The sequence below is a fragment of the Dyadobacter subterraneus genome, from assembly GCF_015221875.1.
GTDB classification, from domain to species: domain Bacteria; phylum Bacteroidota; class Bacteroidia; order Cytophagales; family Spirosomataceae; genus Dyadobacter; species Dyadobacter subterraneus.
Genome location: NZ_JACYGY010000001.1, coordinates 5,639,084 through 5,696,754, shown reverse-complemented (window position 1 = coordinate 5,696,754; position 57,671 = coordinate 5,639,084). Strand labels below are relative to the sequence as shown.

The window sequence follows — 57,671 nt, the reverse complement described above, 5'->3', positions numbered from 1 at the left end:
CCGGATTTGTGTGCAAATAATCGTAACCTTGTTTGCACCAGTAATGAATTTCGTCCTTGACTATCCAGCTGTTTAATTCGTGGATCAAAACAAAATCACTCCATGTAAAACGGTTATAAAAATCCTCCATCAGGAAGAGATTGGCCAGTGTTTGCCTGTCTTCGAAAAATTTAGGTCTGAAAGTCAAAATTTCCAGACGGTCATGGTTTGTTTCTATCCCGGATAAATCAGCTCCGTCATAAGAGAATAAAATGACGGGATATCTTTTCAGTGCTTCAAGGCTGTGTCTTAAAATTAATTCTTCCAGAACAGTAAGTTCGGGATTTAATATCGGGATCAGTATGGATACCAGTTCTTTCATTACATCGTATCAAGCTGATCTTTTAAATAATTAAATGGCCTTTTCAGAAGTTTTCTAACACGCTGGTATCTGAAAACTTTCGGCGGTTTTATATAAAAGCAAGGGAATTTACGATAATAGGCATTCCCGTTTTTAATCAGACTCTCCCTGTAAATATCAAATAAAGGAATTGCATCCGGCCGCTCTGAAAGCTGGAAACGATCCTGATATTTTGATAAAACAGCAGGTTTTTCCGGATCATAGCCACTATAATGGAGGAAGATCAATGGATTATTTTCGTTGACGTAAAATACATTGTCTTTTTGAGAAAATGTACGTTCATGCAGATTCCAGTATGCCGCGTTATAGCCCGGATTTCTTTCAATATGTGTATTGGGAACAAAAACCGGGAGGAAATTCATCCAGTTCTGGTCCACAAATAATCCGTTACAAAGATCGATCAAACATTCGTAACGAAGCTTTTCTTCCCACCACTTAATAAATTCTGTATTAACTGCACTACGTCTGAACGCCACAAAACCCAGATTGTAAATTCCGGTGTTTAAATGATGAAGCTCGTTTGGTGTCAAACGGTCTTCAATCGGTGTATTAATATGTGGTGTTAAAACCGCTTCGTGATTTTTTAGCGAATTCAACAGTCCTGTTAAAGGCTGGTAAATAATAATATCCGGATCAAAATAGATTACATGCTGAGCCTCGGGATATTGTCTGAAAAAGTATGTGAAGTAGAATGGTTTTACGGCCGTGTTAAGTTCGGTGATGTTATACCGGGCAGCCATTTCATCGAATCCCTCAATCCCGATCTTATCAATTTCAACCATCGGATATTTCGGCTGATAAGAATCTTCGAATGCTACGCCTTCCTGATTATCAACCAGACCGATCACAAAAAGGATTTCAGGATTTGTGCTGGCAAGGGAATCTCCGAGTGTGCGGGCCTGTGCAAGGTAATTTATTGAACAAATTGTAAAAGCAATGGTCATTGATTGTGTTTTTCAGAGACCTGCAAAGGTAAGTACTTTTGGATAATGGTTTCAATTTTTGAAACGCTCTTGTCAGTGTTATGGCGTTCCAATACCTTTTCACGTCCTTTACGACCCATGGATTCTCTCATATTTGGATCAAGAATCAGTTTTATAATTGCCTCAGAAGCAGCGGAAATGTCCATGTAAGGCACAACAAAACCGGCATCGGATTCGATTAATTCCGGCGCTCCACCCGCTCCGTCAAAACATACCACAGGCGTTTCATTTAATGCCGCTTCCAGCACAACAAGTGGATATGGATCTTCGCGTGAACTTAACATAAGCACATCAAAACGACTGATATAATCGAGGGCCTGCGGAGTAGGAGGTATCAAAATAATACGCTCTTCCAATCCCATTAAATGGATATCGCTTTTGATCAACTCATAAATTTCATGCTGCGGTCCGGCACCAACCCATACAAAATAAACCGGTAACGGACTGGTTTTCTGGATAACACGGCGTGCAATCCAGTTAAAAATATCATTACCTTTTCTCCATTCTGCGTTTCCACAACCGCCAATGATCACGGCGTCATGCGGAATATTATAGGTTTTTTCTAAAAGATTGCGCTGCGCTTTTTTTAGTATTTCGTCAATATGATCATGATCAATTAACGTAAATGTACTGACCTTTTCCGCTGGGAATCCATAATCGCGGACATAGTGGTTGGCAACAGCATTAGATACTGCAATAAGATGATCAGCCTTTTTTAGCAAAAATTTCAGGTGATCTTCGAAAGTATATATTTTCACCGACATGCCTAATTCGTGAACGAACAGGACGACCGGCAGATGATGTAAAAATTTCAGAGATTCGCAGTAAACTTCTGAATTGGCAATGGAATTGACGAAAACCAATCCTATATTCTGGCTTTCAAGTTCTGCAACAACACGTTCACGGTCTTTTTGTTCGCTATGCTGTTCATATAATTTATGAAGTCTTATTTTTCTCAGGATTTTCCCTGACAAAGGCTTTGATATAATATTGTCTTTACTGAATAACCGCGTAATGGTTACTACCTCTGCAAATTCCTCTTCCAGCTCGCCGCCATTGCATAGCAGCAAATGCATAGGAACTTGTCGCTCTTTGAGCAACCGAAGCAATTGAAGCAGCAATAACTGGCTTCCTGCCCGGTTGGCATCGTGGCTTATAAATAGTATTTTCTTTTGGGTCATTCGGTAATAAGTTGATATCTCAAATTTCAGATCTCAAAGTCGCATTGGAGGGTCGCTTAGTAAGCTTCGAAACTCTTTTTTCCAGGTACTTTTTTTGCCGGATTGCCAATATAAATTCCCCATTCCTCAGTATCCTTTGTAACAGCAGACGCCATTCCTACAAGAGTTCCCTGAGCGATGGTCATATAATCTCTGATCGTACTGTTTACACCAAAAAATGAATAGGATTCAATCACACAATGGCCCGACATAACCACGTGAGAGGTAAAGAAAACATGATCTTTGATTTGGCCGTGATGACCGATATGATTTCCGCTCCACATGACAACATTATTTCCAACCGTTGTAAAAGGCTGAATCGTATTGTCTTCCAGGATAAAGCAATTTTCGCCAACAACATTATTTCTGTCAAGAATGGTGGCGTGCGAACTGATGTAAGAGATAAACTGATATCCTTTCGCTTTTACCTGGTTGTAAATGGCTTCCCGGTTTCTGTTCATGTTACGCCCTGTCATGGGTGCGAAAAATGAATAATCAGAAGGTGGGAAAATTGTTTCCACATCTTCAAAAGCAACCAAAGGCAGTCCGCGAAATGATTCTTCCTGTATGTATTCCCGATTTACTGAAAAAGCTACTACTTCATGTTCCGAGTCGTGTTCCAGATAATAATGCGCCAATTCCGCTGTATCCAGAACTCCAAAAATAATAACCTTTGCCATTCTTATATAAGTTCGAATTCTTTAAGAAGTTTACCGATACTTTCGGCATCGTTAAACATTAGTATGTCTATAATGGAAAGCCAAGGTACGAAAGCATTTTTAAATTGAGGATAAGCACCGGCTGTACTTTTGATAAAATTCAGCTTAATATTCTCCTTTTCAAATATATTTTTTTCGTACAACTCCATTCCGCCAATCGGGTTGATGTAATGGCTGGCATTTTCCTGTTTGCAAATATCCAGTATCCGCTCCTGCGCTTTCAGGTCTGTGTTTTTATAAATGGAAGATGACGGAACAATTTCTGTCGTGATTTCCATATAAGCACACACTTTCTGCAAAGCAAGCCATGTGAATTCTGATATCGTTTCCACTCCCGAATTTACGATTTCTTCAATCAGATGAAAAACCTTTTGATAATTGGGTGCTTTCAGATAAGATTGCTGAACGGTTTTAAGAAACTTTTTTTTCCATGGGTCATTAATAGCCAGCTCAACTTCATTGATCAGCTTATTCTGACTTGCGTCTTTGAGCGGAATAGTAAAAAGGTGTGCCTGACCTGAAACTAAAATGTTGTTTCTGTTGATCCAGCCCTTATTTATAAAATTCACATCGTCATATATCACAAACTTATCAACAGCATTAATGAGCTGAAAGTACCCGATGTACGGGAATATATAAGGCTGCATGATGGCAATGGTCATGGAAGATTTTTTTAATGAATAATGTAAAGTGTGCTGTTTGTGTTTTTTATAAGTCAAAACTGATTCCGGATTTATCGAAAAAGCCAATTTTGCTGGTGCGAATTATTTCAGCTTTCTGAGGTAATAATCCTCTCCTTTAACCGCCAGATCCCGATATTTTGCAGAAACAGTATCACTGCCCAATCTCAAATCCGTCGGTAAGGCTTTGATTTTGCTGGTATCGTTCACAACACTTCTGTCATAAAACAGATAATCGGCATCTTTTGGAATTGGTTGTAAACCTTTTTCAAAAGGGTTGATGGAAATTAATTTGCGGCTTAATTCTGCTCCATACAAAGGATATTCAAAGTCATCATTGATTGTAGCAAGTGCTACCACTGCATCTTTTGGAACAATCGAATCATAAGTTTCATATGCCTTTGTTACATCCGGACGTGCAAAGGTCTGGTATTTGATACGACTCATTTTTAAGGCAGATTCTGCTCCGTAAGCTGGAAAAGGAAGACAGCGAATATTTAGAAAAACAGCCATAATTGCCGAAGTACAAGCCAGTAAAACCACCACCAAAACATAACCTTTCCAGATTCTGCGTCTTGGTTTTATGATAGATAAACGATGATTTGAAAATAAAAGAAGTAAGAATAGTACGCCGAATAAGCCAGGTTCTATAAAATATCTTCCCTTGAATGGGTCGTAAACTGCTGAATATGAAATGGCTATAAAATCAAGAATAAAGGCCAGTGCAAGAAACCAATGAACTCTGGATGAAAATACTCTTAAAAATACAAGAAGCAATAAAGGCAGAATCAGAGCAAAACCAAAAACACCCCAATATGGATTTGCATTATAATTATCAAAATGTCTTTGGAACGAAAATGGAACAATGGCATAAGTCGTTTCTTCATCCAGTCGCAGGTTTAATTTATCTTCCAAAACGACAATCGGCTTCCGAATTTCCGTATTCAGATCATATCCCCACTGTGCATTCCGTATTCCATCCAGATTGAAAAATTCGTAACTGTAACGGAAAACATTTCGGGTACCCTGCTTAAGAAGATTTCGTACCGTACCAAAACGTTCAACTGACTGATGTTTCAAAGCAGTAGCAGGCCCGATGGGATGCCCGAAAACCTGTATGTTTTTTATATAACCAGTTGGTAAAGTATATATCAGAACAGAAAGGAAAATGGGAATCGCCAATTTTATAAATCGGTCAAAAAATACTTTCAGGTTTGGTGAAATGAACACAGCATAAATCATAAGCACAAAAACAGACGGCAAAAGAAATGCGAATGTGATTTTATGGCCAAAGACAATACCGAATGCCATACCGGCGAGATATAAATATCTGTTATCCCGCGTGCTGTAAAATGTAAAAATGAAATAAAGCAGACAGCTTAAATATGCTGTCAGTACAATATCAGTTTCCGTCGTAACGGCCTGCATCAGGAAATTCAGAAACATGCTGTAAGCCAGCGCACAGAAAAAACTTGCCGACAGATTTCTACCAATACGTTGTGCAATTCCAAAAACAGAAACAAGCGTCATCCAAAATGCCAGGTGATGAATCAGCTTAAAAGCGTTTTCAACTTTTCCGGTAATCAGGTAAGAATAAATCTGGATAGTTGTTACACTTTTCGGATAGGTATCCATATTCCAGTTGGTTCCTCCAAAATGCTCCATTGTTCCCCGCTGAATATATCTGACAGCGCGGTTCAGGTGCCCGGTCATACTATCCCATTCATTTGGAACAGTAAATAGTACCAATATCAGGTTTGTGATTCCAATGATGGCAAGTGTGCCAAACATCACAATGAAAATAAATTTCAGGTAGGGAGATAATTCTCTGGCCCACAATTTAAAAGTGCTGAACCGGTTACTGATTATGGCACGGACAGAGAATACCGGTTTATTTGGAAGTAGCTTTGACCAAAGCGCAAAATGAAGTCCAATGGCAATAAAATTACCTGCAATCCAGGCAGGGACATTTGCCGTAAGATCTAATGCTGAAAGCACAAACCCGGTTGGGATTATGCTTCCGACAAAAAGAATAAATGATATGATGAGCCATTCGGTCAGTGATGGTTGTGCTATTTTTTTTGAAGTATAACCAACACTATATATAAACAGAAAAAAAGAAAGCAGATAAAGAATAGCCATGAGACTATGGAGATATGTGGTCGTTGATAATTTTACTGATTCGCTCTACGTCCGAAAGAGGCAGGCCAACATAAAGCGGCAAACTTAACACTCTCACGGACACATCCTCCGAAACCGGGCAGGGAATATTTTTTGGCATATAAGCCAGGGTGTTCAGCGATGGGTAAAAGTATCTTCTCGGTATTATATCCTCAGCTGCCAACGCCGCCTGCACTTTTCTCAGGATTTGTTCTGACGGGAAAACAACAGGATAGTAAGCGTAATTGTATTCAATATCAGAACTGATTTTTGGTTTTGACAAAATATCCCAGTTCAGGAAACCATCATACCAGTCAAAGATTTCTTTTCTGGCTGCAATGATATCCGGCACATTTGGCAAATTACATAAACCCATAGCGGCATGGAATTCTGAATTTTTACCATTTATTCCTGCAAAATAATATTCTTCATCCCCCTTGTGTCCAAAGGCGCGTAGCAAATGTAATTCCTTATCAAGTTCGGGATGATTTGAAATCAGTGCGCCACCTTCCGTAGTATGAAAAACCTTGGTCGCATGGAAGCTGCAAGTACTCAAATCACCATAGGAAAATAGAGATTTCCCTTTATAAGTTACACCAAAAGCATGCGCTCCGTCGTAAATTACTTTTAGATTATGCTTTTTTGCAATGGCTTCGATTTTTTCGACATCACATGGATTTCCGTACACATGTGTAGCAAGTATTGCCGTAGTTTCGGATGTAATCGAAGCTTCAATTAAATCCGGATTGATATTGAAAGTTTCCGGGTCAATATCTACAAAAACAGGCAGACAATTTTCCCAAAGAATTACATTTGAAGTGGCAACATAGGAAAAAGGTGTTGTAATTACTTCTCCTTTTATTCCCAAAGCTTTCATGGCAATTTGCAGCACAATGGTGCCATTCCCACAAAAATAGAGATAATCTACGTTGAGATATTCTTTCAGTTTGGCTTCAAGTTCCTGAACCAATGGGCCATTATTGGTAAGGTATCCACGATCCCAAATCTCACGAACGTATTTGATGTACTGCTCCTGGTCTGGTAAATATGCCTTAGTGACGTTAATCATTCACTATATGTTCAGTTTGACGAATAGAAAAATTAAGTTTCGGGCGAATGTACCCAGGCCATTTGCCATACCAGGTTACGTTTTCACGGTAATCTTCAATGTCAAAAATCAGCGCTTCTTCCATGTTGTAAAGTACAGTACTTGTATCTTTTACTATCATCATGGAAACTACATAAGAACCGTCATTCAAAAAGTGACCAGGAATTTCGCAGGTACCTGTTACCAGCCCTTTGCCAAATTGCTGTGATGTTGTCCCTACGTTAAATATACATTCACCAGTGAAAGTGTAAAGGTGCATACTTAAATTCAGATTAGCACCTTCCTCCATATTCCAAAATTCAAATTGGAAATTCATCGGCGTGCGCACGTCAATATGAACCAGGTTATCCTGATAGTCGGCAAGAAGTTTGAAACTTTTTATGCGAACCTGATCATTTCCCGGGGCATTATTTACATCATCCCAATGACGTTCCAGCGTTTTGTGCGAAACTTTGCTTAGGTAATTGGTAACAATATGCGTGGTATCACCCTGATCGATCAGTTTTCCTTTTTCGAAATAGAAAGATTTGTTGCAAAGTGCTTGTATCGCCGTAAGGTTATGGCTCACAAATAAAAGTGTTCTTCCGCTTTCAGAAACATCCCGCATTTTGCCAAGACATTTTTTCTGGAATTCGGTATCACCAACGGCAAGTACCTCATCCACGATCAAAATTTCCGGATTTAAATGCGCAGCGATAGCAAATCCCAAACGCACATACATTCCCGAAGAATATCTTTTTACAGGCGTATCAAGAAATTTCTCAACACCGGCAAAATCAACAATGGCATCAAAAGATTGTTTTATCTCACTTTTTGCCATTCCGAGAATAGCGCCGTTAAGATAAATATTCTCGCGGCCTGTAAGTTCAGGATGAAAACCTGTCCCTACTTCCAGCAAACTTGCTACGCGGCCATCAATTGTGATTTGTCCGGTACTAGGTTCAGTAATACGGCTGAGTATTTTGAGCAGTGTAGACTTTCCCGCTCCGTTATGACCTACAATCCCGATCCGGTCGCCCTGATCGATTGTAAAGTTTACATCTTTTAACGCCCAGAATTCTTCTTTTTCATCAAAATGAGACTGACTTTTCTTTTTTGATGAAAACATTTTGTCAAACGATTCGCTAAAAATGTCGCGAAACGTTGACGGACCACTGCTTTTTTGCTTGTGGTCAATAATATATTTCTTGCTGATATTTTCAGCTGTGATTACAGACATGGCCAAAAGTAACAGGTTCTAAATATGATCTACGAAAGTATTTTCCTTTTTACGAAAGTAAATTAAGGATAATATCAGAATAACAACCGAAATTATTGCCGTTGAGTAAACGCTGTTCGGGTTAAAATAAGCTTTGTCACCCAATAAGCACCATTTAAAACCATCAATAATCCCAACCATTGGGTTTAAATTATAATATTTCTCATACCACATACCTTCTGCAAGTCTGCTGCTGTAAGCGATAGGACATATGTAAAAACCAACCTGAACGATAAATGGAATTAACTGGCCAATATCTCTGAAACGCACATTTAAAACCGCAAAGAAAAGGCCGAAACCCATTGAAGTAATAAAGGCCAATAACAAAAATGCGGGCAGATAAAGAATATTCCAGCTAAGCGGATGGTGAAAAAATACAGTCAAAATAAGGAAGATCCCAAGTGTTATCAGAAAATCCACAAATCCGACAGCCACCGAACTAAGCGGCATCAGCAGTCTTGGGAAATATACTTTGGAAACAAGATTGGAGTTAATCAGTATACTGCTGCTAATCTGGGAAAATGTATTGGCAAAAAAGGTCCAGATTGTAATTCCGCACAAAACCATTAATGGATACGGTATTCCTTCATCACCTTTTAATTTTGCCACATAACTAAAAACAAAAACCATTACGGTCATTGTCATAATGGGACGCAAAACACTCCAGGCAACTCCTAAAAGTGTTTGTTTATAACGAACTGATATATCTCTTTTGGAAAGAATTAATAGCAATTGTTTATTTCTCCACAAATCTTTCCAGTAATCTTTTTCCGATCCTCCGGCTTTAATAGTAGTCGTATGCTGCATTAGTTATGCTTTAGGCAGTGGTGTGGTGGTTGCGGTGTCTTCTACAATGGCGGCGTAAACACTTTTTACATATACATAAATCAGTGCCAGCATCAGCCCAACCAGTGCACCGATTTTAGCTCTTCTTTTACTTTCTGATTTAAGATCCAAAGGCACTTTTACATCTTCAATCATGGTGAACAGAGGTGCTTCTCTTACAAGTGAAACACGCATTTTTTCAGCATTCCCCATGGCTTCATAGTAAAGCTGCTGTAAGAAGCTGGTATTTCTTTCCAGTTTGTTTACAGAAATTTTGGCTTCCGGAACAATCAACTGAGTGCTGTAATCCATTTCCTTTGCCAGTTTATGTTCGGTTTTACCTAACATGATGGCAAGCGAATCTGCACGTCTTTGCAGTAATGTTAATGTATTGCGCGACTTTTTGGTCTGCTTTTCAGTATAAACTTCTTCAACTGTTTTCAAAAGCGTTTTGACCCATAAAGCAGCCAATGTCTCATTTTGAATTGTTGCTGTAAGTGAAATAAATGACGATTTCCGTTCCAGCGTGGCAATCTCCGTAAGTGATTTCAGTTTTATTACCAGTTCATTCAGCACAACGCGTTCATCCATGCTGAGAGAATCCGGATTAGTTCTTGTAAAACGAAAATTATGAAGCGTCTCGCGATCTTTCCATTCGTCATCCTTGATTCCACTTGAATCAATCACAAAGTTGGCCAGGATCATCGGCTTGCCATGAACCACTACGTTTTTCAACAAAGCTCTTTCGATAACAGGACGGGATTCAACAAAATAGAAAAAGTTTTCTCCGGTAAAAATATTAGCGTCTGTTGCAGAACTCATACCGAAAAGAGCGCCAAGATTTCCCATATCGCTCCCCGGAGCACTGCCTCCCATGTTAAATACGATAGTCGCTTCGTAGGAATTTGGTTTGATAAGATATATATCCATGGCATAACCTATCCCAAAGCCCAATGCAATAAGTAATATAAAAGCTTTCCAGCTCTTTAATAAGGCATTTTTTGCTGCAACAACCTTTAATATAACTTCCCTCGGTGTAATTTGTTCCTCAGAAACTTGATTAGTCATATTTGACATTCTATTGTGATTTACTTTAAGGTACGGAAGGCAAGAACAGTTACAATAAGGGTCATTACAGAACTTAACACACCAATTGTCGTCTGGATAGCCTGTTGTGGTGTCAGAGCAGGTATTCCTCTTGCAGGAACAAATATTTCTGATCCTGGCTGAACTTTTGGATAAACATTGAAGAACATGAATTTCCTCGTTCTGTCTACCGATCCGTTTGGATATTTGATGTAAGAGCTTTTACGTAAAGATCTTGTTGTAAATCCTCCTGAATGTGAAATGTAATCAGAGAATGATAATCCTTTTCCGTATTTTACAGTTGTAGGATAAAGAACTTCTCCTGTAACCTGCACCGTTTCAAGTCTTTTTGGAATCCGGATTATATCGCCTTCCTGAACAACCAGATCCTCAAATGAACCCGGATTTTTCATAATCACGCTAAGCTTGATTCCGATAGACTCTTCTTTTACGTTAGGAAGAGAAACTGCCGCTCTGCCTTTTTTAATAGTTTCCTGACTTTCCTGCTCCTGCTCGTAATTTGTAGCTTCAGTAACATTGGTCACAATAGTTCTTCTTAACAAAGTGGCGCCCTCAGGGAATGCCAGCTCAGTTAATCCGCCCGATCTTTTGATGATATCGCTGATCTTATCATTTTTGTTGATAATGGTATATGATCCAGGTACAAGAACTTCACCTTCAAGGAAAACAGACTGCTGTTCAACATAGTTTGGTGATTTTCTTACAATAACCTGATCAAAAGGAAGAAGTACAAAATTGGTTTCTTTGTTTCCAATCGAAAGATCGCGGTTCACATTAAATTTAAAAGTTTCTGCAATTTGAGCGTTCGCAGCTCCCGGAATACTGTTTCTTTTTCTTCTGATAACTTCAACTTCCGAAGTGTAAGCAGATTCTCTGAAACCACCTGCTTTTACCAAAACATCTTCCAATGTCATATTGGCAACGTATGGATATTTTCCATCGTTTTCACCAAATTTTGGATTGTTAACTTCTCCTTCAACAGTTACGATGGCAGATTGCGCCATGTCAAATTTGGAAGGAATGACAACCTGATCAAGACGTGTAAGTACCAAATCAGGTACAGTTCCATTCAATACATCGCCCAAGTTAAGCTGGATACTTTCAATAGTCAGGTCTGGTCTTGTTCTTAAAACCGAGATTCTACCCGTAAAAGCATCTTCTCTTAAACCTTGTGCATTTTCTATCAAAGTCTTTAATGTAGGACTTGTGTCAAGTGAAAAATCCCCGCTGCGCATGACAGCACCTTCAATCGTTACAATATTTTCAACACGGTCAAGTACCGTTTCCACATCTATTAAATCACCTGTAACAACCTCAGCAGTTGCAAACTGATCCTGCGGCACATCAACAATTTTCCTTTCTCTGGCCGTAATACGTTCAATTTTAATACGCGACTGATAAGCCTGATCTGTGAATCCACCGGCATATTTAATTACATCAGCCAGTTTTTCTTCCGGTTTCAGTTCATAAATACCAGGTCTTTTCATTTCACCTGTAACTTCAACTCTCTTTTTGTAAAAGCCAACAACAATATTGTCATTGTCCTGCACACGAATATCTCCGTCAATTTTTCCATTGACCAAGTAATCATAAATGTCCATGTGTGAAATCACTTTTCCTGCACGTACTACACGTACATCGCGGAAAGAACCGATTTCATTTGGTCCGCCCGCCTGGTAAAGCGCATTAAAGGCAGAAGCCAGAGAAGTAATTTCGTAAGTTCCCGGATTGATAACTTCCCCTGTTACAAATACTTTCACATTTCGTATCTCGCCAAGCGTTACCATTAACTTGGTTTTCGCTGTTTCACCATTTTCACCAATAAGGCCTGGTGTGAACTTGGAAAATTTATCAATTAATATTTTTCTTATTTCTTCGATCGTCCTTCCGTTTACATAAATATTACCCAGCCTTGCAATACTAATAAAACCATCTCTGCTCACTATTGTTTTATAGGTGGCTTCTGCATAATTATAAAGGTAGATATTAAGATTATCCCCCGGCCCAACTACATAATTTGTTGGAGTTGCTATTTGCAAATCAGGAATCGGATCGAATTTCTTATCGGCGAAAATAGAATATCCGTAAATTTTTTCACGTAAAGCCAGTTTCTCCTGTTCAGCCGGTGTTAATGTTCCGGTAGTTGAAGTATTGATTTTACTCTGATCCGTTGAGGCATCTTTTGGTGCGTTGGGATCTGTGTTAGCCGCAGCTGCTTTTCCTTTTTCCGTAGATTGCGGATCAGTACTTTTCGGTGTGTTAGATTGCTGATTTGAATTTGCAGGCTGATTTCCCTGTTGTGTTCCCTTCGGTGTTGTTGTACCCGATTGCTGGCCGCTTTGCGTGGTTCCGGCTCCGGTTGATGTAGGCGCGCTTGTCGGTGCAGTTGGGGTTACAACCTGGGCTAAAGCGGGTAAAGTAATAATCAGGCTTAATAGATAAGGTAAGAAAAATTTACAGTTTTTAGCCAACTTGAATGTGTTCATATGAAGTTTATTGTACTATGAAATGCAACCTGTTCAGTAATAATATGTGTTTGTACTGCTATTTTTACACTTAAATTAACCTTAAATTCGATGTTAGTTTTGTTTAATTAAGGCAAAGTAAATTAGATTTTTCTTATTTTTAAAGAATTTCTAGTATTCGGTTTGAAACTAGCAGACAAGCAAAGGTACAATAGGGTAACGATAAATGGCCCAAAATATTAAAATACAATATTAAAATCATAAATATCCAAACTAGAGTATTCGTAGATTATGGAAAATACTGTCAGCATACAATACGACGAGGATAGCATTAAGTCACTGGATTGGAAAGAGCACATCCGTCTGCGGCCGGGGATGTACATTGGGAAGTTGGGTGATGGATCCTCGATTGATGATGGTATATATGTTCTTGTTAAAGAAATTGTAGATAATTCCATCGATGAGCATATGATGGGAAACGGAAAAACCATCGAAATAAAAATTTCAGAACATCGTGTAGAAGTTCGGGATTACGGAAGAGGTATCCCATTGGGAAAAGTAGTGGACTGCGTTTCTAAAATTAATACCGGTGGAAAGTACGATTCCGGAGCATTTCAGAAATCGGTTGGGCTGAATGGAGTAGGTACCAAAGCAGTAAATGCGCTTTCGAATTATTTCAAAGTTCAGTCGTTCAGGGAAGGAAAATCCAAAAATGCTGAATTCCAGCAAGGGGTTTTGTTGAAAGAATCCAAGGAAGAAGCGACAAACCAACGCAATGGAACACACATCGCTTTTGAACCGGATGGATTGATATTTAAAAATTTCAGATACATTCCACAGTATCTGGACAACATGATCTGGAATTATTGCTATCTGAATGCAGGTCTGACGATCAATTTCAACGGACAAAAATATATTTCGCAGAATGGTTTGCTTGACCTTCTGGTGAGTAAATCGGATGCCGAAGCAATTCGTTATCCAATTGTACATTTGAAAGGTGAGGACATTGAATTTGCAATGACTCATGGTAATCAATATGGCGAAGAATATTATTCTTTTGTCAATGGCCAGTATACAACGCAGGGCGGAACGCATTTGGCAGCTTTCCGGGAAGCGGTTGTAAAAGCGGTTCGGGAACATTTTGGCAAGGATTATGCGCCGGAAGATATCCGGTCTTCAATTATTGCAGCGGTAGCGATCAGAGTTCAGGAACCTGTTTTTGAATCCCAGACAAAAACAAAGCTTGGCTCAAATACCATTACGCCTGATCCGAACAGTACTACCATCAGGACATTTGTAAATGATTTTGTGAAGGAGCGACTTGACAATTATCTGCACATGAATCCTGAGTCGAGAGATGCGTTGAAAAAACGTATTGAACAATCGGAAAGGGAGCGTAAAGAATTGGCTGGAATTAAAAAACTGGCTAATGACCGGGCAAAAAAGGCTAATCTGCACAACAAAAAGCTTCGTGATTGCAGAATGCATTTAACGGACCTGAAAAGTGAGGCACGCCATGAAAGTACATTATTTATTACAGAAGGTGATTCTGCGAGCGGATCGATAACCAAATCAAGAAATATCCAGACCCAGGCTGTTTTCAGTTTGCGTGGAAAACCTTTGAACTGTTTCGGTCTGAATAAAAAAATCGTTTACGAAAATGAAGAATTCAATCTTCTTCAACATGCGTTGGATATCGAAAACGGTGTGGAAAATTTGCGGTTCAACAGGATTGTAATTGCTACCGACGCAGATGTGGACGGTATGCACATTCGTCTTCTGTTACTGACATTTTTCCTTCAATTTTTTCCGGATCTGGTTCGAAATGGACACCTTTACGTGCTGGAAACACCTTTATTCCGTGTTAGAAATAAGAAGGAAACATTTTATTGTTATACGGATGAGGAAAAAAAAGCGGCCATAACAAAACTGGGTAGTAAACCGGAAATAACCCGTTTTAAAGGTTTAGGGGAAATTTCACCTGAGGAATTTGGTAAGTTTATCGGTGAAGATATGCATCTGGAACCGATCATTCTTCAAAAAGAAACGTCAATTCAGAAGTTGCTAACCTATTATATGGGTAAAAATACACCGGAACGTCAGCGGTTTATTATTGATAATCTGAAAATTGAAAATAATATTGAAGAGCTGGCAATTGTGAGTTAACCTTCCCGGATTACGATAATAATAGTGTTTAATAAATTAGATTATTTGTGGATTTACAACAATTAAGAGAACGGATTGATACACTGGACGACCAGCTTCTGAATATTCTTAATGAAAGAATGGAACTGGTAAAAAGTGTCGGAGATTTAAAGCGTTCTTCCAAATCAATGATTTATCGTCCGGAGCGGGAAAAGCAGATTCTGGACCGTCTTGAAAAAAGAAATACAGGACTTTTGACACGCTCGGCCATTGATGCAATCTTTTTTGAAATCTTTGCCGTTTCCAGAAATCTTGAATTACCGGAAAGAATTTCTTATTTAGGACCGGAAGGGAGTTTTACCCACCAGGCTGCTGAAAGTCGTTTTGGCGGCATGAGCGAATATCTAGTTCTGCCTACAATTCATTCGGTTTTTGAAAGTGTGGAAACAGGACGTGCCAAATTTGGTGTGGTTCCGATTGAAAATAACCAGGAAGGAATTGTTGTCGAAACCGCAGATTTTTTAAGAGAAAAAGGACTAACAATTGTTGCCGAAGTACTTTTGCAGGTTCATTTTACTTTTGCCACGCAGTCGGATTCATTGAAGGATATCAAACGGATTTATTCAAAGGATATCGCCTTTCGTCAATGTGGTAAATTTATCAGTGAATATCTGGAAGGGCTTGGCGTAGAATTAATTCCGGTTGAGTCTACTTCAAAAGCAGCAAGATTAGCTGCGGCCGAGCCTGATTCCGCGGCTATTTGTTCATCAATTTCTGCGCATATTTTTGGTGTGCCTATTTTGTTTGATAATATTGAAGACAGTGATCAAAACCGTACGCGCTTTTTGATTCTTTCAAAGGATGTATTAAACCAAAAAAGCGGCGATGATAAAACGACGATCATTGCCAATCTTCCAAACACAAATCGTCCCGGCGTTTTGTACGAGTTTTTGAAAGATTTTAACGACAGAGGAATTAACCTTACAAAAATTGAAAGTCGCCCGTTGAGAGGTGAATCTGTTTTTCGTAACTGGTTTCTGGTGGAATTTTTAGGTCATGTAAATGATCCCGGAGTTCAGGAAATCATGCACAAATATGGTACACACCTGAAATGGCTTGGCAGCTATGTAAGAGTTTCAGATTTATAATATGAAAATGAATAAGCCGGAAATCATTACGATTTCCGGCTTATTCATTTTATTTCCTCAAAGTCCCGCGGTATAATGCAGGCCAGTTTCCATAAAGTAATATTGAAGTTTTTTCTCCGTCAGGTAATCTGACCGTAAGTTTTTTGGTTGCCGTTGGAGACTGAAAACTATCAACACCCAGCACCACAATTTTATTTCCTTTCACAATAGCAGAAACAAAAGGTTCTTTTTTATCTGCAACAATTGCTGCCTGTCCCTTCTTTGGTTCATGCCAGGTTCCGTTCATTTCATAGGCTAAATCCTGATTTGTTCCACCGACGAGAACGTCTTCAACCTGTTTTGCCATCCAGTTTCCCAAAACGTAAAACTCCGTTGGATAATCCCAATATCTCGGTGCTTCTCCGTCCGGAACCGTTCTATTGAAAGCTGAAATATTTGTTTTTGCATCAGCCGGATACCATTCTTTACCCCAATCCATGGATTCCGGAGTAATGCGATAAGAATTGGCGCCTCTTCCGGCAGCCTGACTATCATGCCAGATGTAATAACCGTCAAAAAGAATAAGTGAAAAAAGAGACATACTTAGCGCCTGACTTGCCGGCATCATTTCCAGCTGGCCGAAAATAAGATCTCCTTTTGGATTTGTAGTTTCCAAATGCCAGGGCACAACAGGATCCTTGTATAACGGCATGTATCGATTCCAGGCGTAAAATATTGATTTATTTTTCTTCTGAAACGGAATCATTTCATTGATCCGCAAGGAATGGATTGCGGAAAGCAAAGTAAAATTATTTGGTGTATTTCCTTGCTGATCTACACCAAAAGAAGGCCTTGGGTAAACATCTGTTGGAGAAACATTGAAGACATTCTGAAAGCTGTCGCCATTTGGCAAAACATCGTAATTGGTATGATTTGGAGCCGGATTGTCATAATCTTTCAAAAACGAGCCTGGCTTTTTATCATTCATTGTATTGAAATGCGGATTGGTATAAGCGCTTCCACCCCAATAATCAAAAAGATTCATGGATGGGTTATTTTTTCTGATGCGCTCGGCAAACCAGATCAGCCGCTGTTTTACTTCCGGAGTATATATCTGGTTCCAGAATTCGAAGTCAAAGGCATAAGCTCCAAAACCATTGATATCATTTCCAAATTTCTCCACTTCCTCCCTGGACAAGCCCGCAAACCACTCCTGATTTTTATCCTGGAAAAGACCCGGAGATGCAGTCCAGTGCATTTTATTTGCAGGAATATTTTTTTCCCAGGCCGGTAAATGTGTGATGCCGCGGTTGAAATAATTTTGAGCCGGCACCCAGTTATTCAGCCGGTATTGCATCACCAGTTTTCCTTCGATGGGTTTAAATTCCGGGAAATCCGTATCAAAGTGAACGTTGATATCATTTTTCGGTGCGTACCACGCCGGGATATCAATACGTGTCAGCGTAGATTCTTCTTTTGCAGTAACACCATTTGGCGCGATCCAGATATTTTGCTGACGCACGCTGCGGTTTTTTAAACTGTTCCACCAATCGTTATAGGGTGCATCAATCCATTTGGCAGTTACATTATAAAGATAACCAGGCTTAACTTCCAGGCCATTTTCCAGTCCGGTGACCACAATATTATCAATCATGACCACATGCGTCCGGCCATCTTCAAAATTGGCAAAATCCTTTAAATAGATCCGGTTATTTTTAACAACCGGGCGCACATCAAGCCAGTTATCCTTACTTCCCTGACGCACCCATTTTGATGCGTCAAGTATCTGTGTTTTTAAGGAAGCATTGTATTCAAATTCCGCTTTGGTCTCGCAACCTGGCTGACCAAGGCTGGTTACCTTAATTGAAGTTTTTCCTTCGTTTAAATTAATATCAGTCAGCGTAAGCCAGATTCCAAGTCGGTGCGGGACTTTTTCAAATCGCTGTACTTTTCCGTTCTGAATGATTTCAACGTTATAAGGTGCCAATCCACCAGCGTTGGCAGCAAGTTCAAATTGTATTTCTTTTCCAATTTGCCGGTAGCGCCTTACGGTCAGATCACAGGCATTTGACGCAGAATCGATGGTAACTGCGACCGGCAGTTCATTGGGAATTTCAACAAAAACTTTTCCTTCCGAAGGCCCATATCGCTGCCAGGCCCAGATACCCGCTCCGGTAAAAACAAGAAGCAGCGTACTGATCCAAATTATTGCTGATTTTGACAAAATGTTTTTTTTATTCAAAACTGAAAATTAACTGTGAACCGCTAAATATATATTACCACCAGCGGTAAAACAAACCAATGGAAGTGTTAAGAGAAGAAATTCCACTAGTCAGGTAATCATATTTGAATGACGTTCCCGCATATTTAACACGAACATCAGCACCAAAAGAACCGTCTTTTTTGAACAAAAATTTAGAGCCGACACCGACGCCATAAGTAGGACGGACTTTTTGTTTCTGGTCTGCTAGGCTTCCGTAATAAACGGTATAATCCAGAATACTCCCTCCGGCACTCAACTGGACATAAGGCTGAATCGATGAGCTTTTTGGTAAAAAGTGATAGTTCACAAATGCCTGAATCGGATACTGGGATACAGTTCTGGTTTGAATTGCAGAAATTGTCTGGTCACCGGAATTATAAAGCGCTCGTGGCAATCGCTGTTTGAAATAAGAATATCCGATTTCTCCGCCGATCGAAAAGGAATTTTGCAAAACCCATTCAAGAGAAATGGAATAATTTTCAAACGACGCTTTATCAATATAATCACTTTTAAACGAACCAAGCGGTATTGCACTTGTCAAACGCGCAGTTACCAGGTAAGTAGTATAACGATCGTAAGGAGAAGGCAATGTATATAATTTGGGAGCTTCTTCCTGAGCAAATGCCGGTGCAAAACCTGCCAGAAGAAAAGCGGCAATGATTAATTTTTTCATTTTGAAATAATGTTTTTGAAATTTATTTCCTGATCAGAGTCAGGAAGAATAATCCTGGTCTAATTAATTTTCAGATAGGTAGACTGACCAAAGATGGAATCAATCATTTCTGTGAAATAATCTGTGTTACCAAGTCCATCACCACGAATTTGCGCATCCCAGATTACATTCAGCGTCTTGGTTGCCGTATTTGCATTTTTCAGATCAAGCATGGAAACAGACCAGTAACTTTCGCTTGTCTGGTAGTAGGAATAATAACTTGGATATCCGTAACCATATCCACCATAATAACCGCCATAGTAGGAGGAATAGGGTGTAGAGACAACGTTTAAATAGTTATTTGTAATTCTGGCAACGGTAAGTCCTACGTCGGGTTTTTTGCTGGCAGCTACATAGGTGTAACCCAGACTTTGCATTTTGGCGATTACCGTATTTAATATTTGTTTGTCCATATCCGTCAGTGCTGTTCCGGATCTGTCATCCTCCACAACTACGACTGAATCTGCGATACTAAAAGTTTTAAATTGTTTGAAATCTATACTCTTATCATGATTTGTAATAAAAACCTGAGAGTCCAGATCTGTTAAATCACTCACCGGATCTTTGGTACAGGAAGTCAGCCAGATTGCGGCAGAAATAATTAAAAATGAAGCTTTTTTCAGCATGATGATATTTTCTGTTTTTAGTTTTTTAATAACGAATTTTAAAAATGATCATTTTACTTTTCCGTATTTAACACATTTATTTTTTCTTTTTATTTGTCAGATACTATTTATAATGACCATCTGGAACAGATTTTGGTTGTAATGATTTCAATAAAATATCAGGGTCAGATAAATTTTATTTAAACGGAATTATGTAGTTTGGAACATTGGAATTATTGCCGCCGAACTTTATTTGATTTTGTCCCGTTCGTTGTTTTATTTTAGCATTACCAAAAAATTTGTTACACAAGCTGAAATGTAATTCGAGAGTCGAACCAATTATATATGGAAACAAAAGAGGAAATTTTAAGGATCATAGATGTACTCAACGATACTTATGAAAGTGAAGAAGCCTGGTACGGTCCGTCCGTAGTTGAGGCACTGCGCGATGTTACCCCAAAAATGGCTGAGCTGAGATTAAGCTCAAACACGCACTCTATCGCAGAGATTGTTTATCACATGACAACATGGAGAATATTTGCCGTGCGCAAAATCCAGGGTGACGAAGAATTTGATATTAAAACACAGGATAAAGACTGGAAAAAGTTTCCTATTGTTGACGAATTTGAGTGGGAAGCTATTCAGATGGAGCTTAGCTTGTCGCAGGAAGAGCTGATTTCTGAGCTTGAAAAAATAGAAAATGACAGTTTTCTGGAAGATTTTGTACCCGGAAGAGATTATTCATACTATACAATGATCCATGGTGTGATACAGCACGATGTATATCATGCCGGACAGATAGGCCTGATCAAGAAGGCTTTGAAGGGGATGCAGCTGGAAGAGGAAGATGATTTTGGCGCATTCGACGACCGTGCAAATTTTGGTGGCAGTGACGATTATTATTGATCCAACTTGTAGAAAATTTTGTATTTCTTAGAAACTTTGTGTTAAATACTAAGAAAAAATTCTATTTTGCATAATAATTGAAGGTAGTATTCATCGAATACAATCTCTTTAATGGTGTGGATATATGTCAAAAAGCCATTCGGTTCATCGAGTGGCTTTTTTTATGAAATGTCTGAAATCTGTGCCACATTTGATAGATTTTTCAGAAAAACCCTAAGCGTATGAAAATATTAGTTGTAGAAGATGAGCCAAAACTGGCTGGATTTTTAAAACGCGGTCTTGAAGAACAATCGTGGGAAGTGGAACTTGCCTATGACGGTCAGGTTGGTAAAAAAATGGCGTCTAATTACAGGTTTGATGTAATTATTCTGGATGTAAACCTGCCATTGCTCAATGGATACGATTTGGCAAAGCAACTTAGAAATGATGGTTTGGCAACGCCAATTTTGTTTTTGACAGCACTCGGTACGATTGATGACAAACTGGATGGTTTTGAAGCAGGCGGTGACGACTATCTTGTGAAACCCTTCGAATTCAGGGAGTTGATCGCTCGTATTAAAGTTTTATCACAAAGAAACAGTAACCGTGAGCAGTCGAGCCAGATATTAAAACTTGCTGATCTGGAATTGAATCTTGACGAGAAAGTAGCCAGGAGAGCCGGCAACCGGATTGACCTGACCGCCAAAGAATTTGCGCTGCTGGAATATCTGATGCGAAACCGGGGGAGGGTAGTATCAAGAGTTGATATTGCAGAACAGGTATGGGATATCCGATTTGACACAGGTACCAATGTTATTGACGTGTATATCAACTTCCTACGTAAAAAAGTTGATAAGGATTACACAACAAAATTAATCCACACGGTTGTTGGAATGGGTTATATTTTTAAGGAAGAATGAACATAAAAACCCGTCTTACTTTACTCTTTACCATGCTGGTTGGTTCCATCATGGCTCTTTTCTGTTTGTCGATTTATTATTTCTATGATCAATACCGGGAAAAACAATTTTATTCTTTCCTGAATGAACGTGGACAAACAATTGCTCAGTTGGTGGAGGCCAGTAATGGGATAAGTAAGGCGGATATTGCCAAAATTGAAAAAGAAAATAATACTGTATTGCTGGATGAAGAAATAACGATCTATGACGGTTCGGATTCAGTAATTTTTAACAGCGGCTCCTATGAATTCATCCTGTCGCATCAAATGCTGACTGACGCCAGAAGCGGACGGGAAATACATACGAAACATGCCAAAAAAGAAGTAATTGTCATACGCCATATTTTGCAGGATCACCGAAAACCCTGGGTTGTGGTGGCCATTGCAAATGATCATCTTGGGACAAATCAACTACAACGATTGCGTGAGATTCTGGTAATTGGATGGCTGCTTTCGCTGATTTTGGTGGGTGTCGCCGGATGGCAGTTTGCAACCGATGCCATAAAACCGGTTTCTGATATTATCGCGCAGGTAAACAACATTTCCGCGGGAAACCTTCATGATAAAGTTTCAGTTGGACGTGAAAAGGATGAGCTGGCACTGCTTGCCCAAACGTTCAATCTCATGCTGAACCGGCTTGAAATCGCTTTTGTGGCCCAGAAGAATTTTGTTTCACATGCCTCCCATGAATTACGTACACCACTGGCGTTAATTATGAGCGAAGTGGAAGTTACCCTTATGAAAGCCCGAAATGTTGAATATTACGAGGAAGCTTTAAAGGGAATTCTGGAAGAGGTTAAGGAAATGAACGAGTTGGTCAGCAGATTGCTTGAACTGGCGAGAACAGAAGAACACGCATTTCGTGTTACGTTTTCAAAAATCAGGATTGATGAAGTTTTGTGGCAGGCACAAGCATCTATTCAGCAAAAAAATCCGGGTTATCAGGTGCATATCAACTATGACCAGATTCCGGAGAATGAAGAAGAATTATTACGCTATGGAGACGAAAGTCTTTTAAGAACAGCATTCATGAATCTCATGGACAATGCCTGTAAATATTCTGACAACCATAGTGTTAATGTATTTCTTGAAATTCACAAAGACCTTATCAAAATTTCTTTCAAAGATGTTGGCATGGGCATTGCCGCAGCAGAACTACCTTATGTTTTCGACACTTTTTACCGCAGTGCCACAACGATGAGCAAAGCCGGTTATGGTATAGGTTTGGCGCTTACAAAACGAATTATCAACATGCAGGGCGCAAGTATCGAGGTCGAATCAAAAGTAGGCCTTGGAAGTACATTTACGCTCAAATTCCCCCCTTTCTGAAAGTATCTTTCTTTTTAATTCGTTTTTAATTCTGCATTAATCTGACTTTAACAAGGTCTGAGGTCATTTGTATCATAAAATCGCTCAAAAGGATTTTGATATGACTGGTTTTCAATGTATAAACTTTTGATACCAGAGAATGCAGTAATTAAATTGTCGCAATTTTACTGATTCAAAGTAGGCAATAAAGGTCTGGCCGCAGGACTTGTTGTCGTTTTAAATTGAAGAGTTGTTGAGTTTAATGATTTTGCTGATTGAAGAAAGTGGTGAAATATAAGTCATTAGTATTGGAATAGTAAAAGTGTTTTAGACAGCCCTTATGGCTAAAAAGATAATCCGTTTTGATATTGACCTGAGAACGGAAATAGAAACTGATAGCAAGGCTATCTACGCTGTTCAATTTTATTGGCGGCATGAAAGACTCAACGCTTAACTTGTAATAAGTTAAATTGAGAGGTGAGTAGTAAGACAAAAAATGGCCATCGAGTTTCGATGGCCATTTTTTTTTTGCTTGAAAATTTGAAGTCCGTGGTAGTAGGTACTGTCCATTTTTAATTTGGTATGATTTCAATTTTTTGGCTCTTCAATCATCAAGCCGGGCAACGATTCCGGATATTCTTCTCTAATAAATTCAATTATTTTTTCCCGGACCAGACAACGCAGATCGAATGCTTGTGAAGAATTCCTGGCGGACATAATTGCCCGAACAACCATAAACTGTGCCTGCGTATCCGTAACCTGCAATGCCCAGGATTTTCCATCCCAAAGAGGCGTATTCAACAGGATTTCTTCCAGTTTTTTACGCAATTTCTCGACAGGTGTGTGGTAATTTAAATTGAAAAATGCAGTACCAATCAGGCTGCTGTCATTTCGCGTCCAGTTTTGAAAAGGTTTTTCAATGAAATAAGTTATTGGTAAAACCATCCGTCGCAGATCCCAGATATTAACAACGACATAGGTAAGATTTATTTCTTCAATCCGTCCCCATTCACCTTCAACGATCACAACATCGTCAATTTTGATCGGTTGGGTAAATGCGATTTGAATACCGGCCAAAAGATTTCCAAGCGATTTTTGTGCAGCAAAACCAATAATTACGCTGACAATACCAGCCGAAGTAAGAATCCCAACTCCATATTGACGAACACTGTCAAAACTCAGGAGTAATATAGAAACACCAAAAACGATTGTCAGAATGATGACAATGCGTTTTACAAATTTGATTTTGGTGTAAAGTTTTCTTGCTTCATTGTTATCCGGCGTGTCAAAATCCAGTTTGTCGATCAGGATTTTTTCAATGATGATAACGATCCTTGTCATCAGCCAAGTACTTACCGCAATCAGCGCTATTTTGCTGATTCCATGCGTGAATTCATACCTGGGATGTGATTCTGTATAAGTTTTGGTAATTAAGGTTGTGATCAGCAGCGGAATGAAAAAATACAGAACGCTGGTTTGGTTCTGATGAATTGCCCGGATAACGGGCCATTCCTTTTTTCTTGCAGTAATCGCAATTGTTTTTACAAGGACCAAACTAATTACCAAACCAATAAGCGTGGCCATTAAAATGATCAGCCAAGGAGAGTTTTTGTAATCCAGTAATTCCAGAAAATTATTCATTGCTTATTGTTCTGTGAGCCGCGCCACGATCATTCCCGTATGTTTGGGAACTGATGCCACGTATTCCGCTAACGGCAGGGTAGATAAAATTACTTTTTTTCCTGCCAGCGATGCATGCAATAAGTATGCGCGGTTTCCGATTTTTGTAATAATGCCCATATGATTGCAATCAAGGCCTTCAACAGACGAGGTAAATGCAACAATATCTCCGTCACGCAGCATAGGCTCTGCTTTTTGAAGAGATGCTTTTGGAATGTAAGAATATTCCCTGCTATTGATAATATTTTCCTGCTCCTTGATTTTTTCCCAAACCTCGGTATTATCCAGCGCAGGATAAAAATTCGCATGCGTTGACATGAAATTTATTTCCTTTTTGTAAGGTATACCGCCGACTTTGGATGTTATGTCTTCCAGGCGGCCACGTTTTTGATTTTCATACATCCAGTCCAAAACATAGTGCAGGCGTGAAGGATAACCATCAATTACACCATCTCTATACCGGATTTTTGTGAGTTCTGTTTTGTAGCCCTCATAATTCAGATTTTCACTTTTGGCAATGGCCAAGGCAATTGAACTTTCAACAAGCGTGGTACAATCCAGTCCGTCAAACTTGCAGACCAGCCTTTCTATTGGATTTCCTTCCAGCGTACTTGCAACGTATGGAGTACCCAGAAAAGATTCTGCCATTCGTAAAGTTTGAGTTCCCAGGTCGCCATTGCCGGGAAGCTCCATTTTCTGGGTAAAAACTTTCTGTGTGGCTAATTGCGCCTTTGATTCTTTTGAAAAAAATATCAATAATGAAAACGTGAATAATTGTAAAAAAGCCATTCTTATTTTCATTGCAGGTAATAATTTACCGCTGTTCATAACGTGATAATCTTTAGGAGAAATTATTTTTAACAATAAAGTAAATTTTGTGCAATATCTATATCGCCCAAGCCATCAAAAGCGCGATTTAAAACAAATTTATCATATTTTGGAAATATAATGGTCTTCATCAAAACTACTTCTTTTATCACTTTGGCATCTATCTGTTAACAAACGCTTCGGGCAGCTCGTCATTGCTGGCGGCCGGTTCTTTAACTGGAAAAAAGAATGCAGAACCATGGTGAAAAAATTGCCACGAAAGATTTCCTAACAAACTTTTCACTTCGCTGAATTTTGCATTGCGTGATTTCAGAGCGAAGGCGATTGAAAGTCCGAAACTCACCAGTACGTTCATCATACCGATACAGGAAATTCCGATGATGGAATTAATCCACAAATCCGTTGAAATATGGCTATGCAATCCGGCAAAAGCGAGCCCGAAATTTCCGGATGCAAATGTAATGTGTCGGATATCGAGCGGTAAGCCTAATGTAAAACCAACAGCACTGGTTGATCCGAGAAATACACCAAGAGCAAAATTTCCTGCCAGAGCACCAAAATTGTGTTCAAGATATGTAGCAATCCGATTTAGTTTTTCCTGTCCAAAAAACCGGATCAGGCCGGGATGACTTTTTATTCTTAAAGTATATTTGTCATAAATCCATTTATTTTCATAATATCCTGAAATTAAACCGGATACCATTAAATATACACCGGCAAGTGCAGCATGCGGAATCGCCAGACTTTCCCAAACATTCAGTTCCCCGATCAGTTTTATAGCTTTTGCGGCATCCGCAATGTGGTATCCATAAACGTAATAATAAATCCTGTCGAGCCCGTATGCGACTGGAAAAGCGATTGCCGCATTTCCTACCAGTGAAATAAACTGACTGCGAATAAGCCGGATCAAAAGCTGTGTTGTTGTTTCCAGCCAATTAGGATTTTCTCCGTTATTGCTAAGATTTGCCGCAATCGTAGAAGCCGTCATTGCGGGCTGTTTGGTTGCGATGGTAAAGCCAAGTATATGGATCAGCATGAAACCGATCGAATAATTCATGCTGTAAAAAAACGCTTCCCAAAAAATGGGCAGGTGCTGAAAATACAATCTTGTTTTGTTACAGCATAATAAACCAACAACCACACCGCCGCCCAGAGCTCGTCGAAATAATTTCCAGTATCCTGCTTTGTCCGAAGAAATATAATGTTCACCCGTTTTGGAAGTATTTTCAATAACCTTGAAAGTCAGTAATTCCAGATTGATGGAAAAATGTTTTCTCAGGCTATATTTTGTGTTTTCAGCATAAACAAATTCTTTTAACAAATGTGTGATAATAAGCCATTGTCTGGCTTTTTCATCGGTTTGCAGTAAATCAAGCAACTGCGTCAGACGTTTGAGATATTGTTCAAGCTGCCTGATCAGCGCGGTCAGTTGAAGACTTATTCCAAAAAGATCTTTGTGTTTATAGATGTAAGTAACCTGGCTTTTGCACTGGTTAATCATTACCAGAATATGTTTGTAATCATTATCCCGGTCTTCATTTTTGTAGTCGGACTGGTTTAATGTTTTTTCAACATAAAGCATCACTTCCCGATTCAGTCCAAGGAAAGGCGAATCCAGATCATCCACGCGAGGGATTTTTGAAACTACTTCAGGCTCAATTCCTAAATTAGCGGCGCGTTGAGCCAGGACTAGAATAGAATTTAAAAGCTCTTTTTCTATGTAATGCGTAAGTGTCGGACTGTTTTCTCTGAAAATATCTTCAAAGAAATTACACCAGTTTTCATCCGGAATGGCTTGTACCCACTGGTAGTCTATTTTACTATCAAACAGATTGTCAAATTGCGTGCGAAGCTCTGTTTCTTCATGAACGGGAGGAAGAAATTTATAACCTAACCGGGCAAAAGCATCGGAAAAAAAGCCACGGTTTGCGCCAATTTCAGCTTCTGTAAGTAAGGAAACGAATTTGGTGGAAATGAGAATTGAATAAATCTGCTCTGCCAAAAGATCCTTTTCACGTCTGTCCATCAGAATACTGGAAAGGGTTTCTGAAAAGGGTTTGTTCTTATTCGTTTTCGCCTGAAATGAACTTCGGATGAGCTCAATAAATTTCCCAAGATAATTGATACGGTTCGGATCAAAAACGCTGCTCATAGGATAGAAAGATTTAAGCGTTTATATCGGACAAAAAATATTTTGGCCGGGCCGTAATTTCGGGATGCTGATGAAAAATATAATGTTATGCTTTTCAATAAATATCAATTTCGTTACCGGCCAGAATTAGTAAATGCCATGCCATTAACGTGAATTTAATACTTATTTTGATTGAGATAGGACTTTTGTTTCAATAGTGCAACGATGTATTGGGATAGTGAAATAAAATATCTTTTTATCTCAAACAGGAAAACCAGCCTCGGGAAATGATAATTTTTGTGTTTATCATTTTAAACCAAAAGCCAGTTTTCCTGCGTCGTTTGAGATCTTAATCTTCCAAAATTTCATAAACATAAACAGAGACCGGCGGTAACGTCAGCGCAATTCCGGTTGAAGTTATTTCTAATGGCTTGATGTTGGGTGTTAATATCAGCAATGGAAAAACCTGCTTCAAAATATAAGATCCTGTTGATTTCAGTTTCAAAGTATCGGTCCAGGCATCCTGCGGAATACGCACATTGGTATGACAGGATTTTTCTTTGTCGAAATTATAAATGAACAGAAGTTTCTGTTTGTCGGTGTAGCGCAAATAACTGTAAACGCGGGTTTTATCATAATCCTGGCTCTGTCCGTCAATATTTACCCATTGAAGGTCATAAAAACTTCCGGCATAAACAGCCTCATTTTTGGTGACGAATTTGTTCAGACTTTCATAAAAAGCATGAAGTTTTTTCTGATCGTTGCCCAGCAATTCACCATCAAATTTTCCGCCATTCGCAAATTCCTGGATTTCCGGAACACTCCAATAATCGAAAATCGTTGTCCGCCCATCTTCTCCCTGAAAACCTTCGGATGTATTTGGGTTTACACCCAATTCCTGTCCGAAATAAATCATCAAAGGTCCGGTATGTAAAGTGGCGCTAAGGGTCATGGCAGGAATCGCAATCCACGGGTCACCGGCAAAATATTTTGAGGCAATACGCTGTTCGTCATGGTTTTCCAAAAAACGCAGCATATTTTCAGAGATATCGCCGGATTCCTGCTGCCATAATCTGGTAATATCTTCAACCGTTCCGCCGCCTTCCATTAATCTGCGAAGAGAATTATAGAGGCCAACCTTGTCATACAAATAAGTAAACTTCCCGTTTCTCAGATAATTATGATATTGGGCCGGATTGTAAATTTCTGCAATGAAAATAATTTCAGGATTGATCTTTTTGATTTCCGGAATAACCCATCCCCAGAACTCAACCGGCACCATTTCCGCCATATCACAGCGAAATCCATCGACTCCCTTGGTAGTCCAGAAAGTCAGAATATCCCGCATCTTCAACCAGGTTGAAGGAATCGGATCAAAATACGTAGCATGCCCGTTCAGGTAATCTACACCGTAATTCAGTTTTATGGTTTCATACCAGTCGTACTGGCTTGGCTGCGCCTGGAATACGTCATTTCCGGTTGCTTTTGCCGGTCTTTCCATGTATGGAGCCGTAACGTTAACCGGCGGTTTATGACCTTCGGGAACGATAAAATCCTGGTTTGGAATGTAGTAAAAATTGTTGTTCGGACTAAAACTGACAGAAGTATCATCATCTTCCCCAAAATCCTTAATCCCTGCTGAACGCGCTGTATCAGAATGATATTGACGTGAAACATGATTAGGCACAAAATCGATAATCACTTTCAAATCAGAGTCATGCGTTCTTTTTACCAAAGCCTCAAACTCCTTCATCCGGTTAGCTATATCCACGGCCAGATCCGGATCCACATCATAATAATCCTTAACGGCATAAGGCGATCCCGCCATTCCCTTGACAATCAGCGGATGATCTGTTTTTATGCCAAACTCTGAATAATCAGTTAGGGTCGCGTGTTCAATAATTCCGGTATACCAGACATGCGTGATCCCGAACTTTTTAATCGCTTCCAGCGCAATGGTGGTGATGTTATTAAATTTCCCGGAGCCGTTTTCGGAGATTGTTCCGAATACTTTATTGGTTGTATTTTGATTATCAAATAATCGGGTAAAAATCTGATAGATGATATGTTTATCTTGATTTATGGCAGGCATAGCAGGTTTTCGGTGTATAAAACAAAAATACAAACAACAGGCACCGGGCTTATTATTTGTTTGAAATAAAAAGAAACGTTTCTTTGACAAGTAAAATTCGTAAGGTAGCGCTAATGTCAGGTTTATTGCTGATTATAGAATTACTTTTTTGAAATAACGTTTGATTACGTGAGCAAAACGCTCTTTTTACTATTTTGCAAGATATTAAATTTTAAAATGATATGCCGACTGTTCAAGCTTGCCTTTTTGATCTGGATGGAGTGATTGTAGATACCGCCAAATACCATTATCTCGCCTGGCGCCAGCTAGCCAACCAGTTAGGATTCGATTTAACACTGGAACAAAATGAGTTGCTTAAAGGAATCAGCCGGATGGAATCGCTGGAAATTGTGCTTGGGATAGGCGGGGTTAAATTAAGCGAAGAAGAAAAATTGAAGTTTGCTGCGGAGAAAAATGCGCAGTATCTGGAATTTTGTAAACAAATAACACCAGAGGATGCACTTCCGGGTGTACGGAATTTTCTGGATGAATTAAAAGCAGATTCAATAAAAACAGGGTTGGGATCGGCGAGTAAAAATGCCAAAACCATCCTGACAAACCTGGATATGCTTGATTACTTTGATACAATCGTTGATGGAAATCGTGCAACAAAAGGAAAACCTGATCCACAGGTTTTTTTAATGGGCGCGGAAGATTTGTCGGTTGCACCGGAACATTGTATTGTTTTTGAAGATGCAGTGGCAGGAATTCAGGCTGCAAAAGCGGGAGGAATGATTGGCGTGGGTATCGGGCAGGCCTCAGTTTTGACGGAAGCAGATTATGTGATGCCCGGTTTTGATGGCGTCACAGTGAAAGATCTCTTCGAAAAATTAAAATAACAGTACAACCAGAATTCGAACTGCCAAAACTAACCGCCAAAAGCTGAAAGCCAATAGCTAAAACCAATGAAGAACTACATAACACACGACGAATGGAGTATTGTGGAAGATGGTTTCCATGCTGCTAATAATGAAATCACGGAAAGTCTGATGAGCCTCGGCAACGGTCGAATGGGCCAGCGGGGGAATTTTGAAGAACAATATACAGGAAAAACTTTACTGGGAAATTACGTCGCCGGCGTTTATTTTCCTGATAAAACCAGAGTTGGCTGGTGGAAAAACGGCTATCCGAATTATTTCGCCAAAGTACTTAATGCTTGTAACTGGACAGGAATTGACATAAAAATAGGAGATGAAACACTTGATTTAAATACTTGTCAGGTTGAAGATTTTCGCCGGGTGCTGAATATGCAGGAAGGGACGCTGGAACGTATTACCACGGTTCAGCTTGCCAGCGGAAAACGGTTGAAAATCTATTCCAAGCGGTTTTGTAATATGGTAGATGACGAATCCGGAGCGATACAGTATTCAATTACGCCGCTGGATTTTACGGATACTTTTACGGTTACGCCTTATCTGGATGGAAATATTAGTAACCGGGATTCTAATTATGACGAAACTTTCTGGAATGAAATCCATAAGGAAACCAGTTTTTCAGAGGGTTATCTTGTTTTGGAAACGAAGGAAAATCCATATGGTGTAGAACAATTTCAGGTGGCAACAGGGATGGCTTTTGATATAAAAATCAATGGCTTGAAAACCGATTACCAATCCTTACCAGCGCGCCGTGAAAAATATGTTGCCGGCGTTGTGCATATTGAAGTGAAGGAAGGCGATGAGTTGACGATTTTTAAATATGCGGTCAATTTGTCGTCAACCAATTATGAAAAAGATCAGCTGATTCCGGAAGCTAAGTCCTATATCAAACGCATTTCTGAAAAAGGTTTTGCGCAATTGTATGCGGAACATGTTAAAGCCTGGGCTGATAAATGGGAGAAAAATGACATTACCATTGAAGGTGATATTGCTGCGCAACAAGGAATCAGGTTTAATATTTTCCATTTAAACCAAACTTACACCGGAGAAGATGAACGGTTAAATATTGGCCCGAAAGGATTTACCGGGGAAAAATATGGTGGAAGTACCTATTGGGATACGGAGGCTTATTGCATCCCGTTTTATCTTTCAACAGCGGATGAAAAAGTTGCCAGAAATCTGCTCGTTTATCGTCATAAACATTTGCAGAAAGCCATTGAAAATGCAGAAAAACTAGGATTTAGCGGCGGTGCTGCACTTTATCCAATGGTGACTATGAATGGTGAAGAATGCCATAATGAGTGGGAAATTACCTTCGAAGAAATCCACAGGAACGGCGCTATTGCTTTTGCGATTTATGATTATGTAAGATATACAGGAGACGAAAGTTATTTGTCGGAATATGGACTTGAAGTTTTGATCGGAATTTCCAGATTCTGGAAACAGCGGATTACCTGGTCGGCTGAGAAAAAACAGTTTGTTATGCTCGGCGTCACCGGGCCTAATGAGTATGAAAATAATGTCAATAACAACTGGTATACCAATTACATCGCGTGCTGGACGCTTCGTTACACGCTGGAAGTGATCAGCAAACTTTGGGGTACCGAGCGTTTGAATGAAATCATTTTCCAGACTCATTTCAACCTGAATGGTGAAATGGCAGATTGGAAAAATATTGTTGACAACATGCATTTTCCTTATGATCCTGAAAAACAGGTTTATTTGCAGCAGCAAGGATTTCTGGATAAGGAAATATTAACCGTAAACGATATTGCAGATCATCGTCCAATTAACCAGAAATGGTCGTGGGACAGGATTTTGAGATCTTGTTTTATCAAACAAGCGGATGTTTTGCAAGGTTTGTATTTGTTTGAAGATGACTTTTCAACTGAGGAAATCAAACGGAATTTTGAATTTTATGAGCCGATGACGGTTCATGAATCTTCACTTTCTCCTTGTGTACATTCCATTCTTGCAGCAAAGATCGGTTTGAAAGAAAAAGCCTACGAAATGTACGTGCGCACTTCGCGACTTGATCTTGACGATTATAATAACGATACCGAAGATGGATTACACATTACATCTATGGCTGGCACATGGATGAGCGTTGTGAAAGGTTTTGCCGGTCAGCGTGTGAAAGATGGCGTATTGGTTTTAAATCCATACATTCCGGAACAGTGGAATTCTTATTCTTTCAGGATCGGTTTCCGTGGCGCTTTGCTTCGGGTTGAGGTAACGCAGGAAGGCGTGGCGGTTGAAAATATTTCGGATCATGATGTTACTATTTTGATAAAAGGAGAACCTCTTCTGATAGCTGCCAATTCGACAGAGAGAAAATAATTAATTTAAGATAAATCAGTATTTTATTGATCCGGTGAACTTGTGTTTACCGGATCAATAAAATATACTTTATCATGCAAAAATTTCCTCACCTCTTTTTCTTCATTCTTCTATTAAGTTTTCAGGTCAATTCTCAAAGTTTAAACACGCTTTCTGCACAAGAGAAAAAAGAGGGCTGGAAACTGCTTTTCGATGGGAAAGATTACAAAGGCTGGCATGCGTATGGCGCCAAGGAAGTTGGTCCGGCATGGATTGTTGAGCAGGGAGCAATTAAACTGAATGTTCCTGAACGTGCAGGAAACAAGGCAAAAGGCGGCGGGGATATTGTAATTGATGAAGCCATAAACGGCGATTTTGAATTTAAAGCTGAGTGGAAAGTCAGTAAATATGCTAATAGCGGTATTTTCTTTTTTGTAAAAGAATTGCCTCAATATAAAAACATGCATGACACAGGGTTGGAACTTCAGGTTATTGACGACAAGATTTATGAAGGCGCCAAGGAAAATACGCACCGCGCCAGCGATTTTTTCAGTGTCGCCAATGCACGTTTAAGAGAAGGAAATCCGGAAGGGGAGTGGAATCAGATTCATTTTATTATTCAGAAAAATAAATTGACAGTTTTCCAGAACGGATTTATGGTTCAGGAACATGACCTTGCAGGAGCCGACTGGAAACAACGTATTGCGAATAGCGGACTAAAAGCTGCACCGATCGCAAAAGGATCTTTCACCGGAAGAATTGGTTTGCAGGATTGGGGGAGTACCGTTTGGTACCGCAACATTAAATTGAAAAAGTTGTAAAACATTCTTAATAAGTATATAGCAAGAAAAAATTAGACAAAAGAATTATAATGCCACGGTCAATAAGTAATTTTTGATAATGTTGTTCATTTATAGTACGTTAGTAATCGCGCTAGCCCATGGGTCATGATAAGGAAGATTACCCGCTCGTTCTTGATCGTTATGTCGGTGATGTTTTTGGTTTGTGTAAAACAGCCAGCATCAGCGCAGGATTTTAGTGCTTGCCAGCGATACCTGAAAGATTTGCTGGTTATTTTCAACCGCTCCTTCGAAGAAAATAATCCTGCATTATTAAAAACACCTGAGTACCAATATCAGCTACGCGAACTTCAGGCTGAATATTTAAAATACGACAAGCAATCTTTTATGCCGTCAGATTCTGTTCAGCGGCTGAATAATGAGGCGATTGTACTTGCGCTTTCCGGAAGTTATTTAAAAGCACTGCATATTCTGGAATCTGTCGACATGTCGGGGCAGGATGCTCAGCTGCAATACAACAGAGGCTTGTTCAATCTTTTGAGCCGGAAATTTCAGGCTGCGCGAGATGATTTTTCCAACGTATCCAATCATTCTTACAGCGTTGTAAATTCTATCGTCGCCTACGGAAAAGAAAAGAAATTCTCGGATGGTCTTAGCTTTGCCCAGGCAAACCAGCAAAAGAATTCTGAGGGGAAATGGAGTTATAATGTTGGCTTGATCTACAAAAAAACCGGACTTCTTCCAGAAGCCACTGATGAATTCTCAAATGCTATCAAGCAAAAAGACGAGATTATGGCTTATCGCTTGCAGCGTGGCGATATTTTGATGCGCACCGGAAATCAGAAAAAGGCGGTCAAGGATTTTGAAAAAGTTGCCCGCAAACATGCCAAAGCGCAAATCCGATATGCCAATGCCTTACTTGCGTTAAACCAGTTTGGAAATGCCAAGGCAGTTTTTGAAAGGTACCTGGAAAGTGATGACAAAACATTTCGGGGCGACGCTTATCTGGGCATTGCTCATGCGTTTTACGGACTAAACCAGATCAGAGAAGCGCAGCAATATTATCGTCTGGCTTCAACTATCAAGCGCGAAACGCCTGCTTTGCTTTCAGGTATTGGCAACACCCATTTATCCAACCACGATTATCAATCGGCATTTAATTCCTTTGACCGCGCCATAAAAAAGGATACTTCTTACTTACCTGCTTATCTGGGAAGAGCTGTTGCGCATTATGGAATGAAACAGTTTGAACTCACGTTAGCGGATTTCAAAAAGGCGGAATCGATCATGGATCCGGAAAATAAATTTTACGCGGATTTGTTCGTCACACGTGGTTTTACACAATATTATTTGAAAAAATCAAAGGAGGCGCAGGACGATTTTACTACCGCAATCCGTCTGGATGGAGCACGCTATGAGGCTTTGGCAGGTATGAGCAGCATCATGATTGATCAGAAAAGGTATTCTGAGGCTGGCCAATTTTTGAGCAAAGCGCTTAATTATGAACAGAATTATGACCGTATGTGGAGCAATTATGGAAACCTGCTTTTACATTTTGATATGTTTAAGAAAGGTTATAATGTTTTCAAAAAAGCCATTTCCCTTAATTCTGAAAATATTAAAGCGCAAAATGGATGGGGCGTAACTTTGCTTGAAAATGATCAGCTTGATAAATCCATGGCGTTGTTTGACAGTCTGGTAAAGGAAAATCCGGAATTGCCTTATTTGTATAACAATCGCGGCATTGTACAGGCTTACCTGGGAAATCGTCATGAGCAGCGTCGTCAGATTGAAGATGCAAATGCCCGGTATGAAAACTCATTTCTCGATTTTAAAATGGCCATGGAAGTTGCACCTGCCCGGAAATTTTATAATGTAAATCAAGGAAATGTCTACAAATACTGGCAGAAATATGACGAAGCTTCATTGAGCTATCAGACCTATCAGGATAAGAGTGCGCTTAATAATACCGCTGTCATGTACGCGGGACAACAGAAAATGAAGGATGCGAAATATTACCTTGGCGTAGCGATTGAAATTGATTCTTTACACCGTGTATTTCAGTATAACATGAATATTCTTGTGAAGGGAAAACAAAATGAAATGATGAAGCTGGTTGCTTCGGCGGGTGATGACGGACCTTTTGCAGATATTGGCATAAAATACAGCAGGGATGGTTTTGTGACGATCTATCTTTATGACTACGAATATGATACGTTGGCGTTCAAAGGAAGACATTATATGCCGTTGCCCGTAGCTGAGTATAAGGAGGATTATTTTATACCGGAATACGATTTCAAATTTCTTCCATACCCGAAACATAAAGATATGGTGAAAACTAAACGAGGGAAGTATAAATCACAGAAAGTTAAAATGCCTGGTAAAAAGGCCCGAAGCGGGACGCAGTGCCCTGTTTTCTAATTCTATTTATTCCTAAATAGAATATTATATTCCCCTGTGTATTAATCTCCACAAAGGTGTGATTTGGTTGCCCATTTCGGGAAATGAGTTGAAATTGGATGGATTAAGAATGGATTTCGATCCTAATCCTGAGGGAAAAGATTTTTGACTTCAACAAAACTAATAGGCTTGTCAAGAAAATAATCGGCGCCTTTTCTTAGTGCTTCTTCACGAAGATTCGTCATAGCACTCATCATAACTACTTTTCGATTGTAAAATTTCCCGCTGTTTTTAATTTGTTCTATCTCATTAATTCCTTTCCCGTCAGGTAAGTTATTGTCGATAAAAACCCACTCAGGATTCAGTTGATTGATAAAACTAATGCCTTCATGAAGTGTGGTAGCTATTTTTACTATGTCAGGAGCTTTTACATTAAGTTGTTTAACCAAAAAATTGCGCATCAGTATCCCCAAATCTTTTTCATCTTCAATAATTACAATTTTCATGGTTACAATCTAAAATAAGTAGTCAGTAAAATTTGGAGTCAGTGGTTAGTAGTTTTAACGTTTACTTAAATGTCCCCTTCACACTTTTCATAAATTATTAAATTTCACTGACAATAACCTTGCCATATTATTTGTATAATTTCAAATCAAAACCTGCACAGATTAATTTAATCCGAGTTTTCGGAAAGCTCTTCCCCATCTTGTAGAACCCCGTCCCATTTATGTATAGTAGTAATTTTGATTTTTAAAACCGAAATGAGCTTTCTCATTGATAATTTAATTGATCACATTGTATAATCAATTGATTTTTAAATTGTTATAAATATTAGCACCCGAATTTGCAAACCCGGGTACAAGATTTTAGCCAATTAGTTTTATCATCAATTAATTTATCAAAAACCATTATTAAAAAAATATTATCATGGTAAACAGTAAAGTGTTTTGGGGAATTGTAACAGCTGCGGCTGCCGGTGCGGTAATAGGGATGCTTTTTGCGCCTGAAGAAGGAACTCAGACTCGCAAAAAGATTAAGAAGAAAACAAACAGTTTGGCAAGTGAATTGATCGATGCGCTTGAAAAGAGCAAACAAAAGGCTGGCGAAACGGCTGATGATCTTAAAGCGAAGGGTGAGCAATACAAAAATGATTTCAAAGACAAAGCAGAAGAAGTTAAAGAAGATGCTGCTGACGAATTTGACAAATATAATTAAGAAATGTCCGGGTGGTAAAATATTATCACCCGGATTGAATAACCAAACTTATTACACTTCATCTCATGAAAACTCAAAAAATAAATAAGGAAAAAGTAGAAGATTCACTTCATACCGCCTCTTCCTATGTGAAGGATTTGTTTGGTGCAACTGCGCCAGGCGGACTTGCCGGAAAAGGAATTGAAATGGGTGTTGGTGCTGCACTGGCAAAAACTGTTTTGAAACGTTTGCCTGTCCCGCTCAACTTTATCGCACCGATCCTTGTTGAAAAAGTTATTTTGAAACACGGTGTGGAACAGGGCAGGGAGATTCTCCTGAAAGGTTTAAGATGGATCAAAAAAGCTACCGATGAAGAAATTCCTTTTGAACCTGTGTTTGATAAATAATTAGAGGATTTTCGGAACCAGACTTTTAAATTAATTCAGCAAAGATTCTGCTGGAAGATATATATAAAAATTTGCTCCATTTTGTCCGGTACTTTCTGCAAAGATATAGCCATTATGGTTTGACACTACTCTCTTGCAAATTGCGAGACCTATTCCGGTCCCGGCAAATTCATGCTGCCCGTGCAGTCTCTTGAAAATTATAAAAATCTTCTCGGCAAATTCTTTTTTGAAACCGATTCCGTTATCACTAATCTTGATCTGATGGAATTGAATGTCGCTGTGTGATGGTTTAATTCCAGGAATAATTTCTCCTTCAACCAGACGATGAGTAATCCTGATAACAGGCCGGATATTTTCCTGGTGATATTTTATGGAATTGGAAAGCAGGTTTTGAAAGAGCTGGACCATTTGTGAGCCATATCCTTCAATGGTTGGGAGAACCTCAGCATGTATTGTTGCCTTATTTTCCAAAATCATTTCAGACAAATTTGATTTTGCATCAGACAACGAATTGTTGAGGTTAACCATTTTTACTTCCGCACCTGTTTTAACAATTCTTGAAAAGGCAAGCAAATCGTTAATCAATAACTGCATACGCTGGGCAGATCCGTCGATCTTGGCCAGCATCATAAAAATTTCTTCCGAAACTTCATTTTTATATTTGCTAACAAGTCGATCCGAAAATGATCGTATCTTCCTCAGCGGCTCCTGCAAATCATGGGATGCTACATATGCAAACTGTTCCAGTTCGCTATTTGAGCGGTTCAGATTTTCGATTTTATTTTCAAGATCCACCCGGTAAAATTTATTTCTCCTTAATTCGCGATCCAGAAGAACAAAAGCTGAGGAAAGGAAAACAATTGCTACAAGCATAATGATCCAGTTATATCTATAAACCTGAGCGGTATAATTTTCCCGGCTTTGCATACGGTTGTACATGAGCTGATCCTCTACATGACGCATTCTGACAATGAGTTTTGTCATAGAATCTACCTCTGCATTTTTTCTTTTTGACAGAACAAAAACAATAGCCGTATTGAGGGTATTTCCTCCTGTTGTCAATCGGTTTGTATAATTTTCAAAATGAGTATAATGTCCTTTAAATACGCTTAATCTTTTACGCTGTGCATGATTTCCGTTCATGAGCGAATCAAGTTTAAGCGTTAACGGAGGTATGATTTTAAGCGCGGCAAGAGTTTTGTTTATGTAAGCGGTATCTTTTAAAAATAAAAAGCTGTTGGTATGGTGAGTCGTTTCATAAATTGCAGATGAAATCTGATGGAGTCCGCTGATAACCCTTTGTGTCTGATTAACCTTTTCAGAATAATTGATAAGTTCCCGGTTAATTTCGTTGTAACTGTATGATAGAGCAATGATTAGTAACAGTGAGGTGCCAAACAGGAATCTGGTAATTAATGAAAGCGAATGTTCACTAAGCGTACGGTTGAGGAGAGAAAAGGTAGAAAGTTTCATAAATAAGCGTTGTGTGAAAAATCTACATTTCGAATTAATATACTCAGTCTGTGGAAATATGTACGCAATATTCGGATTTTGCTGATCATGGTTAAGTAAGTTAGGATAAAGTATAGTAAATTTAAAAGATGTATGTAGTAAGTCAACTAGAGGGACCCTTTTGATGTTAAGTTTCGGTGACAATCCGAAATATACCAGGTTTCAATTCAAACGATATCATTAAAGAGAACTTTTAATATTACAATTAATTGCTATATGCAAAGACAAACGCAGACGCAACGACAAACCCTTAAATATTCTCCTCTTCAGATTCAGATGCTGAATTTATTGCACCTGACCACTATGGAGCTTGAGCAAAGAATTAAAGAAGAATTAGAGGAAAATCCGATACTGGAAGAGGGTAAGGAAGATACAGCTTCAGAAGATACAGCAGATGAATTTCAGGATGCCGACGATGCCGGCACTTCAGGGGAAGATGACTATCCGTCGGTTCAGGATTATCAGGACTGGGATGAGTTCAGAGACGACGATATACCGGACTATAAAACTTATGCAAATAATCAGTCGGCTGATAACGAATTGTATACCCGCCCAATGGTGGAATCAATTGGTTTCAGAGACGATCTGAAGCAGCAGGTGCATTTTTTAAGATTGGATGAAAGACAGCAGCTTGTTGCAGATTTTATCCTTGATTCGCTGGATGAAGATGGGTTCCTGAGACGAGAAAGTGAAGTAATTGCTGACGACATTTCATTTGCCAACAGCATGTTCATTGATACGGAAGAAGTGGAAATGATGCTGAGAGTAATCCAGCAGCTGGATCCTCCCGGAATTGCTGCCAAGGATTTACGCGAATGTCTGCTGATTCAGCTTCAGCGTATTGAAAATCAGGATGAATGTTGGGGATGGGCTTACAAGATTGTTTCCGATACGTTTGATGAGCTGGGTTCAAGGAATTATGATAAGATCATGCGTGTTTTAGGCATCGATGAAGAATGCCTGAAAAAGGCCATTCAGCTTATTACTACTCTTAATCCAAAACCAGCATCCGGCCTTAGAAACGATACGCTTGTTAATGAAAGTATCAAACCGGATTTCATGCTGCGATATATTGAAGACAGTGAAATTGAAGTGCAGCTGACCTGGGGAAACAGCCCGGCGTTACGTCTGAATAAATTATTTACCCAAATGGCAGAACAAAAAATTGATAAGGCAACGAATCAGTTTTTGAAAAACAAAATGAATTCTGCCAAATGGTTTATTGACGCCATCAAGCAGCGTGAAAATACAATGCTTAGCACGCTAAGAGCGATCGTCAAACTGCAATATGAATATTTCCAGACGGGTGATATCAAGAAACTCCGCCCGATGATTCTTAAAGATGTGGCAGAAATTATTGATATGGATATTTCCACCGTATCACGCGTTACCACAAATAAATATGTACAGACACCTTTCGGAATTGTTTTATTGAAAGACTTATTTACAGAAGGTGTTACCAATGAGGATGGTACAGAAGTATCAAACCGTGAAATTCAGGAAGCGATTCGTGAAATCACGGCAGCTGAAGATAAACGGCATCCATACAATGATCAGCAAATTACCGACTTATTATCAGAAAAGGGTTATTCCGTTGCTCGCCGCACTGTAGCCAAATACAGAGAGCAATTAAATATTCCAACCGCACGTTTGCGGGTTACCATTTAATTAAGAAAGCACTTATTCCACATGAAAAAAATAGTAGTGGTCGATGACGAAGCGGATATTTGCTTCTTGTTAAAAAGATTTTTGTCAAAGAATGATTTTATTGTTGAAACAGCACTGACCGGAAAAGACGGGCTTGCGCTAATTGAATCTTTCGAACCGGATCTTGTCATGACGGATTTCCGATTGGGCGATATTACCGGTACAGAACTTCTGAATGCGATCAAATCCAAGCGCCCTCATGTGCCGGTTTTGATTATCACAGGATATTCTGACATAAAGATTGCGGTAAACGTAATGAAACTGGGGGCGTATGATTACATCACAAAACCTCTTTTTCCGGATGAAATATTAGTTACTGTTAAAAAAGCCCTTGCAGATGCAGAGGCGGAAAGAACAGGCGAAACAGAATATGTAACTTCTGGCAGCAATTCAGATTCTGTTGCGCCAAAAGCAGCCCGTAAAACTTCTCACAAGATGAAAGCGGGTTACGTAATGGGACAGAGCGAAGTTTCGGATAACCTTTTCCGCCAGGTTGATCTTGTTGCTCCTACCAATTTCAGCGTAATTATTTATGGAGAAAGTGGTTCAGGAAAAGAAGCAATTGCGCAGGAAATACATAACAGATCACGCAGAAAGGATATGCCATTCGTGGCAATGGATTGCGGTGCTATTTCAAAAGAACTTGCCGGCAGCGAGCTTTTTGGTCATGAAAAAGGATCTTTTACAGGAGCTTTACAAACCAAAATTGGTCACTTTGAAATGGCAAATGGCGGTACTTTGTTTCTTGATGAAGTTTCCAATTTGTCATATGAAATTCAGGTTGCATTGTTACGTGTAGTGCAGGAGCGTAAAATGCGCCGTATAGGTGCGTCGAAGGAAATTGAACTAGATGTTAGAATCATTGTAGCAAGTAATGAAAGATTGCTGGATGCGGCCAGAAATGGTAAGTTCAGAGAGGATCTTTACTATCGTTTTAATGAATTTACGATTGAAGTTCCGGCATTGAGAAACCGTAAGGATGATCTTTTGCTTTTTGCAACGACTTTCCTGGAAACTACAAATGCAGAATTGTCTAAAAACGTAAAAGGATTTTCGGATGAGGTAATGAAGGATTTTGTCAATTATTCATGGCCAGGTAATTTAAGAGAGTTGAAAAACGTGATTAAACGTGCAACGCTTTTATCTGACGGTGAATTGATCGAGGAAAAATCTCTTCCTTTTGAAATTGTTAATCATAGCAAACTGAAAGATCTGGACGAAGAAATTGCACCTGCGCCTGTCGTTTCAGCTCCGGTAACACTTGAAGCCGCGGAAACGGATGACACAAAACCTAGTCTTAAAACAGTTGCAAACGAAGCTGAGTATGACATGATTATGCAGGTTTTGAGAGATGTTAATTTTAACAAAAGTAAAGCTGCACGTTTGTTAAATATCGACCGTAAAACGCTTTATAACAAGATGAAACAATTTGATATTTAATAGATTGAAAAATCAGTTATATCCATTTTCCTTTTATGATATATTAAGTGCATCGCCAATCGGATTCCTCGTTTGCGGAAGCCATGACGAAATATTGCCAAATGCAGATCCTGAGTGTTTTTATGCAAATAATGCTGCACATCAATTAACAGGAGTTTCTGATTTTGAAGGATTTACATTAAAGTCGATATGCGGAGCGCATTTCGACTTTAATACTTTAAGGGAAAACAATTCTCTCAATTTTCAATTTAATAAATCAGGAATCTGGTGTAAAATTGATAAGTCTGTAATAGACGAAGAATATAATTTGTACACGCTTACCGATATTTCGGCCGAAAAAAATGTGGAGGCTCAACTGGCTTATCTGCAAAAATTGTCGGCCGAGGCGGAAGAAACCATGGAATTCGGCAGCTGGATCTGGGACATACAAAATGCCAGATATGAATGGACGGAAGGAATGTATAAGCTTATGGGTTATGGCCCGGAAAGTTTGCCCATAGAAAAATTAAGCAGTGCAACTTTCAAAAAAAATATACATCCGGACGACGTAGCGCTTATCTCAGAAAAATTAAAGAATGTACTTTCCTATACCGATGCTTATATTCTGGAATTTAGGATTATAGCAGAAGATGGGGAAGAAAAATATCTGTATGTACGCGGACACAATTCGATTGATGAAATTACAGGTCACAATATTTCAATCGGAACAGCTTTTAATGTTACAACATTGAGAGAAATACAAAGTGAACTGGAAAGAAAAGTTAAGGATTTGAATAAATCCAATGAGGATCTTGAAGAGTTCGCTTACGTGGCCTCGCATGATTTGCAGGAACCGCTGCGTAAAATTATTTCATTCGGGGAGCGTCTGGAAAGCAAGACAAAAGATATTCTGGATAAGGAGCAGGAAGTTTATCTGAGCCGTATTTTAAGTGCTACCAGGCGTATGCAGAAAATGATTAACAATCTGCTGGAATTTTCGAGAGTTACCAGTTCATCCAATGTTTTTGAACCGACAGATCTGAATGATATTTTAGGAAGTACACTTAGCGATCTGGAAGTAACCATTCAGCAAAAACAGGCTGTATTGAAAATTGATAAGCTGCCGGTAATTGATGCCAACCCGACCCAGATGTCTCAGCTTTTTATCAATCTTATTTCCAATTCTTTGAAGTTTACAAAACCTGATACAGCTCCGGTGATTTCGCTTCAGGTAAAAGAATTAACAGTTTCAGAAGCGTTGAAAAGAAAAATGCCTGTAGAAAAAAAATATATAAAAATTACCTTGAAAGACAACGGGATAGGATTTTCAAATGAAAATGCGTCCCGTATCTTTACGATTTTTCAACGTTTAAGAGGTCGCTCGGAATTTGAAGGAGCTGGCATTGGACTTTCAGTATGTAAAAAAGTTGTTGAAAGTCATCATGGAATTATTGAAGCATTTGGAATCCCTGATCAGGGAGCAACGTTTGAAATTATTCTTCCTGTAAGCCAAAATTAATTTAAGATTTATCCCACCTACATCTAATGAACAGTAAATTGATTACCGTACTTCTGGTTGATGATGATGAAGATGATTACTTTCTTACCAGAGAGTATTTTAACGATCTTATCAATTGGAAATTCGATATAACCTGGTGTGCAACGTATAAAGAAGCGATTCACGCCATCCAAAATAAAAAATTTGATCTCTACTTCTTTGATTACCTCCTAGGCGAACGCAACGGAATTGACCTGATTGAAGAAGCCACTACGCTCGAATGTGAAGAACCCATGATTCTTCTGACAGGAAAAGGAGATACCAAAATAGCCGTTGAAGCACTGCGCCTCGGAGCTGTGGATTATCTGATAAAAAACGAACTGGATTCTGAAAAGCTGGAACGGACAATTCGTTACGCCTTGGAGCGGACCTCCGTTTTAAAAGCGTTGCGCCATAGTGAAAGACGTTACCGAAGGGTTTTTGAAGAATCTAATGACTTTCTTTTTATCAGTGACCTGGAAGGTATTATTACCGATTTTAACACATCTGCCTGCACGCTTACGGGATATTTACCAAAAGAATTGAAAGGAAAAAATATCCTGGAAATTGTTGATGATCCTAATTTTGGTATTGTCTGGGATGGCATTGAAGATCGGGCGATACAGGATTTTGAAGTTAGGATTGCTACGACGGACGGTGAGAAAAAGTATTGTGTTTTTTCAGCTTCCATGGAAATGGATGAAGATAATCCTTATGTTCAGGGAAGATTGCATGATATAACAGCACGGAAGCAGTCGGAAAGAGAAAGACTTTTTTCTGAAAAACTGGCTGTGACAAGCCGTCTTGTAAGAATGCTTGCGCATGAAGTAAGAAATCCACTGACGAATGTAAACCTATCGGCAGAACAGCTGGAAATGGAACTGGTGGATGAAGACCAGAAATTTTATACCCAGATCATCAAGCGAAATTGTACCCGTATCAATGATCTGATTACGCAATTATTACAGCCTTCGAGCTCGTCTGATATTGTTTTGGTGGATCAGTCTATTCATTATATTCTCGATGAGGCAATTTCCGCTGCTTATGACCGCATGCAGTTGAAAAGAATTAAAATTGTTAAGGCTTATGCGGAGGAGGATTTTTGTATTCCTCTGGATTCCGTTTCACTGCAAATGGCATTTTTAAATCTAATTACCAACGCTATTGAAGCGATGGAGGAGGATAAAGGTATTTTAAGAATCACAACCAGAATTCAGGCAGATTCTTTGCAGGTTATTTTTGCGGACAACGGTTCAGGCATAAGTCAGGAAAATATGGACAAGGTTTTTGAACCTTATTTTACAGGTAAGAAAAACGGAATGGGACTTGGCCTTGCCACAACATTAAATATTCTTCATGCACATCATGGACGTATAGACGTGCAATCCGAAGTAGGTGAGGGGACAACTTTTACTGTTAGCTTCTCTGAAAAATAATTGTTTTCTAAATCAGGTATTTAACCAAAATCGGCACGGTTTTATTTAGATAAAAGAATCCCTTGTTAAAGGGATTTTTTTTGTTTACATGTGGTGACCAAATGTTTTTTCCTATGTCAAATAACAGATTGATATAAGCTTGATAACTCCTTTATTATGAAAATGATTATTTCGGAATTAGGTATATTATTGTCAGATGGCAGAGTCGAATCTGAGAAAAACCGGCTCTATATGCGAATAATAGGTTTTTTTAGAATTTACCTGCTCGCGTTGCTGTTGAGTTTCATCTCAGGACTGATTCTGGTTTTCTTTTTTGATATTTTTAATCTCGAAAAACCTGTAAATATTTTTCTACAATCTTTTACCCAACGATCCTGGTTTTATCAAATCGCATTGGCCTCGCTGTACGCGCCCATAGTTGAAGAAACACAATTTCGCCTTTGTCTTAACTATTCCAAAATAAAATTTGCGGCGTTTACAGGTATCTGGTTTTATTATTTTCTGCATAAATTCATGCACGGTTATGGTCTTTTTGGTGAACATGATCAAACTTCTATTGCTATTGGACTAGGCCTGATTTTAATGGCAGCCGTCTATAGTTTCCTGCATGAGCATAGCGATGTGGATAGTCGTATGGAAAAATTTTGGGAGAAACATCACAAAGTTCTCTTCTATGTATCCGTTATCAGTTTTGGTTTTCTCCATGTGACTAATTTTGAGGGTGGTCTGTATTCGCTTTTACTAACGCCGGTGATAACACTTCGCCAAACCTGTCTGGGTTTTATGCTAGGTTATGTCCGTTTGAAATATGGATTTTTATATGCTGTGTTACTCCATTCAGCATATAATCTGTCCTTTTTCCTTTTTTACTTTGCAGTCCATTTTTAAATAGGTGGTCATTTACATATACAACAATCAAAAAATCAACCCTCATCTGGTTTCAGGATGAGGGTTGATTTTTTGTAAGCCGTTCTATAAAGAAATATTAGTGTCTTCCGTTATTTCCTCTTTTGTCGTTTCCGTTATTGCGACCGTTGTTATTGTTTTTTGAATTATTATTTCTGTTGTTGTTATTAGCTTTCACAATAACTTTTGTTTGTTGTTTTTCCCATTGCTGATGTTGTGGATGCTGAGCGCTTTGGAAGTATTTCTGATCTCTGCTATCACGAATGATTTGCTGGTTGTGCTGACCTTTGTATTTCGCATATTTGGCAACATATACGCTGTTACGTAAATAGGGTCTTGCTTCATTTACAACCACCTTGTAGCTATTGTAGATATCAAAATTACGGTAGCGGGCAGGAAGGCTTTGACCATAAATCCACTGATTTCCGTTTGGATAAACATACTGCGCTCTGGCTACATCATAATAAACATTAATATCCGGCAAATAATAAAAATCTACATGATCATAACCCACCGGACCCCACGCTGGTTGCTGGCCGATATTGATATTTACACTGATTTGTGCCTGTGCTTGCGGAGCGGTGATAGCTGCAAATAAAACGAACATGGCTGCGATTATCTTTTTCATGATTTCTGATGTTTATAAAGTTTGTTTCTGTGTTTTGTGATTCTATGACACAGAGACAACCCATTTGTTTAATCAGTGATTTGCAATGTCGACGTATGGTTACTTTTTATCGACGTACAGCCCAACAGCCACTGAGAATTTGAAAACAAAAAAATCCCCGCTCCAAAGATTCAGAGCGGGGACAAAGAAGAGTTTACAATAATATCAGGAATGTGCTGACTGTTTCTTTTTATTGAAGAACCCGTAAATAATTGGGAAAATCAATAACGTTAAAACAGTTGCTGTAATTAATCCACCGATTACTACAATCGCAAGCGGTTTTTGTGTTTCCGATCCGATACCTGTTGAAGTAGCGGCCGGGAGCAGCCCAATGGCAGCCATGAGTGCGGTCATGACTACCGGCCGGATTCTTGACTTAACACCCTCTCGAATGGCATCGTCAAGCGGCATATGGGCCGCCAGATTTTTATTAAAGACAGAAATCAGAATTACCCCGTTCTGGACGCATAATCCAAAGAGTGCGATAAAACCAACACCTGCTGAAATTCCGAAGTTCATATGCGTTGCATGCAGCGCAAGAATACCTCCAATCAAAGCAAAAGGCACGTTGACCAAAACCAGACCGGCATCTTTTGCATTACTGAACATGATGAAAAGCAGGATGAAAATACCAACCAGACTGATCGGAACAACTTGTCCTAACCGCGCCGTAGCACGAACCTGATTTTCAAATTCTCCAACCCATTCAATTGAATATCCTTTTGGCAGATTCGGCAATTTTTCTCTTACACGTTGCTGCGCTTCTGCAATTGTACCTCCAAGGTCACGACCGCGAACAGAGAATTTAACCCCGATAAACCGTTTGTTATTATCCCGATAAACAAAAGCCGGTCCGGTAACTTTACGGATTGATGAAATTTCTTTCAGCGGGATTTTACCTCCGGTCAAAGTTGGTACCATCAATTGCTGAATATCCTGCTCATCGCGGCGATATTGCTGTTGGTAGCGCAAACGAATATCAAATTTACGCTCGCCTTCATACAAGATGGATGCTGTTTTTCCTCCAATCGCCATTTCAATAACCGCCTGAACGTCGGCAGTACTGACACCATATTGAGCCATTTTGTGATCATGCAAAATTACGCTGATCTCAGGCTGACCGATGTTACGGATAAGTCCCAGATCTTTGATACCATCCACATCACGGACGGCATCCATGGAAAGGTTCGCATATTTTTCAAGTTCTTCAAGGTTTGGTCCAAAAATTTTGATACCGTTGCTTGCCTTGTAACCAGCGACAGCTTCTGCTACGTTATCAACAATCGGTTGTGAGTAATTATACAGAACGCCCGGATAAACACTTAGCAATTTGTTCATTTCATCCGTAAGCTGCTCATTGGTGATTTTACGTTTCCATTCTTTTTTCGGTACCAAATCTACCTGAAACTGACAGAAATAGAATCCGTTCGGGTCAGTCCCGTCATTGGAACGGCCAACCTGAGAAAGTACCTGTTTCACTTCTTTAAAAGTGGCCAGATCTTTCCGGATGTCACTTGCCATTTTCACACTTTCCGGCAGCGACATACTCATGGGCAATTCGGCAGTAACCCAAAGTGCACCTTCATTCAGCTGGGGTAAAAACTCGGTTCCAAGCCAGGTTGAAGAGAAAAGAGAGACACTTAAAAATACGGTAGCGAATATGAAACTGATCTTTTTATGTCCAAAACACCAGTTGAAACCACTCATGACGATTTTGTCAAAAAAGTTAACAATCGGGTTATTTTTCTCACGAACATTTTTATTCAATAAGAAAGAACACAAAACCGGAACCAGCGTAAGTGTATAAAACAAAGCCCCTAGTAAGGCAAAACCCAATGTAAATGCCAGCGGACTAAACATTTTACCCTCTACTTTCTGGAAACTGAAAATTGGAAGGAGTGCGGTAATGATGATCAGTTTTGAGAAAAATATAGCTTTTCCCATTTCACCACCCGTCTTTTTGATCAGTCCAAGTTTGGAAAGTTTGTTATACCGATCCATCCCGTTTTTGTGGGCAAGATGATCCAAGGCTACAAATATCCCCTCGACCATCACGACGGCTCCATCGATGATAATACCGAAGTCAATCGCCCCCATCGATAGTAAGTTGGCCGACATTCCTTTCAGTTTCAAACAAGTAAATGCGAATAAAAGCGCCAGTGGAATAATGATGGAAACGATAATTGTTGTCCGCCAGTCGGCCATGAAAAGGAATACGATGACAGTTACGAAAACAATTCCTTCAACGAGGTTATGTTTTACCGTATCCGCACAAAATTCGATCAGATTATCGCGGTCATAAAAAGTGACCATTTTGACATCCGGAGGTAATATTTTGGTGTTTAATTCGCCAATTTTTTCTTTTATTCTGGCCAGTACTTCACTTGGATTTTCACCCTTGCGCTGTACTACAATTCCTTCAACAACATCATCATTTTTACCCAGACCAACCTGACCAACACGCGGCAAATCAGACTCCTTGACATCGGCTACGTCTTTTACCAGAACGGGATAATCTTTTACATACTCAACAATGATATTTTCAATATCTTGTGCGGATTCCAGCAAACCAATTCCCCGCACAACATAAGCCTGGCCATTTTTTTCAATTACATCACCACCAACGTTTACATTACTTTTTGTAACCGCTTCATAAACTTCAAGCGGCGTGATATTGTATTTAACCAGTTTGGTAGGGTTTACCTGAACTTCATAAATCTTTTCCCGTCCACCAAAGGCAACCACATCTGCTACACCCGGAACACTACGAAGCTGGCGGTCAATTACCCAGTTTTGAAGTGTCAACAATTCGCGGCTGTCGCGGTCTTTACTTTCAAGAGAATATCTGAAAATTTCTCCCGTTGGACCGTAAGGAGGCTGAACTTCCGGATCAACGCCGTCAGGCAAGGAAACAGTTCTTAGTTGATTATTAACCTGCTGACGGGCGAAAAAATCTTCTACATCATCATCAAAAATAATTTTGATAACAGACAGACCGAACATGGTTACACTGCGCACATTGGCTTTTCGCTGCACTGAGTTCATGGCGATTTCGATCGGCTGCGTCACGAACCTTTCTATTTCCTCAGCACTCCGGCCATGCCATTGTGAAACGATAATAATCTGCGTATTGGTAATATCCGGAAATGCTTCCAAAGGCGTACTCCTGTAACTGGCGATACCAGCAATGATCATGAGACCCGTTAGAAAGAATATGAAAAACCTGTTTTTGAGAGAGAAACCTACGATTCCCCGAATGAATTTATTCATTAAAATTCAATTTTGAATGAGAGAATATTGAATGATAGGCCGGGTCGCCGGTACGATGAGTGAATGATAGAACGGGCAAACATTCACTCATTCTATCATTTTATTAATCGTTGATAGCGTTGTAGACTAACAGCTGGTTTTTGGAAATGACTTGTTCACCATCTTTTAGTCCGCTTTTGATGTAAGCACGGTTTGTAAGAGTACGATACACTTCAACCGGACGTGCTTCAATTTTGGTGCGACTGTGAAAAACCATTACCCAATTTTTACTACGGTCGAAAATGATGGATTGGGAAGGTATGGCTGTCATTCTATCAGTTTCTTCAAAATTCAGATTCACCGTTGCATGCATTTCCGGTTTCAGTTTATAACCTACATTGCTCAGCTGAATTCTTATTTGCATTGCCTTGGTTTCAGGGTCCAGCACATTGTAGATTTTATCAACTTTTCCTTTGAAAGTTTCATCAGGAAAACTGATCGTATGTACATCTGCGCTCATTCCTACTTTAATCCGTGGAATATCGCTTTCATTTACATTAGCCAAAACCCACACATCGGCAATTTGTCCGACTGTGAATAATGCTTCCGAATTATCAGAACGCAGCTGCATTCCGCGGTTTACATTTTTTGAAATGATGAAACCATTAATAGGAGATTTTACAGTATAATTTGTCGATTTGCTCAAACCATAAATAGAAAATATTTCCTTCATACGGCTTACTTCGGCTTGTGCTTTGTCAACCATTTGTCTGGCTGTAATGGCATCTCTTTCCGGTACGAGTTTGCTTTCGTAAAGATCCTCTGTTGACGAAAGATTTTTCTGAGCGATCAGTAAATCCGACTGCGCCTGTATCATTTGGCGGTCGAAATCGGCAACTTCACCTGAACGGATAGTCGCAAGTTTTTGTCCTTTTTTTACATTATCTCCAAGTTCTACGTTCACGTCCTCCACATTACCTCCAACCAGTGGGAAAATTTTAATCACCTGATTTTCATCAGGAACAACCTTCCCAACAAGCGTTAATTCATTACGTACAATTTCAGTTTTGACAGTATCGATGTGTATACGATTCATCATCGTATCGGACAGCATAAACGCTTTTGATTCTTCCTGTTTTTCTTCCGCTTTGTGGCAGGACGAAAAGCAAAGACTTATTAAAGCCAGTGAACATACATAAACCAAATTTTTCCCCGAGCCTGGCCTTTTGCCGATAATTGATAGATCTAATTGCTTTGTTTCAGCTTTCATCCGTAAGTATGTAAGAAATTGAATTCGTTTATTAATTAAAAAGCTCCTCGCCAACTACGAAATTGAGCTCTTCATATACCTTTATCCGGTCCGCTTGCAACCGGTTAAACTCTTTGATGCTTTCGTTGTAAGTCTCGATGAAGTCAATAAATTCAAGCAGCGTAATATTCCGTTTCTGGAAATTGTCATAGAAGCCTTTGCTCAGTAATTTGAACTGATTGGTAAATTGGCTTTCAACGCCCTGATAAGCTTTTTCAGCTACAAAAACTTTTTGCAACGCTGCATTAACCTCATTGTTGATACTGTTCTGCTTGGCAGTTTCGGCTGTTTTGAAGTAGGATATATTGGTTTTTGCGGCCCGGATATTTCCCTGGTTTCTATTAAAAAAAGGCAAATCCATAGCAAGATTTAATCCGAAATAGTTGTTGACGTAATTACTTGCCTGGTCATAAATTCCGCCGATTTGCAAATCAGGAACTGCCAGTGATTTTTGTAAGGTATAATTAAGTTCCGCCTGTTTGGTAGCAGATTCAGCTACTTTCAAATCTGACCGGCTTTGAAGAGCTCTGTCTCGAAGAAGTGTCAGATTATAATTTCTTAACTGGTACCGGCTGATATCCGTACTGTCAACAACCGGTTTTACAGGAAGCTCAGTATTCAATAATGTCCTCAAATCGCGCTGATTATCCGACAGCTCGAAAACAATATTCGCCCGGTCATTGGTAAGCTGGAAAAGAAGTGCTTTTAAACGTACCACTTCTTTCAGCGAAATATTCTGGCGGTTGTATTCTTTGTCAAATGCAGTTACGGTTGTGTTCAACGTTGCAATCTGCGTATCGTACAGCGCAATGGTCTGGCTCAGATAATAGGTTTCGAAAAACATTTCCCGGAGCTCAAATTTCAGCGTTCTGATCAGATCGTAAAACTGAAATTCCGTTTTTCTGGTAGATTCCATGTCCAGTGCAACACGCTTATTTCTTTTTCCGGCAGTGGTGATTAATTGCTGGATTGTTACCGCTTTTTGTCCTTGGCGGCCAACGTCAAAAGCACCACGTGAATGGTTGTAAGCACTTAGTTCAAGTGAAAGTGTGGGATTAGCCCAAAGTTTGTCCTGAATTTCCTGGGATTTGGAAATATCGATCTGATACTTTTCCGCTAAGATGTCAAGGTTTTTTTGTAAGAAAATACTGTCCGCTTGCCGGATCGTGAGCCGGAGCGTATCCTGGGCTCGTAAACTGATAGTGAAAAAAAGTAAGAGTACGGTGAAGTAAGTTCGCATAATTCCATTTTAGAAAGATGCGATATTCGTCACCGGGTATTACAGGAGGCTTAGAATAACCTTAGAAAAAAATTAGAATGCTAAACATGCCTCAAACTGACCTGAAATTCGCTTCCTTTCCCCAACTCACTGGTTACTTTTATGGTACCGTGGTGCAGATCAATAATGCGCTGACAAATGGAAAGCCCGATACCAAAGCCAGGTACTTCGCTGGTGTGAGACGATCTATAAAACGGGTCAAAAAGATAAGGGATGTCTTCCTGACTGATACCAATCCCTTCATCTATAACCTTAACAACGCAATTTGATTCATTTGTGTCAATCAAAACACGAGCTGTATGATTGGAAGAATATTTGCAGGCGTTATCGATCAGGTTTAGAAGCACACGTTTTAGTAATTCTTCATTTCCGTCGATCACCGTATCATTCTCATTTTCAGGAATTGAGATATAATCGATCAGGATATTATAATTGGGGAAAGAAGAAAGAATCTCCTCCTTTGCCAGAAAAGCAATATCTTCAATCCGGACCGAAGTTGACTTCATATTGCCCATATTTTCAATGGACCGGGCCAGGAAAAGTAGGTTATTGGTAATGCTTATTAGCCGCTCTGTATCAGAAAATAGATTTTCAAAAACCTCTTCCAGTTCAGGATTATTTTTGGTGAAACGCTGGCCAAGCTGGATCTCTGATTTTAGCGCTGCCAGAGGCGTTCGCAGTTCGTGGGAGGCGTGTGAAACAAAACTTTTTTGTTGTTCAAAAGCTTTGTTGAGCCGGTCGAGTACAGTATTAAAATTAATTGCAAGCTGGGCAATTTCATCTTTCCGGTTTCCCTCATCCAGCTTTTGCGCAAGATTATGCGCCGTGATCTGTGAAACCTGCTGATTGATCAAACTAATGGGTTTCAGGGAATTACTGGCAAAATAAATACCCAGTGCCACGGTTAACCCGATACCACCAACAAGACCCCAGGCGAGGATCTGTAAAAGATTATCAAGTTTGTTACGTCCGAATTTGTCAAAAGCAGATGCCAGTACCACAAGCGGTTCATCACCTTCCTGATAAAGTAAGCCAATGGTTTCGCTGTCATCCTGCAAAAATTCCATTTCCTTATTTGCTCTTACTTCTTTCAGTAATTCAGCGTGATACGTGATCAGTTTGTCGTCAACGCTCGAATAAACCAATTCATCTTTACTATTGAAAATCAATACTTTTTCATCAAGCATTTCCGTCAGGGTATTTTTGTCAATGATCTTCAAAAGATCTTTGTCAATACCCTTCACCTTTACCAGAAGCCGGCAGGTTGTTTGTGCTTTACTTTTTAGCCGGTCATAAAATTCTTCCTGGCGGTAACGTGCTGATAAACTGTAAATTGCTGCTGAAAAAAGCAGAAGTATTACAGCTACCATCAGGGTAAATTGCAGGGCGATCCGGTCTTTTATTTTCACTGATATGCTTATTTCAAGGAGTGGTCCAGAATTATTTTATTAGTAAACGACTCATTCTTCTTTCATAATATATCCCAAACCTGGCCGGGTATGGATCAGTTTGGTATCGAAATTTTTGTCAATTTTCTTACGCAAATAATTAATATAAACTTCCACAACATTTGTGCCCGGATCAAAATTCAAATGCCAGACATGCTCTGCCAGATCCATTTTAGAAACCACCCGTCCGCGATGCATTAGAAAATATTCCAGTAGGGCAAATTCCTTTGCCGTCAGTTCAATAGATTTTCCGGCTCGGATAACTTCTTTGGTACCAACGTTTAATTCAAGATCAGCTATACGTAAGGTCTGGTTTTCTGTTTCCGGATTATTCAATTCAGAGACGCGTAAAGCCGCATTGATACGTGCCATTAATTCCCTGAAATCAAACGGTTTGACGATATAATCATTCGCTCCTTTGTTCAATCCTTCAACTTTATCTTCAACTTCACCATAAGCAGTCAGCATGATGATTGGAATTGAAGGTTTGTAAACACGGATTTGCTGACAAACGTCATAACCTTTCAGACCCGGAAGGTTCACATCCAGCAAAATCAGATCAAACTTTTTACTTAAAGCCAGATTTTTACCTGTAATACCGTCGTACGCAATTTCCGCTTCAAAATTTTCAGCATGCAGTCCACGGTAAATATTTTGGGCAATGCGCCTGTCGTCTTCGACAATGAGTATGGTTTTCATGTATGGTCAGGTCGTTTCTTCAAAATTAAAGTAAGGTAATGATTAAGCCGGGTGATATTAACAATTAACAATTAATCAGTAACCCTTAGATTAGAACTTCCAAAGCCTGTTCAAAATCTTTGATCAGATAATCAGGATCTTCGAAACCGATATAAATACGCGCAAAACGATGCCTTTCGTTGCTTGCATCAAAAGCTTCCGGTGCCAATCCGGCAGCCTGTGGCATAATAAGTGACTCGTGCCCTCCCCAGGAAACAGCCACCAGAAAATGTTTCAGAGAATATGTAAAAAGCTCAATCTGATCAAGTGAGCTGGCTTTTAGTACAATCGTGAAAAGTCCGCAAGCACCTGACATTTGTTCTTTCGCCAGTTCCAGCTGCGGAAAATCTTCATCAAAAGGAAAAATTACTCTTTCAATTTTCGGGTGGTTTTTTAAGTAAGCGATTACTTTTCTTGTAGATTTTGAAATATGTTCAAGCCGCATCGGAAGTGTTCTCAATCCTCTCAAAATCAGCCAGGCATTAAACGGAGAAATTCCTGATCCGGTATTTAATAATTGTTCATTAAAAATTCTTTTGAGCATTTCTTTCGAACCTGTAAGTACGCCGGCAAGTACATCGCTATGTCCGCCGAGGTATTTGGTACCCGATTGCAGGCTGAGATCAATTCCCAACGCATGCGGCCTCTGGTATATGGGTGTGCTGTAACTATTGTCAACAATGGTAATAATCCCGCGACTTTTTGCCAGTTTTGCTACGGCTTTCAGATCCTGTAATTCAAAAGTCAGCGTATTAGGCGTTTCAAGATAAATTACGGTTGTTTCAGGACGCAGTGCATTCTCGAAATTTTCGATTTTAGTACCATCAATATATGTTGTTTCAATACCAAAACGAGGCAAAATATTATCAAACAAACGCGTTGCCCAGCTATAAGGTTTTTGGACAGAAACAATATGATCGCCTGATTTAATATTGGCCATAACGGAACAATAAATGGCTGAGGCACCGCTATTAAAAACCAGGGCATCTTCTGCACCATCCAGGGCTGCAAGTTTTTTACTTAAAATATCAACGGTAGGATTATTTCCGCGGGAATAAAGAAAGTTGGCGTCTTCATTGGCAAAGGCATTTCTTAACTCATCAAAAGTATCAAATGCAAAATTACTGGTCTGGACGATCGGAGGGGCCACTGCGTTAAAATACTGGCTGCGGTCTTCACCAAGTTCATTCAGAATATAAGAGATGTCCATTTATTTGAATTTATTATTTTCCGTGGGCTGTCTGAATACAATTCCGGTTTCTATGGAATGAATGATGGCTTTGTTGCTGTGAGAAAAATAGCAGGTGTCAATATTCATTTCCTGTATTGTTTTTAAAAGCATTGTTACCTCGGATTTACTTCTTTTACGCGTCTGACGGATATAAACTGCCCGGATATTAGGCGCATACATGGCGCAAATTTCAGCATAAATTTCGGGATCTTTCTGGGAATCATCACCCAGCAAAATGAATTGCAATTCCGGGTAAAATTCAACAATATTCTGAATTTTACGAAATTTATGGCCATGAGAGCCAGCGCCGGTCATGATAAAATCATCGAGTCCCGATTTGATTTTTTTAAGTTTAAGAATTGCTTTGGGTAATCCGTTCAGTTCGGCAAAGCGGACAATCATATCATATAGATTCCATTCGCTGCTTGAAACATAGAAGAAAATATTATTTTGCTGCTGTGGATTTGTGCGGCTTGCGAGCGATAAAAGCTGGTAATGTTTGACCACATCGTCAAAAGGTTTTCGGGCCTGGACATTTTTTGCGAGCAGGACAAATAATTTTTTGAAGGAACGCCGGCTATGGGAAATGAGGAATGTATCATCTATATCAGAAATGATTCCATAAGAGCTCTCGTAAGGAATAAAAAACTCTTCCTGCCTGGTAACCTTGTACTTATGTTTCCCAACTTCATCATCTACACGTACTTCATACGGATGCCAGCCACCTTCCATAGGTTCGTGGAAGGGTATCTGGAATCGGAAATATCCGTCTTCTTCTGCGATGGTTTCGGCTACCACTGAACCTACGCGCAAAATGACGCGTAAATTTGGTATAGTTTTTAATGAAAATAACTGGATAATGGTGCGTGCATACCTAAAACCTGTGCGGGTATATTTATGATCGCCTTCAGGATATTTTTCGACGATATGGCCAAAAACAACTATTTCCTTTTTATTTGCATAACCTCTGTATAGTTTTAAGTCGCATCGTTTCATATTATTGCCAGATCCTTATTCACTTGAATTGCCTAAATTAGAGAATATGTTTTCAGAACGAAAAGTTTTGTTGGTTGTCAACCCAATATCAGGAGATAAGGATAAACAGGAAATTCTTTTAAAAGTTGCCGCCAGGGCGGAGGAGGATGATTATGTTTTGAGCATTTTTTCTACAACCGGAATTGATGATTTGACTCAAATAAGAGAACTGGTAAAAAACCTGTGCCCCAGTCGTGTTTTAGTAGCTGGCGGTGACGGCACAATATCAATGGTAGCCGAAGCAGTTCAGGGTTTGGAGGTGATTTTTGGGATCATTCCGGCTGGTTCTGCAAATGGTCTGTCGGCAGATTTCGGGTTGCCTACTTCTATTGATGAATCCATCCATGTAGCATTTGGTGAAAATTTCGTCCATATTGATGCTGTAAAAATCAATGAAGATATAAGCCTGCATTTAAGTGACATAGGGTTGAATGCTCTTTTGGTGAAAAATTATGAAAACGGCGACTTACGGGGAAAACTCGGGTATGCACTGGAAATGTTCAAA

Annotated in this window: 45 protein-coding genes (2 of these 45 running past the window's edge); 17 read left to right on the top strand and 28 right to left on the bottom strand. The window is 39.4% G+C overall.

Annotation, left to right across the window (positions count from 1 at the left end):
* The 11 genes from IEE83_RS23805 to IEE83_RS23755 form a co-directional block, all read right to left on the bottom strand.
* On the bottom strand, positions 1–361 hold the start of the coding sequence (locus IEE83_RS23805) for a DUF5672 family protein (protein WP_194122970.1). It extends 401 nt beyond the left edge of the window; 361 of the gene's 762 nt are visible here — the first part of the coding sequence; its start codon is at positions 359–361; its stop codon lies off the left edge, out of view.
* Entirely contained in the window at positions 361–1,344 is a 984-nt protein-coding gene (locus IEE83_RS23800; RefSeq protein WP_194122969.1) for a glycosyl transferase, read from the bottom strand. The genes IEE83_RS23805 and IEE83_RS23800 overlap by 1 nt, the downstream gene beginning before the upstream one ends.
* Entirely contained in the window at positions 1,341–2,564 is a 1,224-nt protein-coding gene (locus IEE83_RS23795; RefSeq protein ID WP_194122968.1) for a glycosyltransferase family 4 protein, read from the bottom strand. Before IEE83_RS23795 ends, IEE83_RS23800 begins: the two co-directional genes overlap by 4 nt.
* Before the next feature lie 56 nt (positions 2,565–2,620).
* Positions 2,621–3,283 (bottom strand): acetyltransferase, encoded by a 663-nt coding sequence (locus IEE83_RS23790; protein WP_194122967.1) that lies wholly within the window; start codon positions 3,281–3,283, stop codon positions 2,621–2,623.
* A 2-nt stretch (positions 3,284–3,285) separates the two neighbouring features.
* Positions 3,286–3,984, bottom strand: a complete 699-nt coding sequence (locus IEE83_RS23785; protein WP_194122966.1) for a WbqC family protein — start codon at positions 3,982–3,984, stop codon at positions 3,286–3,288.
* Positions 3,985–4,086: 102 nt separating this feature from the next.
* Positions 4,087–6,144: an ArnT family glycosyltransferase gene (locus IEE83_RS23780; RefSeq protein ID WP_194122965.1), complete on the bottom strand. Its 2,058-nt coding sequence runs from the start codon at positions 6,142–6,144 to the stop codon at positions 4,087–4,089.
* Positions 6,145–6,148: 4 nt separating this feature from the next.
* Positions 6,149–7,231, bottom strand: a complete 1,083-nt coding sequence (locus tag IEE83_RS23775) for a DegT/DnrJ/EryC1/StrS family aminotransferase (RefSeq protein WP_194122964.1) — start codon at positions 7,229–7,231, stop codon at positions 6,149–6,151.
* Complete coding sequence (locus tag IEE83_RS23770; RefSeq protein WP_194122963.1) at positions 7,224–8,489, bottom strand: ABC transporter ATP-binding protein; 1,266 nt, start codon at positions 8,487–8,489, stop codon at positions 7,224–7,226. Before IEE83_RS23770 ends, IEE83_RS23775 begins: the two co-directional genes overlap by 8 nt.
* Positions 8,490–8,507: 18 nt before the next feature.
* The gene (locus tag IEE83_RS23765; RefSeq protein WP_194122962.1) at positions 8,508–9,335 is read right to left on the bottom strand and encodes an ABC transporter permease; all 828 of its coding nucleotides are present in this window, start codon (positions 9,333–9,335) and stop codon (positions 8,508–8,510) included.
* Between the two features lie 3 nt (positions 9,336–9,338).
* On the bottom strand, positions 9,339–10,421 hold the full coding sequence (locus tag IEE83_RS23760; protein WP_228101949.1) for a hypothetical protein: 1,083 nt from the start codon (positions 10,419–10,421) through the stop codon (positions 9,339–9,341).
* A 20-nt stretch (positions 10,422–10,441) separates the two neighbouring features.
* On the bottom strand, positions 10,442–12,946 hold the full coding sequence (locus IEE83_RS23755) for an SLBB domain-containing protein (protein ID WP_194122960.1): 2,505 nt from the start codon (positions 12,944–12,946) through the stop codon (positions 10,442–10,444).
* Positions 12,947–13,216: 270 nt separating this feature from the next.
* On the opposite strand from IEE83_RS23755, the gene IEE83_RS23750 reads away from it, so the two are divergent.
* Both IEE83_RS23750 and pheA read left to right on the top strand, forming a co-directional pair.
* The gene (locus IEE83_RS23750) at positions 13,217–15,091 is read left to right on the top strand and encodes a DNA topoisomerase IV subunit B (RefSeq protein WP_194122959.1); all 1,875 of its coding nucleotides are present in this window, start codon (positions 13,217–13,219) and stop codon (positions 15,089–15,091) included.
* A 47-nt stretch (positions 15,092–15,138) separates the two neighbouring features.
* Positions 15,139–16,218 carry a prephenate dehydratase gene (gene pheA / locus IEE83_RS23745; protein ID WP_194122958.1) on the top strand — a complete coding sequence of 360 codons (1,080 nt, stop codon included), beginning with the start codon at positions 15,139–15,141 and terminating at the stop codon, positions 16,216–16,218.
* A gap of 49 nt (positions 16,219–16,267) precedes the next feature.
* On the opposite strand, the gene IEE83_RS23740 is transcribed toward pheA, so the two are convergent.
* From IEE83_RS23740 to IEE83_RS23730, 3 genes are read right to left on the bottom strand one after another with little or no spacing between them, the layout of a single operon-like run.
* Positions 16,268–18,421 (bottom strand): hypothetical protein, encoded by a 2,154-nt coding sequence (locus IEE83_RS23740; protein WP_194122957.1) that lies wholly within the window; start codon positions 18,419–18,421, stop codon positions 16,268–16,270.
* A 52-nt stretch (positions 18,422–18,473) separates the two neighbouring features.
* Positions 18,474–19,133 (bottom strand): hypothetical protein, encoded by a 660-nt coding sequence (locus IEE83_RS23735; RefSeq protein ID WP_194122956.1) that lies wholly within the window; start codon positions 19,131–19,133, stop codon positions 18,474–18,476.
* A 59-nt stretch (positions 19,134–19,192) separates the two neighbouring features.
* The gene (locus IEE83_RS23730; protein WP_194122955.1) at positions 19,193–19,798 is read right to left on the bottom strand and encodes a DUF4136 domain-containing protein; all 606 of its coding nucleotides are present in this window, start codon (positions 19,796–19,798) and stop codon (positions 19,193–19,195) included.
* 324 nt (positions 19,799–20,122) lie between these two features.
* Here IEE83_RS23730 and IEE83_RS23725 point away from each other — a divergent pair, with 324 nt between their 5' ends.
* The 3 genes from IEE83_RS23725 (at position 20,123) to IEE83_RS23715 (ending at position 22,949) form a co-directional block, all read left to right on the top strand.
* A complete protein-coding gene (locus IEE83_RS23725) occupies positions 20,123–20,683 on the top strand; it encodes a DinB family protein (protein WP_194122954.1) in 561 nt (186 codons plus the stop codon).
* A 221-nt stretch (positions 20,684–20,904) separates the two neighbouring features.
* Positions 20,905–21,582 (top strand): response regulator, encoded by a 678-nt coding sequence (locus tag IEE83_RS23720; protein ID WP_137338875.1) that lies wholly within the window; start codon positions 20,905–20,907, stop codon positions 21,580–21,582.
* Positions 21,579–22,949: a sensor histidine kinase gene (locus tag IEE83_RS23715; RefSeq protein WP_194122953.1), complete on the top strand. Its 1,371-nt coding sequence runs from the start codon at positions 21,579–21,581 to the stop codon at positions 22,947–22,949. The genes IEE83_RS23720 and IEE83_RS23715 overlap by 4 nt, the downstream gene beginning before the upstream one ends.
* A 567-nt stretch (positions 22,950–23,516) precedes the next feature.
* Here IEE83_RS23715 and IEE83_RS23710 read toward each other — a convergent pair.
* The 4 genes from IEE83_RS23710 to IEE83_RS23695 form a co-directional block, all read right to left on the bottom strand.
* The gene (locus IEE83_RS23710) at positions 23,517–24,569 is read right to left on the bottom strand and encodes a mechanosensitive ion channel family protein (RefSeq protein WP_194122952.1); all 1,053 of its coding nucleotides are present in this window, start codon (positions 24,567–24,569) and stop codon (positions 23,517–23,519) included.
* 3 nt (positions 24,570–24,572) lie between these two features.
* Positions 24,573–25,409, bottom strand: a complete 837-nt coding sequence (locus IEE83_RS23705; RefSeq protein WP_228101948.1) for an N-acetylmuramoyl-L-alanine amidase-like domain-containing protein — start codon at positions 25,407–25,409, stop codon at positions 24,573–24,575.
* Positions 25,410–25,596: 187 nt separating this feature from the next.
* Positions 25,597–27,588 (bottom strand): transporter-like protein, encoded by a 1,992-nt coding sequence (locus IEE83_RS23700; protein ID WP_194122950.1) that lies wholly within the window; start codon positions 27,586–27,588, stop codon positions 25,597–25,599.
* A 328-nt stretch (positions 27,589–27,916) separates the two neighbouring features.
* Positions 27,917–29,659: an alpha-amylase family protein gene (locus IEE83_RS23695; RefSeq protein WP_194122949.1), complete on the bottom strand. Its 1,743-nt coding sequence runs from the start codon at positions 29,657–29,659 to the stop codon at positions 27,917–27,919.
* A gap of 221 nt (positions 29,660–29,880) precedes the next feature.
* Between IEE83_RS23695 and pgmB the strand changes: the two genes are divergently transcribed.
* The 4 genes from pgmB to IEE83_RS23675 all read left to right on the top strand — a co-directional run bounded on the left by pgmB (position 29,881) and on the right by IEE83_RS23675 (position 36,113).
* Positions 29,881–30,537: a beta-phosphoglucomutase gene (pgmB, locus tag IEE83_RS23690; protein WP_194122948.1), complete on the top strand. Its 657-nt coding sequence runs from the start codon at positions 29,881–29,883 to the stop codon at positions 30,535–30,537.
* Positions 30,538–30,603: 66 nt separating this feature from the next.
* Complete coding sequence (locus IEE83_RS23685; RefSeq protein WP_194122947.1) at positions 30,604–32,913, top strand: glycoside hydrolase family 65 protein; 2,310 nt, start codon at positions 30,604–30,606, stop codon at positions 32,911–32,913.
* A 74-nt stretch (positions 32,914–32,987) separates the two neighbouring features.
* Entirely contained in the window at positions 32,988–33,713 is a 726-nt protein-coding gene (locus IEE83_RS23680) for a 3-keto-disaccharide hydrolase (protein ID WP_194122946.1), read from the top strand.
* A gap of 126 nt (positions 33,714–33,839) precedes the next feature.
* A complete protein-coding gene (locus tag IEE83_RS23675; protein WP_194122945.1) occupies positions 33,840–36,113 on the top strand; it encodes a tetratricopeptide repeat protein in 2,274 nt (757 codons plus the stop codon).
* A 122-nt stretch (positions 36,114–36,235) separates the two neighbouring features.
* Here the strand turns inward: IEE83_RS23675 and IEE83_RS23670 are convergent, their stop codons facing one another.
* Positions 36,236–36,598 (bottom strand): response regulator, encoded by a 363-nt coding sequence (locus IEE83_RS23670; RefSeq protein ID WP_194122944.1) that lies wholly within the window; start codon positions 36,596–36,598, stop codon positions 36,236–36,238.
* A gap of 421 nt (positions 36,599–37,019) precedes the next feature.
* On the opposite strand from IEE83_RS23670, the gene IEE83_RS23665 reads away from it, so the two are divergent.
* Together IEE83_RS23665 and IEE83_RS23660 are read left to right on the top strand one after the other, a co-directional pair.
* Positions 37,020–37,307 (top strand): YtxH domain-containing protein, encoded by a 288-nt coding sequence (locus IEE83_RS23665; protein ID WP_194122943.1) that lies wholly within the window; start codon positions 37,020–37,022, stop codon positions 37,305–37,307.
* A 65-nt stretch (positions 37,308–37,372) separates the two neighbouring features.
* Positions 37,373–37,693: a hypothetical protein gene (locus IEE83_RS23660; RefSeq protein ID WP_194122942.1), complete on the top strand. Its 321-nt coding sequence runs from the start codon at positions 37,373–37,375 to the stop codon at positions 37,691–37,693.
* 30 nt (positions 37,694–37,723) lie between these two features.
* Here IEE83_RS23660 and IEE83_RS23655 read toward each other — a convergent pair whose 3' ends face one another.
* Positions 37,724–39,166 (bottom strand): sensor histidine kinase, encoded by a 1,443-nt coding sequence (locus IEE83_RS23655; protein WP_194122941.1) that lies wholly within the window; start codon positions 39,164–39,166, stop codon positions 37,724–37,726.
* Positions 39,167–39,421: 255 nt separating this feature from the next.
* Here IEE83_RS23655 and rpoN point away from each other — a divergent pair, with 255 nt between their 5' ends.
* The 5 genes from rpoN to IEE83_RS23630 all read left to right on the top strand — a co-directional run bounded on the left by rpoN (position 39,422) and on the right by IEE83_RS23630 (position 46,192).
* On the top strand, positions 39,422–40,873 hold the full coding sequence (gene rpoN, locus IEE83_RS23650; RefSeq protein ID WP_194122940.1) for an RNA polymerase factor sigma-54: 1,452 nt from the start codon (positions 39,422–39,424) through the stop codon (positions 40,871–40,873).
* Positions 40,874–40,894: 21 nt separating this feature from the next.
* Positions 40,895–42,352, top strand: a complete 1,458-nt coding sequence (locus IEE83_RS23645) for a sigma-54-dependent transcriptional regulator (RefSeq protein WP_194122939.1) — start codon at positions 40,895–40,897, stop codon at positions 42,350–42,352.
* Positions 42,353–42,356: 4 nt separating this feature from the next.
* Positions 42,357–43,850 (top strand): sensor histidine kinase, encoded by a 1,494-nt coding sequence (locus IEE83_RS23640; RefSeq protein WP_194122938.1) that lies wholly within the window; start codon positions 42,357–42,359, stop codon positions 43,848–43,850.
* A 26-nt stretch (positions 43,851–43,876) separates the two neighbouring features.
* Positions 43,877–45,304: a hybrid sensor histidine kinase/response regulator gene (locus tag IEE83_RS23635; RefSeq protein WP_194122937.1), complete on the top strand. Its 1,428-nt coding sequence runs from the start codon at positions 43,877–43,879 to the stop codon at positions 45,302–45,304.
* A 156-nt stretch (positions 45,305–45,460) separates the two neighbouring features.
* On the top strand, positions 45,461–46,192 hold the full coding sequence (locus IEE83_RS23630) for a CPBP family glutamic-type intramembrane protease (protein WP_194122936.1): 732 nt from the start codon (positions 45,461–45,463) through the stop codon (positions 46,190–46,192).
* Positions 46,193–46,289: 97 nt separating this feature from the next.
* Here IEE83_RS23630 and IEE83_RS23625 read toward each other — a convergent pair whose 3' ends face one another.
* From IEE83_RS23625 to IEE83_RS23590, 8 genes are all read right to left on the bottom strand, one after another.
* Positions 46,290–46,838, bottom strand: coding sequence for a hypothetical protein (locus IEE83_RS23625; protein WP_194122935.1), 549 nt, complete (start codon positions 46,836–46,838; stop codon positions 46,290–46,292).
* A 204-nt stretch (positions 46,839–47,042) separates the two neighbouring features.
* Positions 47,043–50,147 (bottom strand): efflux RND transporter permease subunit, encoded by a 3,105-nt coding sequence (locus IEE83_RS23620; RefSeq protein ID WP_194122934.1) that lies wholly within the window; start codon positions 50,145–50,147, stop codon positions 47,043–47,045.
* A 103-nt stretch (positions 50,148–50,250) separates the two neighbouring features.
* A complete protein-coding gene (locus tag IEE83_RS23615; protein WP_194122933.1) occupies positions 50,251–51,396 on the bottom strand; it encodes an efflux RND transporter periplasmic adaptor subunit in 1,146 nt (381 codons plus the stop codon).
* 31 nt (positions 51,397–51,427) lie between these two features.
* The gene (locus IEE83_RS23610; RefSeq protein WP_194122932.1) at positions 51,428–52,675 is read right to left on the bottom strand and encodes a TolC family protein; all 1,248 of its coding nucleotides are present in this window, start codon (positions 52,673–52,675) and stop codon (positions 51,428–51,430) included.
* 80 nt (positions 52,676–52,755) lie between these two features.
* Entirely contained in the window at positions 52,756–54,123 is a 1,368-nt protein-coding gene (locus tag IEE83_RS23605) for a sensor histidine kinase (protein ID WP_194122931.1), read from the bottom strand.
* Positions 54,124–54,174: 51 nt separating this feature from the next.
* Positions 54,175–54,861, bottom strand: a complete 687-nt coding sequence (locus IEE83_RS23600) for a response regulator transcription factor (protein WP_194122930.1) — start codon at positions 54,859–54,861, stop codon at positions 54,175–54,177.
* A gap of 85 nt (positions 54,862–54,946) precedes the next feature.
* Positions 54,947–56,110, bottom strand: a complete 1,164-nt coding sequence (locus IEE83_RS23595; protein ID WP_194122929.1) for a trans-sulfuration enzyme family protein — start codon at positions 56,108–56,110, stop codon at positions 54,947–54,949.
* Positions 56,111–57,127: an App1 family protein phosphatidate phosphatase gene (locus tag IEE83_RS23590; RefSeq protein ID WP_194122928.1), complete on the bottom strand. Its 1,017-nt coding sequence runs from the start codon at positions 57,125–57,127 to the stop codon at positions 56,111–56,113.
* Positions 57,128–57,173: 46 nt separating this feature from the next.
* Here IEE83_RS23590 and IEE83_RS23585 point away from each other — a divergent pair, with 46 nt between their 5' ends.
* Positions 57,174–57,671 carry the 5' portion of a diacylglycerol/lipid kinase family protein gene (locus IEE83_RS23585; protein WP_194122927.1) on the top strand. It continues 378 nt past the right edge of the window, so the window shows 498 of its 876 coding nt (coding positions 1–498); it begins with the start codon at positions 57,174–57,176; the stop codon falls past the right edge of the window.

Excerpts from the sequence above, each read along its gene's own strand:
- IEE83_RS23725 (WP_194122954.1), top strand. The coding sequence starts at position 20,123 with ATGGAAACAAAAGAGGAAATTTTAAGGATCATAGATGTACTCAACGAT.
- IEE83_RS23800 (WP_194122969.1), bottom strand. The coding sequence starts at position 1,344 with ATGACCATTGCTTTTACAATTTGTTCAATAAATTACCTTGCACAGGCC.
- IEE83_RS23675 (WP_194122945.1), top strand. The coding sequence starts at position 33,840 with ATGATAAGGAAGATTACCCGCTCGTTCTTGATCGTTATGTCGGTGATG.
- IEE83_RS23750 (WP_194122959.1), top strand. The coding sequence starts at position 13,217 with ATGGAAAATACTGTCAGCATACAATACGACGAGGATAGCATTAAGTCA.
- IEE83_RS23730 (WP_194122955.1), bottom strand. The coding sequence starts at position 19,798 with ATGCTGAAAAAAGCTTCATTTTTAATTATTTCTGCCGCAATCTGGCTG.
- IEE83_RS23680 (WP_194122946.1), top strand. The coding sequence starts at position 32,988 with ATGCAAAAATTTCCTCACCTCTTTTTCTTCATTCTTCTATTAAGTTTT.
- pgmB (WP_194122948.1), top strand. The coding sequence starts at position 29,881 with ATGCCGACTGTTCAAGCTTGCCTTTTTGATCTGGATGGAGTGATTGTA.
- IEE83_RS23655 (WP_194122941.1), bottom strand. The coding sequence starts at position 39,166 with ATGAAACTTTCTACCTTTTCTCTCCTCAACCGTACGCTTAGTGAACAT.
- IEE83_RS23600 (WP_194122930.1), bottom strand. The coding sequence starts at position 54,861 with ATGAAAACCATACTCATTGTCGAAGACGACAGGCGCATTGCCCAAAAT.
- IEE83_RS23615 (WP_194122933.1), bottom strand. The coding sequence starts at position 51,396 with ATGAAAGCTGAAACAAAGCAATTAGATCTATCAATTATCGGCAAAAGG.
- IEE83_RS23780 (WP_194122965.1), bottom strand. The coding sequence starts at position 6,144 with ATGGCTATTCTTTATCTGCTTTCTTTTTTTCTGTTTATATATAGTGTT.
- IEE83_RS23755 (WP_194122960.1), bottom strand. The coding sequence starts at position 12,946 with ATGAACACATTCAAGTTGGCTAAAAACTGTAAATTTTTCTTACCTTAT.
- IEE83_RS23720 (WP_137338875.1), top strand. The coding sequence starts at position 20,905 with ATGAAAATATTAGTTGTAGAAGATGAGCCAAAACTGGCTGGATTTTTA.
- IEE83_RS23795 (WP_194122968.1), bottom strand. The coding sequence starts at position 2,564 with ATGACCCAAAAGAAAATACTATTTATAAGCCACGATGCCAACCGGGCA.
- IEE83_RS23625 (WP_194122935.1), bottom strand. The coding sequence starts at position 46,838 with ATGAAAAAGATAATCGCAGCCATGTTCGTTTTATTTGCAGCTATCACC.
- IEE83_RS23705 (WP_228101948.1), bottom strand. The coding sequence starts at position 25,409 with ATGAAAATAAGAATGGCTTTTTTACAATTATTCACGTTTTCATTATTG.
- IEE83_RS23775 (WP_194122964.1), bottom strand. The coding sequence starts at position 7,231 with ATGATTAACGTCACTAAGGCATATTTACCAGACCAGGAGCAGTACATC.
- IEE83_RS23635 (WP_194122937.1), top strand. The coding sequence starts at position 43,877 with ATGAACAGTAAATTGATTACCGTACTTCTGGTTGATGATGATGAAGAT.
- rpoN (WP_194122940.1), top strand. The coding sequence starts at position 39,422 with ATGCAAAGACAAACGCAGACGCAACGACAAACCCTTAAATATTCTCCT.
- IEE83_RS23770 (WP_194122963.1), bottom strand. The coding sequence starts at position 8,489 with ATGTCTGTAATCACAGCTGAAAATATCAGCAAGAAATATATTATTGAC.
- IEE83_RS23765 (WP_194122962.1), bottom strand. The coding sequence starts at position 9,335 with ATGCAGCATACGACTACTATTAAAGCCGGAGGATCGGAAAAAGATTAC.
- IEE83_RS23715 (WP_194122953.1), top strand. The coding sequence starts at position 21,579 with ATGAACATAAAAACCCGTCTTACTTTACTCTTTACCATGCTGGTTGGT.
- IEE83_RS23695 (WP_194122949.1), bottom strand. The coding sequence starts at position 29,659 with ATGCCTGCCATAAATCAAGATAAACATATCATCTATCAGATTTTTACC.
- IEE83_RS23595 (WP_194122929.1), bottom strand. The coding sequence starts at position 56,110 with ATGGACATCTCTTATATTCTGAATGAACTTGGTGAAGACCGCAGCCAG.
- IEE83_RS23785 (WP_194122966.1), bottom strand. The coding sequence starts at position 3,984 with ATGACCATTGCCATCATGCAGCCTTATATATTCCCGTACATCGGGTAC.
- IEE83_RS23660 (WP_194122942.1), top strand. The coding sequence starts at position 37,373 with ATGAAAACTCAAAAAATAAATAAGGAAAAAGTAGAAGATTCACTTCAT.
- IEE83_RS23735 (WP_194122956.1), bottom strand. The coding sequence starts at position 19,133 with ATGAAAAAATTAATCATTGCCGCTTTTCTTCTGGCAGGTTTTGCACCG.
- IEE83_RS23670 (WP_194122944.1), bottom strand. The coding sequence starts at position 36,598 with ATGAAAATTGTAATTATTGAAGATGAAAAAGATTTGGGGATACTGATG.
- IEE83_RS23710 (WP_194122952.1), bottom strand. The coding sequence starts at position 24,569 with ATGAATAATTTTCTGGAATTACTGGATTACAAAAACTCTCCTTGGCTG.
- IEE83_RS23685 (WP_194122947.1), top strand. The coding sequence starts at position 30,604 with ATGAAGAACTACATAACACACGACGAATGGAGTATTGTGGAAGATGGT.
- IEE83_RS23620 (WP_194122934.1), bottom strand. The coding sequence starts at position 50,147 with ATGAATAAATTCATTCGGGGAATCGTAGGTTTCTCTCTCAAAAACAGG.
- IEE83_RS23760 (WP_228101949.1), bottom strand. The coding sequence starts at position 10,421 with ATGACTAATCAAGTTTCTGAGGAACAAATTACACCGAGGGAAGTTATA.
- IEE83_RS23590 (WP_194122928.1), bottom strand. The coding sequence starts at position 57,127 with ATGAAACGATGCGACTTAAAACTATACAGAGGTTATGCAAATAAAAAG.
- IEE83_RS23610 (WP_194122932.1), bottom strand. The coding sequence starts at position 52,675 with ATGCGAACTTACTTCACCGTACTCTTACTTTTTTTCACTATCAGTTTA.
- IEE83_RS23630 (WP_194122936.1), top strand. The coding sequence starts at position 45,461 with ATGAAAATGATTATTTCGGAATTAGGTATATTATTGTCAGATGGCAGA.
- IEE83_RS23790 (WP_194122967.1), bottom strand. The coding sequence starts at position 3,283 with ATGGCAAAGGTTATTATTTTTGGAGTTCTGGATACAGCGGAATTGGCG.
- IEE83_RS23665 (WP_194122943.1), top strand. The coding sequence starts at position 37,020 with ATGGTAAACAGTAAAGTGTTTTGGGGAATTGTAACAGCTGCGGCTGCC.
- IEE83_RS23645 (WP_194122939.1), top strand. The coding sequence starts at position 40,895 with ATGAAAAAAATAGTAGTGGTCGATGACGAAGCGGATATTTGCTTCTTG.
- IEE83_RS23700 (WP_194122950.1), bottom strand. The coding sequence starts at position 27,588 with ATGAGCAGCGTTTTTGATCCGAACCGTATCAATTATCTTGGGAAATTT.